Origin of the sequence: Kribbella kalugense (assembly GCF_004365875.1) — a bacterium.
Lineage (GTDB): Bacteria > Actinomycetota > Actinomycetes > Propionibacteriales > Kribbellaceae > Kribbella > Kribbella kalugense.
The window spans coordinates 280,697-338,367 of record NZ_SODF01000001.1; the positions used below are offsets into that span (position 1 = coordinate 280,697).

Annotated in this window: 49 protein-coding genes (2 of these 49 running past the window's edge); 28 read left to right on the top strand and 21 right to left on the bottom strand. The window is 68.6% G+C overall.

Annotation, left to right across the window (positions count from 1 at the left end; all coding sequences use genetic code 11):
- From EV650_RS01390 to EV650_RS01415, 6 genes are all read left to right on the top strand, one after another.
- A protein-coding gene (locus EV650_RS01390; protein WP_134114519.1) for an ATP-binding protein crosses the window boundary here: on the top strand, window positions 1–2,483 show its 3' portion. 211 nt of this gene lie to the left of the window's left edge; 2,483 of the gene's 2,694 nt are visible here — the last part of the coding sequence; its start codon lies off the left edge, out of view; it ends in the stop codon at window positions 2,481–2,483.
- Between the two features lie 80 nt (window positions 2,484–2,563).
- Window positions 2,564–3,568: an acetylxylan esterase gene (locus EV650_RS01395; RefSeq protein ID WP_238173960.1), complete on the top strand. Its 1,005-nt coding sequence runs from the start codon at window positions 2,564–2,566 to the stop codon at window positions 3,566–3,568.
- Between the two features lie 76 nt (window positions 3,569–3,644).
- Window positions 3,645–4,058, top strand: coding sequence for a glyoxalase superfamily protein (locus tag EV650_RS01400; RefSeq protein ID WP_134114523.1), 414 nt, complete (start codon window positions 3,645–3,647; stop codon window positions 4,056–4,058).
- Window positions 4,055–5,005: a sigma-70 family RNA polymerase sigma factor gene (locus EV650_RS01405; RefSeq protein ID WP_166677985.1), complete on the top strand. Its 951-nt coding sequence runs from the start codon at window positions 4,055–4,057 to the stop codon at window positions 5,003–5,005. Before EV650_RS01400 ends, EV650_RS01405 begins: the two co-directional genes overlap by 4 nt.
- A 10-nt stretch (window positions 5,006–5,015) precedes the next feature.
- On the top strand, window positions 5,016–5,759 hold the full coding sequence (locus EV650_RS01410; RefSeq protein WP_134114525.1) for a beta-phosphoglucomutase family hydrolase: 744 nt from the start codon (window positions 5,016–5,018) through the stop codon (window positions 5,757–5,759).
- The gene (locus EV650_RS01415; protein WP_134114528.1) at window positions 5,756–8,122 is read left to right on the top strand and encodes a glycoside hydrolase family 65 protein; all 2,367 of its coding nucleotides are present in this window, start codon (window positions 5,756–5,758) and stop codon (window positions 8,120–8,122) included. The genes EV650_RS01410 and EV650_RS01415 overlap by 4 nt, the downstream gene beginning before the upstream one ends.
- Here EV650_RS01415 and EV650_RS01420 read toward each other — a convergent pair whose 3' ends face one another.
- A complete protein-coding gene (locus EV650_RS01420) occupies window positions 8,123–8,389 on the bottom strand; it encodes a GlsB/YeaQ/YmgE family stress response membrane protein (protein ID WP_134114529.1) in 267 nt (88 codons plus the stop codon).
- 104 nt (window positions 8,390–8,493) lie between these two features.
- Window positions 8,494–9,243, bottom strand: a complete 750-nt coding sequence (locus EV650_RS01425) for a hypothetical protein (RefSeq protein ID WP_134114531.1) — start codon at window positions 9,241–9,243, stop codon at window positions 8,494–8,496.
- A 195-nt stretch (window positions 9,244–9,438) separates the two neighbouring features.
- Here EV650_RS01425 and EV650_RS01430 point away from each other — a divergent pair, with 195 nt between their 5' ends.
- Window positions 9,439–10,536, top strand: a complete 1,098-nt coding sequence (locus EV650_RS01430) for a DNA glycosylase AlkZ-like family protein (RefSeq protein WP_134114533.1) — start codon at window positions 9,439–9,441, stop codon at window positions 10,534–10,536.
- Here the strand turns inward: EV650_RS01430 and EV650_RS01435 are convergent.
- Window positions 10,513–11,388 carry a DMT family transporter gene (locus EV650_RS01435; protein WP_134114535.1) on the bottom strand — a complete coding sequence of 292 codons (876 nt, stop codon included), beginning with the start codon at window positions 11,386–11,388 and terminating at the stop codon, window positions 10,513–10,515. The genes EV650_RS01430 and EV650_RS01435 overlap by 24 nt on opposite strands.
- Window positions 11,389–11,469: 81 nt before the next feature.
- Here EV650_RS01435 and EV650_RS01440 point away from each other — a divergent pair, with 81 nt between their 5' ends.
- Window positions 11,470–12,369: a LysR family transcriptional regulator gene (locus tag EV650_RS01440; protein WP_134114537.1), complete on the top strand. Its 900-nt coding sequence runs from the start codon at window positions 11,470–11,472 to the stop codon at window positions 12,367–12,369.
- A 6-nt stretch (window positions 12,370–12,375) separates the two neighbouring features.
- Here EV650_RS01440 and EV650_RS01445 read toward each other — a convergent pair whose 3' ends face one another.
- The 4 genes from EV650_RS01445 to EV650_RS01460 all read right to left on the bottom strand — a co-directional run bounded on the left by EV650_RS01445 (window position 12,376) and on the right by EV650_RS01460 (window position 15,591).
- Window positions 12,376–13,140 carry an SDR family oxidoreductase gene (locus EV650_RS01445; protein WP_134114539.1) on the bottom strand — a complete coding sequence of 255 codons (765 nt, stop codon included), beginning with the start codon at window positions 13,138–13,140 and terminating at the stop codon, window positions 12,376–12,378.
- Window positions 13,141–13,200: 60 nt separating this feature from the next.
- On the bottom strand, window positions 13,201–13,392 hold the full coding sequence (locus EV650_RS01450; RefSeq protein ID WP_134114541.1) for a DUF1918 domain-containing protein: 192 nt from the start codon (window positions 13,390–13,392) through the stop codon (window positions 13,201–13,203).
- Window positions 13,393–13,470: 78 nt separating this feature from the next.
- A complete protein-coding gene (locus EV650_RS01455; RefSeq protein ID WP_134114543.1) occupies window positions 13,471–14,883 on the bottom strand; it encodes a sensor histidine kinase in 1,413 nt (470 codons plus the stop codon).
- Window positions 14,884–14,913: 30 nt separating this feature from the next.
- Window positions 14,914–15,591: a response regulator transcription factor gene (locus EV650_RS01460; protein WP_134114545.1), complete on the bottom strand. Its 678-nt coding sequence runs from the start codon at window positions 15,589–15,591 to the stop codon at window positions 14,914–14,916.
- 133 nt (window positions 15,592–15,724) lie between these two features.
- Here EV650_RS01460 and yicI point away from each other — a divergent pair, with 133 nt between their 5' ends.
- Entirely contained in the window at window positions 15,725–17,974 is a 2,250-nt protein-coding gene (gene yicI / locus EV650_RS01465) for an alpha-xylosidase (RefSeq protein ID WP_134114547.1), read from the top strand.
- Here the strand turns inward: yicI and EV650_RS01470 are convergent.
- Together EV650_RS01470 and EV650_RS01475 are read right to left on the bottom strand one after the other, a co-directional pair.
- A complete protein-coding gene (locus tag EV650_RS01470) occupies window positions 17,923–20,700 on the bottom strand; it encodes a glycoside hydrolase family 3 protein (RefSeq protein WP_202874298.1) in 2,778 nt (925 codons plus the stop codon). The two genes, yicI and EV650_RS01470, sit on opposite strands and share 52 nt — an antisense overlap.
- Window positions 20,701–20,981: 281 nt before the next feature.
- Entirely contained in the window at window positions 20,982–22,172 is a 1,191-nt protein-coding gene (locus tag EV650_RS01475) for an ROK family transcriptional regulator (protein WP_134114549.1), read from the bottom strand.
- Between the two features lie 106 nt (window positions 22,173–22,278).
- Here EV650_RS01475 and EV650_RS01480 point away from each other — a divergent pair, with 106 nt between their 5' ends.
- The 5 genes from EV650_RS01480 to EV650_RS01500 are packed head-to-tail and all read left to right on the top strand — an operon-like array spanning window position 22,279 to window position 29,914.
- Window positions 22,279–23,946 (top strand): type 2 periplasmic-binding domain-containing protein, encoded by a 1,668-nt coding sequence (locus tag EV650_RS01480; protein WP_134114551.1) that lies wholly within the window; start codon window positions 22,279–22,281, stop codon window positions 23,944–23,946.
- A 34-nt stretch (window positions 23,947–23,980) separates the two neighbouring features.
- Window positions 23,981–24,913 carry an ABC transporter permease gene (locus EV650_RS01485; protein ID WP_238173961.1) on the top strand — a complete coding sequence of 311 codons (933 nt, stop codon included), beginning with the start codon at window positions 23,981–23,983 and terminating at the stop codon, window positions 24,911–24,913.
- A complete protein-coding gene (locus EV650_RS01490; protein ID WP_134114553.1) occupies window positions 24,910–25,815 on the top strand; it encodes a carbohydrate ABC transporter permease in 906 nt (301 codons plus the stop codon). The genes EV650_RS01485 and EV650_RS01490 overlap by 4 nt, the downstream gene beginning before the upstream one ends.
- A gap of 2 nt (window positions 25,816–25,817) precedes the next feature.
- Complete coding sequence (locus EV650_RS01495) at window positions 25,818–28,013, top strand: WD40/YVTN/BNR-like repeat-containing protein (RefSeq protein ID WP_134114555.1); 2,196 nt, start codon at window positions 25,818–25,820, stop codon at window positions 28,011–28,013.
- Complete coding sequence (locus tag EV650_RS01500) at window positions 28,010–29,914, top strand: beta-galactosidase (protein ID WP_134114557.1); 1,905 nt, start codon at window positions 28,010–28,012, stop codon at window positions 29,912–29,914. Before EV650_RS01495 ends, EV650_RS01500 begins: the two co-directional genes overlap by 4 nt.
- Here EV650_RS01500 and EV650_RS01505 read toward each other — a convergent pair.
- A complete protein-coding gene (locus EV650_RS01505) occupies window positions 29,890–30,915 on the bottom strand; it encodes a LacI family DNA-binding transcriptional regulator (RefSeq protein ID WP_134114559.1) in 1,026 nt (341 codons plus the stop codon). The two genes, EV650_RS01500 and EV650_RS01505, sit on opposite strands and share 25 nt — an antisense overlap.
- Before the next feature lie 121 nt (window positions 30,916–31,036).
- Between EV650_RS01505 and EV650_RS01510 the strand changes: the two genes are divergently transcribed.
- Window positions 31,037–31,738 (top strand): glycoside hydrolase family 12 protein, encoded by a 702-nt coding sequence (locus EV650_RS01510; RefSeq protein WP_134114561.1) that lies wholly within the window; start codon window positions 31,037–31,039, stop codon window positions 31,736–31,738.
- On the opposite strand, the gene EV650_RS01515 is transcribed toward EV650_RS01510, so the two are convergent.
- Together EV650_RS01515 and EV650_RS01520 are read right to left on the bottom strand one after the other, a co-directional pair.
- Window positions 31,717–33,723, bottom strand: a complete 2,007-nt coding sequence (locus EV650_RS01515) for a glycoside hydrolase family 36 protein (protein ID WP_134114563.1) — start codon at window positions 33,721–33,723, stop codon at window positions 31,717–31,719. The genes EV650_RS01510 and EV650_RS01515 overlap by 22 nt on opposite strands.
- A complete protein-coding gene (locus EV650_RS01520; RefSeq protein WP_134114565.1) occupies window positions 33,720–34,613 on the bottom strand; it encodes a DMT family transporter in 894 nt (297 codons plus the stop codon). Before EV650_RS01520 ends, EV650_RS01515 begins: the two co-directional genes overlap by 4 nt.
- A 40-nt stretch (window positions 34,614–34,653) precedes the next feature.
- Between EV650_RS01520 and EV650_RS01525 the strand changes: the two genes are divergently transcribed.
- From EV650_RS01525 to EV650_RS01540, 4 genes are all read left to right on the top strand, one after another.
- Window positions 34,654–35,151 (top strand): MarR family winged helix-turn-helix transcriptional regulator, encoded by a 498-nt coding sequence (locus EV650_RS01525; protein ID WP_238173962.1) that lies wholly within the window; start codon window positions 34,654–34,656, stop codon window positions 35,149–35,151.
- A gap of 174 nt (window positions 35,152–35,325) precedes the next feature.
- Window positions 35,326–37,233: a glycosyltransferase family 4 protein gene (locus tag EV650_RS01530; RefSeq protein ID WP_134114569.1), complete on the top strand. Its 1,908-nt coding sequence runs from the start codon at window positions 35,326–35,328 to the stop codon at window positions 37,231–37,233.
- A gap of 80 nt (window positions 37,234–37,313) precedes the next feature.
- Complete coding sequence (locus EV650_RS01535; protein ID WP_134119820.1) at window positions 37,314–38,750, top strand: glycosyltransferase family 87 protein; 1,437 nt, start codon at window positions 37,314–37,316, stop codon at window positions 38,748–38,750.
- Window positions 38,751–38,823: 73 nt separating this feature from the next.
- On the top strand, window positions 38,824–39,084 hold the full coding sequence (locus EV650_RS01540; RefSeq protein ID WP_134114571.1) for a WhiB family transcriptional regulator: 261 nt from the start codon (window positions 38,824–38,826) through the stop codon (window positions 39,082–39,084).
- Here EV650_RS01540 and EV650_RS01545 read toward each other — a convergent pair.
- Together EV650_RS01545 and EV650_RS01550 are read right to left on the bottom strand one after the other, a co-directional pair.
- Window positions 39,081–39,929 carry an ATP-grasp domain-containing protein gene (locus EV650_RS01545; RefSeq protein WP_134114573.1) on the bottom strand — a complete coding sequence of 283 codons (849 nt, stop codon included), beginning with the start codon at window positions 39,927–39,929 and terminating at the stop codon, window positions 39,081–39,083. The two genes, EV650_RS01540 and EV650_RS01545, sit on opposite strands and share 4 nt — an antisense overlap.
- Window positions 39,886–41,328, bottom strand: a complete 1,443-nt coding sequence (locus EV650_RS01550) for an MptA/MptB family glycosyltransferase (protein ID WP_134114575.1) — start codon at window positions 41,326–41,328, stop codon at window positions 39,886–39,888. The genes EV650_RS01545 and EV650_RS01550 overlap by 44 nt, the downstream gene beginning before the upstream one ends.
- Here EV650_RS01550 and EV650_RS40200 point away from each other — a divergent pair.
- Window positions 41,283–41,669 carry a hypothetical protein gene (locus EV650_RS40200; protein ID WP_166677987.1) on the top strand — a complete coding sequence of 129 codons (387 nt, stop codon included), beginning with the start codon at window positions 41,283–41,285 and terminating at the stop codon, window positions 41,667–41,669. The two genes, EV650_RS01550 and EV650_RS40200, sit on opposite strands and share 46 nt — an antisense overlap.
- Before the next feature lie 223 nt (window positions 41,670–41,892).
- Here EV650_RS40200 and EV650_RS40620 read toward each other — a convergent pair whose 3' ends face one another.
- Window positions 41,893–43,146, bottom strand: coding sequence for a DUF2064 domain-containing protein (locus EV650_RS40620; RefSeq protein WP_134114581.1), 1,254 nt, complete (start codon window positions 43,144–43,146; stop codon window positions 41,893–41,895).
- Complete coding sequence (locus EV650_RS01570; RefSeq protein ID WP_134114583.1) at window positions 43,143–43,793, bottom strand: glycosyltransferase family 2 protein; 651 nt, start codon at window positions 43,791–43,793, stop codon at window positions 43,143–43,145. Before EV650_RS01570 ends, EV650_RS40620 begins: the two co-directional genes overlap by 4 nt.
- A 122-nt stretch (window positions 43,794–43,915) precedes the next feature.
- On the opposite strand from EV650_RS01570, the gene EV650_RS01575 reads away from it, so the two are divergent.
- Complete coding sequence (locus EV650_RS01575; protein WP_134114585.1) at window positions 43,916–44,614, top strand: response regulator transcription factor; 699 nt, start codon at window positions 43,916–43,918, stop codon at window positions 44,612–44,614.
- Window positions 44,611–45,753, top strand: a complete 1,143-nt coding sequence (locus tag EV650_RS01580; protein WP_134114587.1) for a sensor histidine kinase — start codon at window positions 44,611–44,613, stop codon at window positions 45,751–45,753. The genes EV650_RS01575 and EV650_RS01580 overlap by 4 nt, the downstream gene beginning before the upstream one ends.
- Here the strand turns inward: EV650_RS01580 and EV650_RS01585 are convergent.
- Window positions 45,750–46,766, bottom strand: a complete 1,017-nt coding sequence (locus EV650_RS01585) for an NAD-dependent epimerase/dehydratase family protein (protein WP_134114589.1) — start codon at window positions 46,764–46,766, stop codon at window positions 45,750–45,752. The genes EV650_RS01580 and EV650_RS01585 overlap by 4 nt on opposite strands.
- Window positions 46,763–47,539 carry an S-methyl-5'-thioadenosine phosphorylase gene (locus tag EV650_RS01590; protein WP_134114591.1) on the bottom strand — a complete coding sequence of 259 codons (777 nt, stop codon included), beginning with the start codon at window positions 47,537–47,539 and terminating at the stop codon, window positions 46,763–46,765. Before EV650_RS01590 ends, EV650_RS01585 begins: the two co-directional genes overlap by 4 nt.
- 90 nt (window positions 47,540–47,629) lie before the next feature.
- On the opposite strand from EV650_RS01590, the gene EV650_RS01595 reads away from it, so the two are divergent.
- Together EV650_RS01595 and EV650_RS01600 are read left to right on the top strand one after the other, a co-directional pair.
- Window positions 47,630–48,124 carry a hypothetical protein gene (locus tag EV650_RS01595; protein WP_134114593.1) on the top strand — a complete coding sequence of 165 codons (495 nt, stop codon included), beginning with the start codon at window positions 47,630–47,632 and terminating at the stop codon, window positions 48,122–48,124.
- 18 nt (window positions 48,125–48,142) lie between these two features.
- Complete coding sequence (locus tag EV650_RS01600) at window positions 48,143–49,096, top strand: RNA polymerase subunit sigma-70 (RefSeq protein ID WP_134114595.1); 954 nt, start codon at window positions 48,143–48,145, stop codon at window positions 49,094–49,096.
- Window positions 49,097–49,160: 64 nt separating this feature from the next.
- Here EV650_RS01600 and EV650_RS40210 read toward each other — a convergent pair whose 3' ends face one another.
- The 3 genes from EV650_RS40210 to EV650_RS01610 form a co-directional block, all read right to left on the bottom strand.
- Window positions 49,161–49,328, bottom strand: coding sequence for a hypothetical protein (locus EV650_RS40210; RefSeq protein ID WP_166677988.1), 168 nt, complete (start codon window positions 49,326–49,328; stop codon window positions 49,161–49,163).
- A gap of 249 nt (window positions 49,329–49,577) precedes the next feature.
- A complete protein-coding gene (locus tag EV650_RS01605) occupies window positions 49,578–49,769 on the bottom strand; it encodes a hypothetical protein (protein ID WP_134114597.1) in 192 nt (63 codons plus the stop codon).
- A gap of 76 nt (window positions 49,770–49,845) precedes the next feature.
- Complete coding sequence (locus tag EV650_RS01610; RefSeq protein WP_134114599.1) at window positions 49,846–51,501, bottom strand: bifunctional 3'-5' exonuclease/DNA polymerase; 1,656 nt, start codon at window positions 51,499–51,501, stop codon at window positions 49,846–49,848.
- A gap of 66 nt (window positions 51,502–51,567) precedes the next feature.
- Between EV650_RS01610 and EV650_RS01615 the strand changes: the two genes are divergently transcribed.
- From EV650_RS01615 to ngcE, 4 genes are all read left to right on the top strand, one after another.
- Window positions 51,568–52,923: an aminotransferase-like domain-containing protein gene (locus EV650_RS01615; protein WP_134114601.1), complete on the top strand. Its 1,356-nt coding sequence runs from the start codon at window positions 51,568–51,570 to the stop codon at window positions 52,921–52,923.
- Between the two features lie 73 nt (window positions 52,924–52,996).
- Complete coding sequence (gene pdxS / locus EV650_RS01620) at window positions 52,997–53,887, top strand: pyridoxal 5'-phosphate synthase lyase subunit PdxS (RefSeq protein WP_255511912.1); 891 nt, start codon at window positions 52,997–52,999, stop codon at window positions 53,885–53,887.
- Window positions 53,888–53,919: 32 nt separating this feature from the next.
- Window positions 53,920–56,460, top strand: coding sequence for an ATP-dependent helicase HrpB (gene hrpB / locus EV650_RS01625; RefSeq protein ID WP_134114605.1), 2,541 nt, complete (start codon window positions 53,920–53,922; stop codon window positions 56,458–56,460).
- A gap of 392 nt (window positions 56,461–56,852) precedes the next feature.
- Window positions 56,853–57,671 carry the 5' portion of an N-acetylglucosamine/diacetylchitobiose ABC transporter substrate-binding protein gene (gene ngcE, locus EV650_RS01630; protein ID WP_134114606.1) on the top strand. 594 nt of this gene lie beyond the right edge of the window, so the window shows 819 of its 1,413 coding nt (coding positions 1–819); it begins with the start codon at window positions 56,853–56,855; its stop codon lies beyond the right edge, outside the window.

Consider the following 57,671-nt stretch of genomic DNA (forward strand, 5'->3'; position numbering starts at 1 on the left):
TGCACCAGCTGTGCGCACCTGTGCTCGATCTGCTCGACCGGCTGCCCGCACCGCAGCGCGAGGCGTTGCAGACCGTGTTCGGTATCAGCGCTGGCCCGCCGCCCGACATGTTCCTGATCGGTCTGGGTGTGCTGAGCCTCCTAGCCGAGGCTGCCGAGCACCAGCCGCTCGTCTGTCTGGTCGACGACCAGCAATGGCTCGACCGTTGCTCGGCGCAGATCCTCTCGTTCGTCGCCCGCCGGCTCGACGCGGAGTCCGTCGCTCTGGTCTTCGCTACTCGGGAGATCGGCCAGGTGCTGACCGGACTTCCGGAGTACCCCATCGGCGGGCTCCGGGATGCCGATGCCCGTGCGCTGCTGGACGCCGTATTGACGTCGCCGATCGATGCGCAGGTGCGCGACCAGCTAGTGGCCGAGGCACATGGCAACCCGCTGGCGTTGCTCGAGCTGCCGCGCGGTCTGCAGTTGGCTGGAGGCTTCGGAGTACCAGGTGCTGTGGGTATCGAGGAGAGCTTCGTCCGGCGGGTGAACGGCATGCCGGACGAGACCCGTCGGCTCCTGGTTCTCGCTGCGGCAGAGCCCTCGGGCAACGACGCTTTGGTACGCCGTGCTGCCGGACTGCTCGGTCTGCGCCCGGAGGCAGCGGTAGCGGCGAGCGATGCGGGACTGGCGGAGTTCGCGACCCGCATCCGGTTCCGACACCCGCTGGTTCGCTCGGCGGCGTACTGCTCGGCCTCACCGGCCGAACGACGTGAGGTGCACCAGGCACTGGCTGCGGTGACGGACGGCGAAGCCGACCCGGACCGCCGGGCCTGGCATCGGGCACAGGGCGCGGCCGGACCGGACGAGGAGATCGCCGACGAGCTGGAGAGGTCGGCCGGCCGAGCTCAAGCCCGGAGTGGGTTCGCAGCGACGGCCGCATTCCTGCTGCGGTCAGCTGCGCTAACGATCGACCCGGTGAAGCGAGCGGGTCGTGCACTGGCAGCGGCGCAGGCCGAGCTGCAGACCGGTGCTTTCGACTCCGCGGCCGACCTACTGACGATGGCCGAGGAAGAGCAGCTGAGCGAGTTGCAGCGTGCTCGGGCCGATCTGGTCCACGCACAGCTCGCGTTTCTGACCAATCGGGGCAATGACGCGCCGCAGCTGATGCTGAAGGCGGCGAAGCGGCTCGAGACCGTCGATGTCGCGCTGGCACGGACGACGTACCTGGACGCGTTGTCGGCGGCCATCTTCGCGGGACGACTGGCCAAGCCTGGTGGCGACGTGATCGAGGTGGCGCGGGCCGCGGCCGCCGCGCCGCGTCCGGCGGTGGTGCGTTCGGCGGACCTCCTGCTCGACGGCAACGCGCTGCACTACCGGGATGGGTACGCCGCGGGTGCGGAGACTTTGCACAAGGCGCTGGCCGGCGTCGGCGACGGAATGACCGTCGAGGACGAACTGCAGTTGTTGTGGATGGCAACGACTTCCGCATTGCGGCTGTGGGACGCCGATCGCTGGGAGCAGCTGTCCCGCCGGCACGTACGGCTCGTCCGCGAGACCGGCGTACTCAGCAACGTCGCGCTGGCGCTGACTTCGCTGGCCTATGTGAGTGTGTTCGCAGGTGACCTGTCGGCGGCCGCGACGCTGACCGATGAGGCGCGGGCGGCGAACGAGGTGACTGGCGGCAATCTGGCGCCGTACGGCCAGTTGGCGCTGGCTGCGTTCCGTGGTGATCGGGACGAGACGCTCGCGCTGGTCGCGGCGACCGAGCAGGACGGGACGCGGCGTGGCGAGGGGATCGGTCTCGCGTTCGCGGACTGGGCGAGCGCCGTACTCGCCAATGGGCTCGGTCGGTACCAGGACGCGGCCGAGGCGGCGGAGCGCGCGTTCCAGGATCCGCGGGACGAGTTGTCGATGATGCTGGTGCCGGGTGAGCTGGTCGAGGCCGCCGTACGGATCGGGGCGATCGACACCGCACACCGTGCGTGCCAGGTCCTGGGTGGCATGGCCGACGCGACCGGCACCGACTGGGCGCTCGGGGTGTACGCGCGGTCCCGGGCGATGATCAGCGCCGGCGACACGGCCGAACGCCTCTACCGGGACGCGCTCGCACACCTGGAGAAGACGCGGCTGAAGGTCGAGCTTGCGCGGGCTCAGTTGCTGTACGGCGAATGGCTGCGGCGGGAACGACGTCGTACCGATGCGCGCGAACACCTGCGCACGGCGCACGCCAGCTTCGAGGCGATGGGGTTGGCCGGTTTCGCTGAGCGGGCCTGGCGCGAACTGCAGGCGGCCGGCGGGACCGCTCGGAAGCGCGCCGTACCGACGCAGAGCGAGCTGACCGCGCAGGAGGGCCAGATCGCCCGGATGGCACGTGATGGCCTGTCCAACCCGGAGATCGCTACCCGGCTGTTCATCAGCGCGCGGACCGTGCAGTACCACCTGCGGAAGGTGTTCTCGAAGCTGGACATCACCTCCCGCAGTCAGCTCGACCAGGTCCTCTAACTGCTCACCACACCCGCGGCCGGTTTTGGACACCGTTTACCGGAGTGTGGGCGGCGGGCGTAAATTATTCGCTCATGGCCATGTTCGACCTTTCCCTCGACAAGCTCCGCGAGTACCGGCCCGAGGTGGCCGCGCCCGCCGACCTGGTCGATTTCTGGCGCCGCTCGATCGAGAAGGCGCGTACCGACGACCTGTCCGCTTCGTTCACCCTGATCGACAACAAGCTCGCGGTGATCGACACCTATGACGTCACCTACGCCGGCTTCGGCGGTTCGCCGGTCAAGGGCTGGCTGCACGTGCCGGCCGGTGCCACCGGTCCGCTGCCGACCGTGGTGCAGTACCACGGGTACTCCGGCGGTCGTGGCTTCCCGCACGCGACCACTCTCTGGGCGCAGGCCGGCTACGCCCACTTCGTGATGGACACCCGCGGGCAGGGCTACAGCGCCGGCGGCCCGGAGAGTACGGCGGACGACACGCCGTACGCCGGTCTGAACCACACGCCGGGCTTCATGACCGCGGGTATCACCGACCCGGAGACCTACTACTACCGCCGCGTGTACATCGACGCGGTCCGGACGCTCGAAGCCGCGCGGACGTCGCCGTTCGTGGACCCGGACAAGATCATCGTCACCGGCGGCAGCCAGGGCGGCGGCATCTCGATCGCCGCGGCCGGCCTCGCACCGATCGCCGGGATCGAGCTGCTCGGCTGCGCTCCCGACGTACCGTTCCTGTGTCACTTCCAGCGGGCACTGCAGATCACCGACAAGGACCCGTACGGCGAGATCACGCGATACCTGAAGGGGTTCCGGCAGGACGTCGACGCCGCGCTGCGGACGCTGAGCTACTTCGACGGCGTCAACCTGGGCCGGCTGGCCACGGTGCCTGCGCTGTTCTCGGTCGCGCTGATGGATGCCACCTGCCCGCCGTCGACGGTTTTTGCTGCCTTCAACCACTACGGGAACGACCAGAAGGACATCGAGGTCTACCACTACAACAATCACGAGGGCGGCCAGACGTACCAGCAGCTGGCCCAGCTCGAGTGGTTCGCGGAGATCTTCGAGAAAAGGTCATCGACGGACCGATGAGTTTCCGGCCCGGGCCTCGTTACACGGTCATCGATGTCGGTCAGACTGGACCGACCGTGACCGCGGGAGGCCGCAGATGGACTGGAAGCTCGAGCTCGTCATCGTTCCGGTATCGGACGTAGACCGGGCGAAGAAGTTCTACACCGACCAGCTCGGATTCGCCGAGGACGTCGACCACCGGGTCGGGGACTCGTTCCGGGTGGTTCAGCTGACGCCGCCGGGGTCGAAGTGCTCGATCACGATCGGCCTCGGCGTGACGTCCGCGACGCCGGGCAGCTACCAGGGCACGCACCTGGTGGTGACCGACATCGAGGCGGCGCGGGCCGAGCTGGTCGAGCGTGGTGTCGAGGTCAGCCAACCGTTCCACTTCGGCGCCCAGGGCAAGCAGGACGGCGTACATCCGGACCGTTCCAACTACAACTCCTTCCTGTCCTTCGAGGACCCGGACGGCAACGGCTGGACGGTCCAGGAGGTTGGGCACGCGTCGTGACCACTTTGGAGGAGGCGGCGTTCGCGGGGGATGAGACCGCGTTCGCCGCCTTGGCCGGGCAGTACCGGCGGGAGCTTCACGTGCACTGCTACCGGATGCTCGGGTCGTACGACGAGGCGGAGGACGCGGTCCAGGAGACGCTCCTGCGGGCCTGGCGTGCCCGCGCCTCGTACGACGGCCGCACGTACTTCCGGGCCTGGCTCTACAAGATCGCGACCAACATCTGCCTGGACGTCGTACGGCGGCCGACAGCACGCGACCTGGTCTGGTTGCAGCCGTACCCGGACCGTCTGCTCGACGAGATCGCTCCACCGGCGAACCAGCCCGACGCGGTCGCGGTGGACCGGGAGACGATCGAGCTGACGTTCCTGATCGCACTCCAGACCCTGCCCGCTCGGCAGCGGGCCGCACTGATCGCCCGCGACGTACTCGGCTGGTCGGCCGCGGAGACTGCCGGGATGCTGGAGACCAGCGTGGCCGCGGCGAACAGTGCACTCCAGCGTGCCCGGGTGACGATGCAGCAGCGACTGCCGGTACGCCGGACCGACTGGAGTGCGCCACAGCCCACCGCTGAGGAGCGTGAGGTCCTGGCGCGCTTCATCGACGCGCACCAGCGGTGTGACGCGGCTGCGGCGATTGCGATCGCGGCCGAGGACCTGCGGATCTCGATGCCGCCGGACCGCTTGTCGTTCGACGGCCTGACCACGTGCCTTCCGCTGTTCGAGCGCGCCTTCGGGCCGGACCGGGACGGCGAGTGGCGCCTGGTGCCGACGTCGGCGAACCGGTTGCCCGCGGCAGCGTCGTACCTGCTGCGCCCGGGGGACACGGTGTGGCGGGCGTTCAAGCTGGACGTGCTGCGGGTGCACGACGGGAAGATCGCCGAGATCATGACATTCGGCTACTCCCGTTTCCCGGCCTTTGGCCTCCCGGACCGCTTGACCCCCTAATGTGGGTCCCATGTTGGGACTACCCGCGGGAATCCGGGTCTGCCTGTTCGACCTGGACGGTGTGCTCACCGATACCGCCGCCGTCCACGCGGCCGCGTGGAAAGAGATGTTCGACGTGTTCCTCCGCGACTATGCGGAGCAACACGGGACAGCGTTCAAGCCGTTCGACGCACGCGCGGAGTACGACGCGTACGTCGACGGCAAGCCACGAGGCGACGGAGTTCGCGACTTCCTCACCTCGCGCGGCATCACGTTGCCTGACGGGTCAGCCGACGATCCGCCGACCGCGATGACGGTCAACGGTCTCGGCAACCGGAAGAACGAGGCCGTCCAGCACCTGATCCGGACCAAGGGCGTGCGGGTCTTCGAGGGCTCGCGCCGATACCTCCAGGCCGCCGAGCAGGCCGGACTCCGCCGGGCCGTGGTGTCGTCGAGTGCGAACACCCGCGAGGTACTCGCGGTCACCGGACTCGCGCAGTACATCGAGGAGATCGTCGACGGCGTGACGATCCGGACCGACGGCCTCAAAGGGAAACCGGCGCCGGACACGTTCCTGGCCGCGGCCAAGGGCTTCGGCGTCGACCCGGCCGAGGCGGCGGTGTTCGAGGACGCGCTGGCCGGTGTCGCCGCCGGTCGCGCGGGCCACTTCGGCCACGTCATCGGCGTGGATCGCGTCGGCCAGGCGGCCGAGCTGAAGTCGAACGGGGCGGACGTGGTGGTCCGCGACCTGGCAGACCTGCTGGAGGACCAATGATCGACCGAGGTCATCACCCGATCGAGCCGTGGCGGCTGCGCGAGACCCGGCTTGCCCTCGACAAGCTGGCGCAGTCGGAGTCGCTGTTCGCCCAGTCGAACGGTCACATCGGCCTGCGCGGCAACCTCGACGAGGGCGAGCCGTACGCGATCCCGGGCACGTACCTGAACTCGTTCTACGAGCAGCGTCCGCTGCCGTACGCCGAAGCCGGCTACGGCTACCCGGAGTCCGGTCAGACGCTGGTCGACGTGACCAACGGCAAGCTGATCCGGCTGATGGTGGACGACTCGCCGTTCGACATCCGCTACGGGTACCTGACCAAGCACGAGCGCTCGCTGGACTTCCGGACCGGCATCCTCCAGCGCGACGTCGACTGGACGTCGCCGGGCGGCAAGCGGATCAAGGTCACCAGCCGCCGGCTGGTGTCGCTGACCCAGCGCGCCGTCGCGGCGATCGAGTACATCGTGGAGCCGGTCGACCAGCCGGCCCGCTTCGTCATCCAGTCCGAGCTGGTCGCGAACGAGACGCAGCCGAAGCTGTCCGACGATCCGCGGGTCGCCGCCGTACTGGACAACCCGTTGAAGCCCGTCAGTCATGACGGCGGTGAGCATGGCGTCGTCCTGATCCACCGGACCACGCGCAGCCAGCAACTGATGGCGGCCGCGATGTCACACGATGTGGAGACGACGGCCCGCTACAAGATGGACCAGGACGTCCGGGAGGACTGGGCGCGCACCACGGTGATCTGCCACCTGCAGCCGGGCGAGAGTCTGCGCGTGGTGAAGTACCTGGCCTACGGCTGGTCCAGCCTGCGCTCGGAGACCGCCATCCGGGACCAGGTCGCGGCGGCGCTCGCGAGCGCGAAGTTCTCCGGCTGGGAAGGACTGGCCAAGCAGCAGGTCGACTTCCTGGACGACTTCTGGGACGGCGCCGACGTCGAGGTGCAAGGGCATCCGGAGCTCCAGCAGGCGGTGCGGTTCGCGCTGTTCCACGTCCTGCAGGCCGGGGCACGCGCCGAGCGACGGGCGATCCCGTCGAAGGGGCTGACCGGAGCTGGGTACGACGGGCACACGTTCTGGGACACGGAGGGCTTCGTCCTGCCGGTGCTGACGTACACCATGCCCGACGCGGCCGCTGACGCGTTGCGCTGGCGACATTCGATCCTCGAGCTGGCCAAGGAACGCGCCGAGGTGCTGGGCTTCAAAGGCGCGGCCTTCCCGTGGCGGACCATCCGCGGCCAGGAGTGCTCCGGCTACTGGCCCGCGGGTACGGCGGCGTTCCACATCAACGCCGACATCGCCGAGGCCGTGATGCGGTACCACCGGGCCACCGGTGACGACGACTTCCTCGACGAGGTCGGGCTGGAGCTCCTGGTGGAGACCGCTCGGCTGTGGCTGTCGCTGGGACACCACGACCGCGACGGCCGCTGGCACCTGCCCGGCGTGACCGGCCCGGACGAGTACAGCGCAGTTGCCGACGACAACGTTTTCACCAACCTGATGGCGGCGCGCAACCTGCGGTTCGCGGCGGAGGTCTCGGCCAAGTTGCCGACCCGGGCACGGGCGCTGGGTGTCGACGCCGAGGAGGAGGCCGCCTGGCGGGACGCGGCGGCCGCTGTCTACGTGCCGTACGACAAGGAGCTCGGCGTACACCCGCAGTCCGAAGGGTTCACCGGGTACGCCGTGTGGGACTTCGAGGCGTACAAGGACAAGTACCCGCTGCTGCTGCACGCGCCGTACTTCCAGCTGTACCGGACCCAGGTGGTCAAGCAGGCCGACCTGATGCTGGCGACGTACTGGTGCGGTGACGCGTTCACCGCCGAGGAGAAGGCGCGAAACTTCGACTACTACGAGCGGCTGACGGTGCGGGACTCGTCGCTGTCGGCCTGCGTGCAGGCCGTGATGGCCGCTGAGGTCGGGCACCTCGACCTGGCGTACGACTATGCGTATGAGGCCGCGCTGATCGACATGCGCAACCTGCACCACAACACCGGCGACGGGCTGCACATGGCCTCACTGGGTGGTGCCTGGAGCGCGCTGGTGGCCGGTTTCGGTGGGTTGCGGGAGAGCGACGGCTACCTGTCGTTCGATCCCGCCTTGCCGATCGGGCTGTCCGGGCTGAGCTTCACGATCCGGTGGCGCGGGGTCCGGTTGAAGGTCGAGATCGACCCGGTTGCCGTGAAGTACTCGGTGCACAACGGGCCGGACTCGGCGCTCACCCTCCGGCACGCCGGCGAGGAGATCACCGTCAGGGCCGACCAGCCGGTGGTCCGGACGCTGGAGAAGAGGCGGCCGCTGCTTCCCCGGCCGCCGCAACCGCTCGGCCGCGAGCCGCGGCCGGCGATGGCGGTCAACGAGGAGTAGCTAGCGGGTCAGGTTCTTCTTGTTGCGCGCGGACAGCGACTCGGCGGTGCCGACCAGCATCACCGACGAGATCACGGCGACGATGAAGCCGAGCACGTTCAGCTCGAAGATGCTGCCGGTGCCGAGGAGGGCGGCGATGCTGCCGCCGATCACCGAGCCGGCCAGTCCGAGCAGCAGCGTGGCGAGCAGACCGAGCTTCTGCTTGCCGGGCGTGAAGAGCCGGGCGAGTGCTCCGATGATGAGTCCGGCGATGATGAAGCCGATCATGGCGAGATCCTCCGAGGGTCGAGCGGTAGGACTCCAGTCTCCGGCCTCGGCGGCGTGGATGGCAGTGGAGTTCTCCCTGATCGGACCCGGACCCGACCCTGGGTTCAGGTGCGTGCCCTGGTGGTGACCAGGTCGCTGCTGGCCTGCAGTCTGGGCATGGACTGGAGCTCGTTGAGCACTGTGCTCGCAAGCTGATCGGCCGCGTCCGGGTCGCTGTGCAGCAGGGCCTGGTAGCTGTTCCGGCAGGGCGAGCCGGCGCCCAGCACGGCGACGTACTGCTCGATGTCCGCCAGCGCCGGATGGGTCTTGATCGCGTCGACCGTGCCCTTGGCGCACTTGATCAGCGTCGGTTGTGTCGTGGCCGCGCCGCTCTTGACGAGCAGTTGGTCGGCGAGCGCCTTGGTCATGAAGTACTGCGCGCTGGTGGGCTTGTCCTGCAGGTACCGCGCGGTCGCGATCTCCTTGAGGTTGTCGGTGAGGACGCAGACCGCCCACAGCGGCGGCAGCGTGATGACCTGGCTCTTCGGCATGAACGCGGGGATGTCCAGCACCCCGGCAAGGCCGCCGCTGTTGTTGACGGCGATCAACGCCGACCGCGACGCCTGGTCGGTCGGGTTCGCGTACGGCGCGGTGATCAGCCGGCTGGTGAAGCTCGCGTCCGGCATGACGATGACCGACATGCTGCCGGTGTTCTTGAGCAGCAACGAGGTATGGCTCGGGTCGGTGCTGGCAGTCAGCACCACTCCGTCCGCCTGGGACTCCGGTGGGAGCGCCTCGGTGGAGTGCACGCAGTCGGTCGCGGGCTTGACCACGGAGGGGGTCTGCGGCAGGACGATCGACGGGGTCGGAGGCACGGACGGCACTTCGCTCGATCCCTCCGCAGCCGAGCAGCCGGCCGTCACCGCCAGCAGCATCGCCAATAGCCCTGCCCTGGGCACAAGCGCCCGACCGCGTCCGTCCACAATGACCCCCCTGGTCCCCGAGCCAAGTCCCCACCCGCTCGGTCTTCTTCACAGAATACTGTCCCCGCGATGACTTAGCCTCACTTCGTGACCGTTCATCAATTGTCGAAGCAGGACGCCCGGCGGCTGGCCGTCCGTGCGCAGCTGCTGACGAGCGAGCGCCCGGCCGATCTGTTCGACGTGGTCGGCGGGCTGAACGTCATCCAGCTCGACCAGACGGCGTACGTCGCACCGAACGCGGACCTGGTCGCGTGGAGCCGGCTGGGCTCGTCGTACGACGCTGCCGAGCTGGCCGATGCTCTGGCGTCACAGCACCTGCTGGAGTTCCGTGGGTTCGTTCGGCTGCCGGAGACGCTGGCGTTGTTCCGGGCCGAGATGGCGGCGTGGCCGGGGGAGGGGGAGCTGGTCGAGTGGCAGGAGTACATCCGCGACTGGGTGCAGGCGAATGAAGGGTGCCGGCTCGACATCCTCGAGCGGCTGCGGCAGGACGGTCCGCTGGTGATGCGTGAGCTGCCGGACAGCTGTGTCCGGCCGTGGAAGTCGAGCGGCTGGACGAACAACAGGAACGTGTCGAGACTGCTGGACTTCATGATCGAACGCGGTGAGGTCGCGATCGCCGGCCGCGAAGGGCGGGACAGGCTGTGGGACCTGGCCTCGCGGGTGTATCCCGACGACCCGATCGTTCCGTTGGCGAAGGCGGTGCGGATCCGGGACGAGCAGCGGCTGCGTTCGATGGGGATCCTGCGGGTCAAGGGACCGGCCGGCCCGGGCGAGCCGCACGACGCCGGCGAGGCAGGGGAGCGGGCGGTCGTGGAGGGCGTCCGCGGCGAGTGGCGGGTCGACGCGGAGCTGCTCGGGCAGCCGTTCGAGGGGCGTACGGCGATCCTGTCGCCGCTGGACCGGCTGGTGTACGACCGGAAGCGGCTCACCGAGATCTTCGAGTTCGACTACCAGCTGGAGATGTACAAGCCGGTCGCGAAGCGCAAGTGGGGCTATTTCGCGCTGCCGATCCTGCACAACGACCGCCTGGTCGGGAAGGTCGACGCGATGTCGGACCGCAAGGCCGGCATCTTCCGCGTCGACGCGATCCACGAGGACGAGCCCTTCTCCAAGGGCCTGACCGCAGCCGTCGACCGCGAAATCCGCGACCTGGCGAGCTGGCTACACCTGCACTTGGTTCGGTGACGTCGGCGCGGCGGATGCGCGGATCCGATGGTTCCGCTCGATCGATTGGCCCCAGGTGGTGCCGGTCAGGAGAAGTACGGCGCCGATGATGGCGGGGACGGTCAGGCGCTCGCTGCCCAGACCGATGCCGATGGCAACGGCCCAGATCGGCTCGGTGCCGAGGAGGAGACTGGCCCGGCTGGCGGACGTACGCTGGATGGCCCAGGTCTGCGCGAGGAACGCGAAAACGCTGCAAAACAAGGCAAGATAGGCCAGCTGCAGCCAGGCCGTGGTGGTGATCGCAGGCAGATGATGTACGGCGGGTGCCGCGAAGAGCGCCGTACCGACGAGCGTCTGAACTGTCGTCAGCTGCAGCGGCCTGAGCCCGGTGGCGAGGCGGCCGACTAGGGCGACGTGACCGGCTCGGACGACGGCGGCCGCGAGCATGAGCAGGTCGCCGATACCGGGGACGTGGAGTCCGTGGCCGGACATCAGCAGGCCGACGGCTCCGACGCACAGGGCAGCGGCGAGGTAGAACCGCGGCGGGACCCGGCGGCGGTCGAGCAGTGGGGTCAGGACGAGCGTGAGGCTGATGATCAGTCCGGCGTTGGCGGCGCTCGTGTGCGTGACGCCGTACGTCTCGAGGATCAGGACGGCCGCTTGGGTGAGGCCGAGGAGACCGCCGGTTCTGAGTTCCTTGCGGCTGATGTGCCGTACGAAGAGCAGCAACGCGCCGGCGGAGATGGCGTACCGGACGAAGAGGACCGTGAGCACGGGCGTGCTGCTGGTGGCGGTCTTGGCGGCGAGATAGCTCGAGCCCCAGACGATGGCGACCAGCAGCAGGACGAGGTCGGTACGGCGGGAGGCGGGCACGGATCCAACGGTGACTGGTCCGGATGTTGAAGCCAAGTACCACCTTCTAAAGGCACCTTGTAGGACGCCTACAGTGTTGGGATGGATGAACGGCAGCTGCGAGTACTGCGAGAGGTCGGCGAACTGGGCAGTGTGACGGCGGCGTCCGAGGCGTTGCTGGTCACACCGTCGGCGATTTCGCAACAGCTGCGGCTCTTGCAGCGATCGATCCCGGTCCCGTTGACCGAACGCGACGGTCGGAGGGTCGTGCTGACCGCGGCCGGGCGTGCGTTGGCAGGGGCTGCGGCGGATGTGGAGTCGGCGCTGGCGCGGGCCCGGCAGGTTGTGGACGAGTTCGCCGAGCAGCCGGACGGGGTCGTGTCGGTTGCCGCGTTCCACAGTGCGGCCGCGGCATTCTTTCCGTCGTTGTTGCGGGCGAAGGACGCGCCGCGACTCAGCTTGCATGACGAGGACGTGCCGCAGGACGAGTTCCCGGTGTTGACCCGCGAGTACGACGTTGTCCTTGCGCACCGGCTCGATCACGCCGAGGCCTGGCCGCGGACGGTCGCGGTCACGCCGCTACTGCATGAGCCGTTGGACGTCGCCGTACCCGTTGATCATCCGCTGGCGTCGAAGCGGTCGCTGTCACCGCGGGACGTGGCAAGCGAACCGTGGATCACGGTGCACGACGGGTTTCCATTGATGGCGACCATCGAGGCGATCGGGGCGGCGGCCAACCACCGGCTCGAGCTGGTCCACCGGGTCAACGAGTTCACCGTCGTCGCCGAGTTGGTTGCCGCCGGCGCGGGTTTGGCGCTGATCCCACGGTGGACGGCCCGGTCGCATCCGGGGATCGCGCTCCGTCCGATGCGCGGGGTGCATGCGCGGCGACACATCGACGCCCTGCATCGGCCGGAGCGGACGGCCCGTCGAGCGGTACGCACGACACTCGCGAACCTTCAGGCCGCGGCGAGCACGATCCGCAAACCGACCGCTCAGTAGCCTCGCTCAGGCGAAACCGCCGTTGCTCTTCAGGAGTTGGCCGTTGATCCATTCGCCCTCAGGGGAGCAGAGGAAGGCGACCAGGTTCGCCGTATCTTGAGGCGTGCCGAGTCGGCCGAGCGGGGTCTGCTGGATGCCGGCCGCGCGGATCTCGTCGGTCATCCAGCCGGTGTCGATCGGGCCGGGGTTGATCACGTTCGCGGTGAGGCCGAGGTCGGACAGCTCCTGCGCTGCCGCGAGAGTGATGCGGTCGAGCGCTCCCTTGCTTGCGCCGTACGGGAGGTTGTGGACGGTGTGGTCGCTGGTCAGCGCGACGATCCGGCCGGTGCCGTGGGTCCCTTTGAACCGCTGGGCGTACTCGCGGATCAGCAGCCAGGTCGCGCGGGCGTTGACCGCGAAGTGCCGGTCGAAGCTCTCGACGGTGGTGTCCAGGATGCTGGAGTCGGTGGACTCGCAGTGGCACATCACGAGGGCGGTGACGTTGCCCAACTGTTCCTCGGCGGCCGCGAAGATCCGCTGCGGAGCCTCCGGATCGACCAGATCGGCCTCGATCGGTACGGCGGTGGCGCCGAGGCTCGTGAGCTCCTTGGTGATCTCGTCGGTCGCTCCGGCCTGGACACCCCACTGCATCCGGTCGTCGTACGCCGTCCAGTAGGTGAACGCGATGTCCCAGCCGGAGGCCGCGAGCCGGCGGGCGATGCCGGCGCCGATCCCGACGGTGCGGCCGACGCCGGTGACGAGGGCGACTGGTCGTTCAGCTGGCTGAGTCATGCCGCGATCCTGCTGGACAGCCGGGCGAGCGGCAACCCGATTGTCAGCCAGATCACGCCTCTAGCTCTCGGTGTGCACGATGTGGGCGTCCGGACCCGGGCAGAAGAGTGACTCGGTGTCCGTGTCGGTCCAGTGCACGAGGTACGGCGGTTCGCCGTTCGGGTCGTGGACCTCGACGATCTGCCCCTCGCGCCGGTGTGCCGTCAGATGATTGCCCTCGACAACAACTTGGTCGCCAGCTAACGCCTTCACCGCATCCACCCCTCCCGGAACCTGGATCTGACCCCAGAATGGCCCTGCCCGGCGGTCCACACCACCCCTCAGCCAGATTCAGCTCGGCAGCGTGACGACGGCCGTCGTCCCTCCGGTGCTGGAGGAGTTCAGGGTGATCGTGCCGTTGTGGGCGCGGGCGATCTCCTGGGCGATCGACAGGCCCAGCCCGGAGCCGCCGCTGGCGCGGGAGCGGCTGGTGTCGAGCCGTACGAAGCGTTCGAACACCCGCTGCCGGTCGGCTTCGGGGATTCCGTCCCCGTCGTCCTCGACCGTGATGATCGCCGACCCGTTCTGCTCGGCCGTGGTCAGGCGGACGGTGGTGTGGGCCGCGCGGGCCGCGTTGTCGACGAGATTCCGCAGTACCTGACTCAAACGGGCCGGATCGCCGACCACCCGGACGGGGTGGACGTCACCGGTCACGGTCAGCTCAGGCGCCGAACTCCGCAGTCGTTGGATCTCGGCCGCGACCAGATCGTCGAGATCGACGTCGGTACGACGCATCCGGATCCCGGTGTCGTCCGCCTTGGCGAGCAGCAGGAGATCCTCGACCAGCTGCCGCATCCGGTCGGTCTCGGTCCCCATCACCTGACTCAGCTCACGCCACGCCTGCCCGGTCGTGTCCGCCTCGATGACCTCGAGGGCCGCCGTGAGCGTGGCCAACGGCGACCGGAGTTCGTGACTGGCGTCCGCGACGAAGGCCCGCTGCGTGGCCTGCCCGGTCTCCAGCCGGTCGAGCATCTCGTTCATCGTCAGTGCGAGCCGTGCGATCTCGTCCCGCGTCGTCGGCACCGGAACCCGCTCGGTCAGATCCCGTGTCCCGATGCGCTGCACCCGGGCCCGGATCCGCTCCACCGGCCGCAGTGCCTGCCCGACCATCAGCCACCCCGCGACGCCGACCACGATCAGCAGCGCAGGGAATCCGATCACCAGGTACTTCGCAACTGTCGTCACCGTCTGCCGCTGTGTCTCCACCGATGACGCGACCACCGCCGTGTACGTCTGCCCGTTGTACGACGCTCCCTGGGCGACGATCAGGTACGAGTGGTCGTCGTCGATCAGCGGCATCTCGCCGACCTCGGCCCGCAACAGGGCGCCGGCCGGCGGTCGCAGGTCCGTCAACGGGGTCGTCCCGACCCGGGTCGACGAGGCGGCGACGACCCGGCCGGACGGGTCCAGGACCTGGACCAGTTGGCTGGTGCTCGTGGTCTCGACCAGATCGCGTGCGAGCCCCGCCGTACCCTCGGTGCTGACCTGGCGGGCCACGTCCGCGACCCGGCCCTCGGCGGCGTCGGAGACTTCCGTGATCAGCGCCCGCTGCAGGAGCAGCAGCAATGCGGTCGCGCCAAGCAGCATCGCGACGGCGACCACGATCACCGCGGCCGCGGTCGAGCGACTCCGCACGCTCGCCTGCCGCAGTCCGCCAGTGGTCCGGTACCACCCGTCGACGCGCCGTCGCACGACCCCGCTCACCCCGCCATCTTCGCAGGCGCGGGTCAGCGGTTACCCGCCGCCGGGGTTGAGGCGGTATCCCATCCCGCGAACGGTCTCGATCGCGTGCCGGTCGAACGGGGTGTCGATCTTCTTCCGCAAGTACCGCACGTAGACCTCGACCACGTTCGGATCGCCGTCGAACGCCGGGTCCCAGACGCCGGCCAGGATCTCGGCCTTGCTGACCGTGTCCCCGCGGTGCCGCATCAGGAACTCGAGCAGCCCGTACTCCCGCGGCGTGAGGGTGATCTCCCGCCCGTCCCGCTCCACCCGCCGCCGGGCCACGTCGAGCGTCAGGTCGCCGGCCATCAGCACGACCGGCCGCTCCGGACCGCCGCGCCGGATCAGCGCCCGCAACCGGGCGACCAGCACCAGGAAACTGAACGGCTTGGTCAGATAGTCGTCCGCGCCGAGATCGAAGGCATCGGTCTGGTCGTACTCGCCGTCCTTCGCGGTCAGCATCAGCACCGGCGTCCAGATCCCGCGCGCCCGCAGCAGCTCCAGCACGCGGTACCCGTTGAGCTTCGGCAGCATGATGTCCAGCACGATCACGTCGTAGCTGTGCTCGGTCGCGGCCCACACCGCGTTCTCACCGTCGTGCACCAGCTCGACGACGAACCCGGCGTCGGTCAGCCCGCGGTGAACGGTGTCGGCCAGCCGCAGTTCGTCCTCGACCATCAGCACTCGCATCCACCCAGTCTCACCGCTACCCGCTGAGAGTCCGCTGAGAGCCCCACAAACTTGACGCCATGAAGTCGGCCCACCTAGCGTTGTCGAAGCGCTTCGACACTGCTCGGCACCGCTCCAGGAGAGGCTGGCCACGATGAAGTTCAGCGACGGGTACTGGCAGCTGCGAGCGGGACTGACGCGATTGCGGCCGGCCGAGGTCGAGAGCGTGGCGGCGGGGGAGCGGGAGCTGACCGTGTACGCGCCGGCCAAGCGGATCGAGCGGCGCGGCGACACGCTCAACCAGCCGATGTTCACCGTGACGTTCTCCTCGCCGTCGCGCGGGGTGATCGGGGTCCGGATCGCGCACCATCTCGGCGGACTGCCCGCGCGACCGTCGTACCGGCTGAACACCGACGACGGCCATCCGGTGAAGGTGGACGTCGGTGCCGCCGAAGCGCGGTTGACGTCCGGGGAGCTGAGTGTGGTGATCGCGCTCGACGGGCCGTGGGACGTGCGCTTCGAGCAGGATGGGAAGCCGCTGACCAGCTCGGGGGAGCGCAGCATCGGCCTGATCACTGATGCCGATGGCAAGCATTATCTGCACGAGCAGCTGGCGCTCGGAGTCGGTGAGACCATCTACGGCCTGGGCGAGCGTTTCGGCGCGTTCGTGAAGAACGGCCAGGTCGTCGACAGCTGGAACGCCGACGGTGGTACGTCGAGTGAGCAGGCGTACAAGAACGTCCCGTTCTACCTGAGCAGCAAGGGGTACGGCGTACTCGTCGACAGTCCGGCCCGGGTGTCGTTCGAAGTCGGCTCGGAGGTCACGTCACGCAACCAGTTCAGTGTCGAGGGCCAGGAACTCGGGTACTACGTCTTCGCCGGCCCGACTCCGAAGGACGTCCTGCGCCGCTACACCGCCCTGACCGGACGGCCCGCGCGCGTGCCCGCCTGGTCGATGGGGTTGTGGCTGTCGACGTCGTTCACCACCGACTACACCGAGGAGACCACGAGCGGATTCGTCGCCGGCATGGCTGAGCGAGATCTTCCGTTGAGCGTCTTCCATTTCGACTGCTTCTGGATGCGGCAGTTCCACTGGTGTGACTTGCTGTGGGACCCGGTCGCGTTCCCGGATCCGGCCGGCATGGTCGGTCGCCTGAAGGATCGCGGCCTGCGCGTCAGTCTGTGGATCAACCCGTACATCGCCCAACGCTCGGTGTTGTTCGAGGAGGGCCGCCGGCTCGGCTATCTGGTCAAGCGAGTGGACGGCTCGGTCTGGCAGTGGGACCTGTGGCAGGCCGGTATGGCGATCGTCGACTTCACCAATCCGGATGCGACCGCGTGGTACCGCTCGAAGCTGCAAGCCCTTGTCGACCTGGGCGTCGACTGCTTCAAGACCGACTTCGGCGAACGCATCCCGACCGACGTCGTCTGGTACGACGGTTCCGATCCGGAGCGGATGCACAACTACTACGCGCAGCTGTACAACGCGGCCGTGTTCGGCCTGCTGGAGGAGAACCGGGGTGAGGGCGAGGCGGTGCTGTTCGCCCGGTCCGCGACCGCCGGCGGGCAGCAGTTCCCGGTGCACTGGGGTGGCGACTGCGAGTCGACGTTCGAGGCGATGGCGGAGTCCTTGCGCGGTGGACTGTCGCTGGCCGCGTCGGGGTTCGGGTACTGGAGTCACGACATCGGCGGGTTCGAGGGCACGCCGGATCCGGCGATCTTCAAGCGGTGGGTCCCGTTCGGGCTGCTCTCGTCGCACTCGCGGCTGCACGGCTCGTCGTCGTACCGGGTCCCGTGGGCGTTCGACGAGGAGGCGGTCGACGTACTGCGGAAGTTCACCAAGCTGAAGCTGTCGCTGATGCCGTATCTGATGAACGCTGCGGCCGAGGCGCATCAGGACGGGGTGCCGATGATGCGGCCGATGGTCCTGGAGTTCCCCGACGATCCAGGAGCCGCCTACCTGGATCGCCAGTACATGCTCGGTCCCGATCTGCTGGTCGCGCCGGTGATGAGCTTCGACGGGGACGTCTCGGTCTACCTTCCACGCGGACGATGGACCTCGCTGCTGACCGGTGAGGTGCTGGCGGGTCCGGGCTGGGTGCGGCAGACGCATGCGTTCGACAGCTTGCCCATGCTGGTGCGCGAGGGCGCGGTAATCCCGATCGGGGCGGTCGACGATCGGCCGGAGTATGACTGGGCCGACGGGGTCGAGCTGCACTGGTTCGAGCCGGGAGAGGGGCAGACGGCCCTGGTCGAGCTGCCCGACGCGGACGGGGGAGTGGCCGCCGTGATCGAGCTGACCCTGCATGACGGCCAAGTCGAGTCCCGGGTGATCGCGGGCGTCTGCGAGCGCTACACCGTCAAGCTCTCCAGCACGACGTCCGCAGCGGAGAAGACCACGTAGAGCGTGTGGATGCCGCTCACCGGCACGAGCTCACCGGCGACCGGGACGCCTTCGCTCGTCGGTGGGATCTGCAGCGTGCTCAGGACCTCGCCGTGCAGCGGGTCGTCCAGGCGGAGCTCGATGGTGGCGGGCGAGTCGCTGCGGTTGGCGACGCGTGCCTGGTAGGTCGCCGGTCCAAGCACGATGTCGTTGAATGCCAGCCAGGCTCGGGGTTCCAGCGAGACGACCGCATCGGTCGTCAGGGTGATCGCGCAGTAGTCGTCGAAGCTGGTCGCGGCGAGCCGTTCGAGTGTCCGCGGCGGGATGCGTTCGCCACGGACGTCGAGGGTCGTGGTCAGTCGGAGGTCGGTGCTCGACCGGCCGACCATGATGCAGTGACTGGCGGACTCGACGCAGTGACGGTCGCGCGTCACGTCCCAGAATCCGAGGTCTGCAGCGGCCACGGTCAGCTCGACTTCGACAGTCTCGCCAGGCGCCGGCGACAATCGCCGGAAACCACGCAGCTGTCGCAGTGGTTGCTTGACCCGTGAATGCTGCTGCCGGGTGTAGAGCTGGGCGATCTCGGTGCCGTGCCGGTCGCCGGTGTTCGTGACGGTGAACGTCACCGTGACCTCGCCGTCCGCCGAGATCGACGGGGCGCTCAGCCGTAGATCGCCGTACGTGAACAACGTGTAGCTCAGGCCGTGGCCGAAGGGGTAGAGCGGAGTGCCCCGGTAGTACAGGTACGTCGCGTCCGTGCTGATGATGTCGTAGTCGAGCAGGTCGGGCAGGTTCGCGGCGGAGTCGTACCAGGTCTGGGTCAGACGTCCGGCCGGGTTGTGGTCGCCGAAGAGTACGTCGGCCAGCGCGCGACCGTACTCCTGCCCGCCGTGGGCGGACCAGAGGATCGCCGGCAGGTGCTGCTGCGCCCAGCCGATCCCGAACGGATAGCTGCTGCTCAGCACCAGCACCGTGCGGGCGTTCGCTGCGTGGACCTGGCGGATCAGCCGATCCTGAGCCGCGGGCAGGTCGAGACTGTCCCGATCCTCGGTCTCGCGTCCGTTCACCAGCGGGTGGTTGCCGGCGACAACGATCGCCACGTCCGCGCGGGCCGCGAGCTCGGCCGCCTGCGCCGCGCCGTCGGCGACGACGTCGAGCTCGAACGCGGTCGCGTGATCGGCCAGGCTGACCACGCCGTCCGGGCCGGCGTGAAGGTAGCGATCACTGTGCAGGTGCTGGATCAGCACGGTGCCGGCCAGGTGCACGAGCCTGAAGGTCTGTTTGACTTCCCAGCCGTTCGGGCCGGGCTGATCCGCGACGAGCTCACCGTCGTCGCTCGCACTCAGATGCTGCCCGTTCCGCACCGACCGCAACGCGACCGCGTCCCCACCCCAGTCGAACAGGTCGAACGCGCCCGGCTCACTATCGGCTCGCAGTACGGCGTCCGGCCCCACAGTGAGGTACGACGACGAGCCGGCGATCCGGAGCGTGATCCGGTCGACGCCCTCGCAGTACTCGACGCGCTCCCGGCCGAGTCTCTCGACGATGCCGTCCAGGGCGGTGATCTGGTACGGCAGCGTTCCGGCGTACCAGTCCTCCCGTACGGCGCCGGCGAGCGGTCCGATGACGGCGACTCGCTGGATCGAGGTGGACAGGGGTAGGACCTGGCACTCGTGCTTGAGCAACACGATCGCCTGGCGTGCGGCGTCCTGGGCGAGCTCGCGGTGCGCCGGGCAGTTGACCAGATCGGGCTCGAGACCGCGGTACGGATCGAGCTCGGGCGGGTCGAACTCGCCGAGCCGGAGCCGGATCGCCAGCACCCGCCGTACTGCGGTGTCGATGTCCGACCAGGCGATCAGACCGCGATCGAGCGCCTCGTGGAGTCGCTCGATCGTCGGGGTGGAGTCGGTGCCGTCCTGAGTGAAGCTGTCCACGCCGGCCTTGATCGCGGCGGCGTACGCGGTCGGGCCGTCAGGCAGGTACCGCTGCAGGCCGAAGAGATTGGCGGGCGCGTACGCGTCGCTGACGACCAGCAGGTCGTCGGTGGTCCAGGTGCGGAGTACGTCGTTGATGAGTGGGCTCAGGTGGGCAGGCCGTCCGTTCACCAGGTTGTACGACGGCATCACCGCGACCGCTGCGCCGGACTCGATCGGGGTCCGGAACGCGGGCAGTTCGTACTCGTGCAGGACCCGTGGCGGCAGGTTGCTCGAGGTCGTGCAGCGGTCGGTCTCGTTGTTGTAGGCAAGGAAGTGCTTGAGGGTCGGTGCGGTCTTCAGGTACGACGGATCGTCCCCGGCCAGACCGTGCCCGTAGGCAGTGGCGATGACACCGGTCAGCCAGGGATCCTCGGCGTACCCCTCCTCGTTGCGGCCCCAGCGCGGGTCGCGGAGCGGATTGACCACCGGCGCCCAGACGTTGAGTCCGACACCGGTCGGGTCCTTCTGGTGGAAGACGCGCACCTCGTCGCCGACGGCGTCGCCGACGGCTCGAACCAGGTCCGGGTTCCAGCTGGTGGCCAGACCGATGGCCTGCGGGAAGACCGTCGCCGGGCCGAGCCAGGCGACGCCGTGCAGCGCCTCCGTGCCGGTGCGGAACGCGTCCAGGCTGAGCCGCGGAACGGGCGGTTGGTGCTGATGCAGCAGCGCGACCTTCTCGTCCGGGGTGAGCCGGGCCAGGAGATCGTCGATCCGCTCGCCGGTCGGCCGGGCCGGGTCGCGGAACGGGTCGGACAGGGCTGGAGTACTCATCGGCGATCGACTCCACGGGCTGGGTGTCGAAGCGCTTCGAACGCTGGTCGTCGACGATGATCGAAGCGCTTCGACAGATCGGGCGTGGAACAGAGGGTTGCATCCCGAGCGCTCACGGTCAAGACCTCACCCGGGCCTCCGGATAGGCGCTGACCGGCGGGCGCGGCGTACCGAAGAACGGGTAGTGGTGGGCGGCGCGGTGCCGAACGCGCCGTGGGTGCGCGGACGTGTGCGGTCGGGGGCCGACCACTACCCGTTCTTCGGTACGCGTCGGGCCAGGGTCAGCGGGTGGGGAGGTGGCCCCGGGTGAGGGGGGTGAGGGCTTGGGCGGTGGCGCCCAGGGGAGTGGCGGTGTCGGGGAGGGTGGAGGCGAGGACCGTGCAGCCGCCCGCGTCCGGAGCGATGGTGGCCTCCCGGAGGGCTTTGTCGATGGCCGGGGTGAGGTGGTCGGCGAGCAGGGCGTAGGCGCCGCCGAGCAGCACGACCTCGGGATTGAGGACGTTGACGAGCGCGGCGATGCCCTGGCCCAGATAGGTGCCGGCTTCGGCGAGCACCTGCGTCACCGCGATCTCCTGGGCGTCGGCGCGCCGGATCAGGTCCTCGAGCTGGAGTTGCGGATCGCTGTCGGTCCGGCCGTCCGTCCGCGCCAGGATCGACGGCAGGCTCGCCAGTGCCTCGAGACAGCCGCGCCGGCCGCAACCACAGCGCGGTCCGTCCGGGACGAGACGCAGGTGACCGATCTCCCCGACGTACCCGAGATGACCTTCGAGCGGCTTGCCGTCGGCGATGATGCCCGCTCCGACGCCGGTGTCGCCGGTGAGCCGGATCAGGTTCGCGGTCCCGGCCTGTGGGCCGTAGAGATGCTCGGCCAGCACGCCCAAGGACGCATCGTTGTCGACCGTGACCGGGATATCCGGCCGGCCGATGGCCGCCGCCAGTTCGGCCCGCATCGGCACGTCCCGCCACCCCAGACCGGCGGCCAGTACGACGGCGCCGTCGCGATTCACCAGCCCTGGCACACCCACGGTGATGCCGAGCACCTGGCGGCCCGACGACTGCACCGCGGTGACCGCCCGGCGGGCCAGCGCGGCCAGCGCGGCGATCGTTTTCGCGGGCCCGGCGTCGACACCGGGCCCGGCGCGGTGCCAACGCAGTACCTGTCCGCCGGCCGTGTCGCAGCTGAGTGCGATCAGTCCGCGAGCGCTCACCTCGAGCCCGATCGTCGCGTACGCCGACCCGTCGAGCACGAGCAGGGTCGCCGGGCGGCCGACGTGGTTCTGGGTCTGCTGGGTCTCCCGGACCAGCCGGCGGTCGAGCAGATCGCCGACGATGCTGGTCACGGTCGCCTTGTTGAGGCCGGTCCCGGTGGCGATCGCGGCCCGCGAGCAGGGTGCCTCGCGGCGCAGGTAGCCCAGCACCGCGGCCAGGTTGGTCGCGCGGATGTGGGTGTGGTCCGCGGTCTGTGTGGTCAACGTCCGTCCCTCGATCGAGTCTTGCGTCAGTTCTACACCTTGTCGGGCTGTCCGGTCTGAGCTAATTTGTTTGGCTACTAGCCCAACTAATTCTAAGGGATCGACTATGACCGGACCAGTGCGTGGCGGGGCCAGCCGCCGGACGTTCATCTCCCTGCTCGGCGCGGGTGCGGCGGCTGCCGCCGGCGGGGTCACGCTGACCGGCTGCTCGGACGGCGGTTCCGGGGCGACGACCTCCGGCCGGGCCGAGACCGAGGACAAGCTGGCCGGGCTGCTGCCGAAGTACACCGCCTACGAGCCGGTCAAGCCGGACCTCCCCGGCGAGAACGGCGCGTCGCCGGGCTTCAGCCACTACCCGAGCGAGTTCAAGCGGGCCGTGCCGGACAAGGCCGTGGCCAGCGGCAAGGAAGTCTCGGCGATGACCCCGCTGTGGAGCCCACTGCCGCCCGGCCTCGGCAACAACTCGTACTACGACGCGAACAACGAGCGGATCGGCGCGCCGGTCCGGTTCAACATCCTGAACGGCAACGACTACGGCGACAAGCTCGGCCCGATTCTTGCGGCCGGCAACGTTCCGGAGCTGCTCTGCATCCCGGGCTGGAACATCTCCGGGCTGACCCGGTTCAGTCAGGCCGCGGACAAGCTGTTCGAGGATCTCACGCCGCACCTGGCCGGCGACAAAGTGTCGGCGTACCCGATGCTGGCGAACCTGCCGACCCGGGCCTGGGCGTACGGCGTCTGGAACTCGCAGCTGAAGGCCGTGCCGTTCCCGTCGGACGGGTTCCCGTGGGCGCTGTTCTACCGCAAGGACGTCTTCGATCAGGTCGGCGCGGAGCCGCCGAAGAACGCCGACGACGTGCTGGCGCTGGGCAAACAACTGACCGACGCGAAGGCGGGCCGGTGGACGTTCGGCTCGGTGGCCGACGAGATGGCCCGGATGTTCGGAGCGCCGGGCGGCTGGCGCAAGGACTCCAGCGGCAAGCTGGTCAACAAGATCGAGACGCCGGAGTTCGAGGCGTCGGTGGCGTTCGTCCGGAAGCTGTTCCAATCGGGGTACGTGCATCCGGAGGTCGTCGCGAACGCCGGCGCGGACGAGAACGCGCTGTTCGAGGGCGGCAAGCTGGTGATCCGGCAGAACGGGCTGGGTGGCTGGCACGAGGCGTTGCAGCGCCAGCAGACGGCCAACCCGGCGTTCGATCCGCAGCCGGTGACCCCGTTCGCCCACGACGGCGGTACGCCGATGACCTGGGGCGGCGACCCGGCCGGCATCTTCACCTTTGTGAAGAAGGGGGTCGGCGAGGAGCGCGTGAAGGAGCTGCTCGGCGTTCTGAACTACACCTCGGCGCCGTTCGGGACGGAGGAGTACGTGCTCTACAACTACGGCGTCGAGGGCAAGCACTACGTGAAGCAAGCGTCCGGTGCTCCGAAGCTCACCGCACTGGGACAGAAGGAGGTCTCGCAGACGTACATCTTCCTGGGTGGCCGTCCGACGGCGATCACCGAGAGCGAGTACACGGGTTATGTCCAGTCGATGAGTGCCTGGCAGAACGCTGCGGCCAAGGTCCGCGAGAAGAACCTGTTCGAGGGCATCAGGGTCGAGCAGCCGGCCAAGATGGCCGCGCTGGCGCAGCCGTTCGACGACGCGCTGCAGGACATTTTCCGCGGCCGCAAACCGGTCAGCGAACTGAAGACCGCCGTCAAGCAGTGGCAGACCAACGGCGGCAACGAAGGTCGCGACTTCTACGCCAAGGTCCTCAGTGACAACGGTCGTTAAGCCCCCGGTGCGGGCCGCTCGGCAGGCAGGTCCGGTGAGGGCGGAGAAGCGTACCGGTATGGGGTTCCGGCATCGGTTGCGGCGGGACTGGCCGCTGCTGCTGATGGTGCTGCCGGTGATCGTGCTGCTCGGCCTCTTTCACTACTTCCCGACGCTGGGCAACGTGATCGCCTTCCAGGACTACTCGCCGTACGCCGGGATCCGGGGCAGCGACTTCATCGGGTTCGCGAACTTCAGCCGGATGTTCTCCGAACCCGCGTTCTGGAAAGCGGTCGCGAACACGTTGTCGATCACCGCGGTCCAGCTGGTGTTCTTCTTCCCGATCCCGATCGGGCTGGCTCTCCTGCTGAACAGTCTCTTGTCCAGCAAGCTGCGCAACCTGATCCAGGGAGTCGTGTACCTACCGCACTTCTTCTCCTGGGTGCTGGTCGTGTCGCTGTTCCAGCAGATGATCGGCGGCGCCGGTCTGCTCGCCCAGACCCTGCGGGATCACGGTCACCAGGCGGTCGACCTGATGACGAAGCCGGACACGTTCATCCTGCTCGTCACCGCGCAGTCGGTCTGGAAGGACGCGGGCTGGGGGATGATTGTGTTCCTCGCTGCGTTGTCGACCATCAACCCGGCGCTCTACGAAGCCGCCGCGGCCGACGGCGCGAACCGGTGGCGCCGGCTGTGGCACATCACGTTGCCCGGTCTGCGGCCGGTGATCGTCCTGCTGCTGATCCTGCGGCTGGGCGACGCGCTGACGGTCGGATTCGAGCAGTTCATCTTGCAACGCAGCGCCGTCGGCGGTAACGCCGCGGAGGTGCTCGACACCTACGTCTACTACCAGGGCCTGCTCGTCGGCGACTTCGGGTACGGCGCGGCCGCCGGACTCTTCAAGGGCGTCGTCGGCCTGGTCCTCGTCCTGCTGGCCAACCGATTCGCGCACCTGGTGGGCGAGCAGGGGGTGTATTCGCGATCATGAGCACAAGAGCTGTCTGGGAAGAAGAACCGACAGTTGCCGGACGGCTGGGTAAGCCGGTCGTGCTGACGCTGATCGCGCTCGCCGTGGCGTTCCCGCTGTACGTCGTGGTGGTGACGAGTCTGTCCAGCACGAAAGCAGTCACCCGGGCCGGCGGGCTGGTCGTCGTACCGCGGGAGCTGACGGTGGCGGCGTACGTGCAGCTGCTGTCGGGTGGCGTGGTCACTCGCGCTCTGCTGATCAGCGTGCTGATCACGGCGATCGGTACGGCGTTCAGCCTGGGGGTCACCGTGCTCGCGGCGTACGGGCTTTCGCGGCCGGGATCGTTGTTCCACCGGCCGTTGCTGTTCGTCGTCCTGCTGACGTTCCTGTTCGGCCCGGGCATCATCCCGAGCTACCTGCTGGTCAACTCGCTCGGGCTGATCGACCACTACGCGTCGCTGATCCTGCCGGCCGCCGTGTCGGCGTTCAACCTGATCGTGATGCGCTCGTTCTTCATGGGGATCCCGGCCGAGCTGATCGACAGTGGGCGGATCGACGGGGCAGGGGAGTTCGCGATCCTGCGCCGGATCGTGCTGCCGCTGTCGAAGGCCGTGGTCGCGGTGGTCGGGTTGTTCTACGCGGTCGGCTACTGGAACGCGTTCTTCAACGCGCTGCTCTACATCAACGACAACAACAAGTGGCCGTTGCAGATGGTGCTGCGGACCTACATCGTCCAGCAGCAACCGCTCCCCACCGGTGCCGGTGGAGTGGTGACCGGGGCCGGACTCGGTCTGGCGCCGGCGCCCGGTCTGGCGATCAAGATGGCGATCGTGGTGATCGCGATCGTTCCCGTCCTGCTCGTCTACCCGTTCATCCAGCGGCACTTCACCAAGGGCGTCATCATCGGCGCCGTGAAAGGCTGACGATGTCTCTTGCACGCAGGCGGTTCCTTGCCATCGGCACCGGTACGGCGCTGGCCGCGTCCGCGGGTCCGGCAGCGGCGGCCGGTCCGGGAGCCGGCGCCGTGGAGGGCGCGAGCAGCGGTCGGTCGGCGTGCTATCGGTGGCGGAACGTGGAGATCGTCGGGGGCGGGTTCGTCACCGGGATCGTGCACCATCCGCGCAAGCGTGGGCTGGTGTACGCGCGGACCGATATCGGCGGCGCGGTCCGGTTCGACAACCGCACCCGGCGATGGGTGCAGTTGTTGCACTGGGTCGGGTGGGACGAGTGGAGCCTGACCGGGGTCGAGAGTCTCGCGCTCGATCCTGCCGATCCAGGACGGCTGTACCTTGCCGTCGGCACCTATACCAACGAGTGGTCACCGATCAACGGTGCGATCTTGCGGTCCCGTGACCAGGGCAAGACGTTCGAGCGAACGGACCTGCCGTTCAAGCTCGGCGGCAACGAGCCTGGCCGCTCGATGGGTGAGCGACTGGTCGTCGATCCGCGCGACGGCCGAGTGCTGTTGTTCGGCACTCGCAACCAGGGTCTGTGGCGCAGCGCCGACCGCGGCGTGACCTGGTCCCGGGTGAACAGTTTCCCGGTGACCGGCAACGCCGGCATCGGCATCGGTTTCGTCTTCTTCGACCCGCGCGCGGGCACGATCTACGCCGGCGTCGCGGATCCGGCGAACCCGCTGTATCGCAGTACCGATGCCGGGCGTACCTGGACGGCGCTACCCGGCCAGCCGATCGGATTGCTGCCGCACCACGGCGAATTGGGTGCTGATGGCAACATCTATGTCACGTACGGCGATCTGCCCGGACCGTACGAGATGTACGACGGCGCCGTCCACAAGCTGAACACCGCAACCGGCGAATGGACCGACATCACGCCGCTGCGTCCGAACACCGGCGCCGAGGCCGGATTCGGGTACGCCGGTCTCGCGACGGACCCCCGCAAGCCAGGCACAGTGATGGTGTCGACCATGAGCAGATGGGGACCGGTCGACGACGTGTTCCGATCGGTCGACGGCGGCCGGACCTGGCACTCGATCGGTGAGCGGATCGTGCTCGACACGTCCGGGGCGCCGTACCTCGACTTTCACGGTACGCCGAAACTCGGTTGGATGATCGGCGACATCTCGATCGACCCGTTTGACTCGGACAAGGTCATGTACGTCACCGGCGCGACGATCTTCGGCACCGACGACGTGACCGAGGCTGAGGCGGGTCGCAGCACGCACTGGTCGGTCCGCGCACAAGGTCTCGAGGAGACCGCGGTCCTCGACCTGATCAGTCCACCGTGGGGGCCGCCACTGATCAGCGCACTCGGCGACATCGGCGTGTACCGGCACGACCGGCTGGACGTCGTACCGCCGGACGGGCAGGCGTCGAATCCGGTCAGTGGAACGTCGCCGAGTCTGGACTACGCGGCTCGTAGGTCAGGATTCGTCGTTCGGCTGGCGAATGCGAACGCGGGCGAGCGTGGTGCCTTCTCGACCGACGCGGGGGCAAGCTGGCAGCCGTTCGCGGGCGAGCCGCCGGCGCTGACGCAGTCGGGCCGGATCGCGGTCGGCGCGGACGCTCGGACGATCGTCTGGGCGCCGGGTGACGTCGTCGCGCACTACTCGCGCGACCGTGGCGCGACCTGGATCGCCGTCGCCGGCCTGCCCGTGGCGTCCGTGGTCGTCGGTGATCGGGTCGACGGCAGGCTGTTCTACGGGTTCGATCCGGCGACCGGTACGGCGTACGTCAGTACGAACGGAGGCATTGCCTTCACAGCGACCGCAACCGGCCTTCCGACCGGATCCGGAAAGCTGGAGACCGTGCTGGACCGGGCCGGGAACTGCTGGCTCGCGGCCGGTCCTGGCGGCCTGTACCGCTCGGTCGATCGCGGGCTGACGTACTTGCCCGTGACAACGATCGAGGAGGCGTACACGATCGGGTTCGGCAAAGCCGCGCCGAGCTGCCCGGAGATGGCGGCCTTCACGTCCGGGAAGGTCGCCGGCGTTCGCGGGATCTACCGATCGGACGACGGCGCTGCTTCCTGGGTGCGGGTGAACGACGGCCAGCACCAGTACGCGTCGACCGGCGACGCGATCGCCGGCGACCCGCGCGTCTACGGCCGGGTGTACTTGTCGACGAACGGCCTCGGGATTCCGTACGGTGAGCCGGTATGACGCGACTCTGGTACGGCGGTGACTACAACCCCGAGCAGTGGGATCCGGCGGTCTGGAAGGAGGACGTCGACCTGATGCGTCAGGCCGGGGTGAACCTGGTGACTGTCGGGGTTTTCTCGTGGTCATCGCTGGAGCCCGCAGCTGGCAAGTACGACTTCGGCTGGCTGGATCAGGTGCTCGACCTGCTCCACCACGGAGGCATTGCTGTCGACCTGGCGACGCCGACCGCGTCACCGCCGCCGTGGTTCAGCAGGCTGCATCCGGAGGCGTTGCCGGTCACGGCTGACGGCGTACGGCTGACGCACGGCAGCCGGGACACGTACTGCGCCTGCGCGCCGGCGTATCGCGAGGCCGCTCGTGGGATCGCGCGGGCGCTGGCTGAGCGGTATCACGATCACCCCGCGCTGGCGATGTGGCACGTGCACAACGAGTTCGGGACCACGTGCTACTGCTCGTTGGCCGCGGCACGTTTTCGCGACTGGCTGCGCGATCGGTACGGCTCGCTCGACCGGCTGAACGAGGCGTGGACGACGGCGTTCTGGAGTCAGGGGTACGCCGACTGGACGGAGATCGAGCCGCCGCGGAAGACGCAGTACCTGGTGAATCCGACGCAGTACCTGGACTTCCGGCGGTTCTGGTCGGACGAGTTGCTGGCTGCCTATCTGGAGCAGAAGGCCGAGTTGCGCGAGCTGTCGACGGTGCCGATCACAACGAACTTCGTGTTCGGCGGCTGGGTTCCGGTGAACCACGCGCGCTGGGCCGCCGAGGTCGATGTCGTTGCCATTGACCACTATCCGGATCAGGCCGGGATCGGCGCCGAGGAGCAGACGGCGTTCGGCGCGGACCTGGCGCGCGGATGGTCCGGCGGGAAGCCGTGGCTGCTGATGGAGCAAGCCGCAGGCAGCATCAACGCCGGTCGTCGGTTACACACGAAGGAGCCCGGGCGGATGGCGCGGCACAGCCTGTCGCACATCGCCCGCGGCTCGCGGGGCGCATTGTTCTTCCAGTGGCGGGCATCGCGGGGTGGCGCGGAGATGTTCCACTCGGCGATGGTGCCGCACGCGGGACCGGACAGCCGGATGTTCCGGGAGATCTCGGCGCTCGGATCGGAGCTGCCGCGGCTGGCCGAGGTTGCCGAGAGCAACGTTGTGGCCGAGGTGGCGATCCTGTGGGACGTCGAGTGCTGGTGGGCGATGCAAGGGACGCATCTGCCGTCGTCGTCGCTGGACTACCTGGCCGCGGCACGCTCCGCGCATCGGCACTTCTGGCGCGCCGGCGTCACGGTCGACTTCGCGTCTCCGGACGCCGATCTGTCGTCGTACCGGCAGGTCGTTGTGCCGTCGCTCTACCTGATCTCCGACGAGGCTGCGGCGAATCTCGCCGGCTATGTGCAGAACGGCGGCCAGCTGGTCGTCGGGTACTTCAGCGGGATCGTGGATCCGGACCTGCGGGTGCGACTCGGTGGGTATCCCGGCGCGTTCACGGAGTTGTTAGGGGTGCGGGTCGAGGAGTTCCATCCGCTCGCCGACGACGAGGTCGCGCTGTCGTCCGGTGGGCGTGGGCGCCTGTGGAGCGAGGACGTGCAGGCGGTGTCGGCCGAGATCGTCGATCGGTACGTCGGGGGTGTGCTGGACGGAAAGCCCGCGATCACGCGCCGCGAGGTCGGTGCGGGTACGGCGTGGTACGTGTCGACCGAGCTGGACGATGCGACTGCGGCGGAGTTGTTCGGCCTGTCGACGTCTCCGGTGGAGGTTGTCCGACGACGGTCCGGCGAGACCACCTGGACCTTCCTGTTCAACCACGGTGACGCGGAGGTCGTCGTACCCGCCGATGGCAGCGAGCTGGTCGTCGGTGAGCTGCCGTTGCGGCCTGGCGGTTATGCGGTGGTGAGGTCACCGTGAGGAGCCGGGCCGGTGCTGCCGCGCGCGGTGAGAGTGGGCGGCAGGAGGGTCAGCCCGGGCACGTCGCTGCCCTCGAGTTTGGTGATCAGCGACTCGACTGCTTGCGCACCGATCCGCTCGGCCGGGATGGTGACCGACGACAACTGCGGGACCTGTCGTTCGGCGACGTCGTCCGCGCAGATCGCCACCAGCGACATGTCCTCGGGGACGCGGCGCCCGAGCCGGCGAAGGACATCGAGCAGCGGACCGATGATCGGCTCGTTCTGTACGACGAGCCCGGTGATGCCAGGGTGATCGTCGAGGAGCTGCTCGACCGTGGTCAGGATCGCGTCGAACGTGTGCTCACAGGGCGTCTCCACCCCGAGGACCCCACGTCGTTCGGCGGCCTCGGCGAATCCGGTCAGGGTGCGCTGCGCGAAGCCGGTCTGGCGCTCGTAGACCGCGGACGGCGTACCGAGGAGAGCGAGGGATCGGTGGCCGAGGTCGGCCAGGTGGTCGACGCACGAGGCGCCCGCGGCGACGAAGTCCAGGTCGATGCAGGTCAGTCCGTCGGCCTCGTCCGGATAGCCGATCAGTACCGACGGCATCGGCAGCTCCCGCAGCACCGGGCCGCGCTCGTCGTGCAGCTCGATGTCCATCACGACGAGCGCGTCCACCAGCGAGCTCTGCGCGACCCGTTCCAGGCCGTCAGGTCCTTCGTCCGCGGTCAGCAGCAGTACGTCGTGATCGAACCGGCGGGCCGTGGTCACGACCGCGGTGGCGAACTGCATCATCACCGGGACGTGCATGCCGGTGCGCAGCGGAATCACCAGCGCGAGCACGTTGGACCGCTGGCTGGCCAGCGCGCGGGCACTCGCGTTCGGCCGGTAGCCGAGCGCGCGGACACTGCGCTGCACGCGCTCCTGGGTGTCGGTCGAGATCGTCCGCTTCCCGCTGAGCACGTACGACACCGTGCTGGTCGCAACCCCAGCGTGCCGCGCGACATCCGCGATCGTGACCACGTCGTCCCCTTTTCTGAGCCTGTCCCAGTTCTACCCGAGTCGAAGCGCTTCGACACTCTATGCCTTCCCCTGCGTTCGCCCAAGGTCCGGCCGCCGGCCGGGCTCGACGAGAGGAACGGAAATGCCGAGATGGTGGAAAGCAGCAATCGCAGCAATCGCAGCACTGACAGTAGTGGCCGCCGGCCTGGTGACCGCGGGACCGGCCCACGCAGCGGCGTGGTCGTCGTCGGACAAGTTCGGCAGTTGGTCCAACGGCGGCTACACCGTCCGCAATGACGTCTGGGGTAGTGGCGCCGGACCACAGACCATCTGGGCCAACTCCTACAGCAACTGGGGAGTCTGGGCCGACCATCCGAACACCGGCGGCGTGAAGGCGTACCCGCACTCTGCCCGCAACATCGGCCGCTCGATCAGTTCGCTCGGTTCGCTGACCAGCAACTTCAACGTGTCCCGGCCGGGCAGTGGTTCGTACTCGTCGACGTACGACGTCTGGGCCGGTAACAACGCCTACGAGATCATGCTGTGGATGAACAAGCAGGGTGCGGTCGGCCCGATCGGTTCCAAGCAGACCACGGTCAGCGTGGGCGGCCACACCTGGGACGTGTACCGCGGCAGCAACGGCGCCAACGCGGTCTTCTCGTTCCTCCGCACCTCCAACACCGACTCCGGCTCGGTCGACATCAAGGCCGTTCTGAACTGGATCCGCGGCCAGGGCTGGATGGGTGACGCCGTAGTCGGCGAAGTCCAGTTCGGCTTCGAGATCACCTCATCGGCCGGCGGCATGAACTTCACCACCAACTCCTACTCCGTTACGTCCAGCTGACCCACTTGGATGATCCGCGCCGACGGCTCGGGCACATCGGTCCGGACGACGAGGTTGTCGTCGGACCAGGTGTAGGTCCAGCCGTCGGCGTCGGTGGGGAAGACCGGAGTGACGGTCCCGTGCGGCAGTGGGAGCGTCACCTCGGCCGGACCAGGACTCCGGTGCCACAAGGCCAGGTAGGTGGAGGTGGAGTCGGTCAGGCCGAGAGCTACCCACTCGTCGGTCCAGTCCGGCAGACCGAGCGGCCAGCAGGGGACAAGGGTGTCTAGCTGCTTCAGTACGTCGCGGTGCGCGGCCAACGCTGACCGGACCAGTCCGAGTTCGGAGTCGGTCATCTGGTTGAGGTGGCCGGACAGGTAGAGGCGACCGAGGACTCCGTTCACCAGTGCGAGCGTGAACTCCTCACGTGTAGTGCCGGTGATCGGGTACGCCCAGTGGCCGGCCTGCTCAGGCAGTACGGCAGCCGGCGCCGCAGCTGCGATCGGTGCGTACAGCAGTGGGTGCTGCTGGTCCGATGTGGACTGCAGGTGTAGCCGGGACAGCATCGCGTAGTCCATCCGCATCGCCCCGGACCCGCAGTTCTCGATCAGCAGGTCCGGGTGTCGCGCCTGGATCGCGTCGAGCCAGTCCAGCAACGCCCGCTCGTGTTCGAGCAGCCCGTGTCCAAGCGACGTACCGCCCTTGTCGGTGCCTGGCCCGGTCATCGTGTTGTTGTCGAACTTGAAGAAGCCGATGCCGAAGTCGGCGACGAGCCGGTCGACCGTGTCGTCGAGGTGCTGGCGAGCGAGTGGGTTGCGCAGGTCGAGCAGGTACCGGCCGCCCTCGGCGACTCGGATGCCCTGCCGGGTCAGGAACGCGTCGTCAGGCAGCTCATGGGCGATCGGTGCGTCGACGCCGATCACTTCGGGCTCGAGCCAGAGGCCGGGCACCATGCGGCGCTGGTGGATCCGGTCGATCACCTCGCCGAGCCCGTTCGGGAAGCGGGTGGTCGAGGGCTGCCAGGCGCCGACCGTGCTCCACCAGTCGCCCTCGGCGTACCAGCCGGCATCGATGCAGAAGTAGTCCGCGCCGACCTCGGCCGCGGCGTCGATGAGCGGGAGCAGCTTGGCCGTCGTCGGGTCGCCCATCAACGTGTTCATGTAGTCGTTGAAGATCACCGGCATCCGGTCATCGATCGCCCGGCGTTTCCGCACGGTACGACGCTGGCGGGTGAGCGCGGCGAACACGCTGTCTCGATCGGTCCCGGCGACGAGCGAGACCGGCACGGATACAAACGGGTTCTCTTCAGTCAGCCGAACGTTCCACTGGTGCTCCTGATCGGTCGGCCCGCTGAGCAGCAAGTAGCCGCCCTGCCGGTTCTCGCCGAGTTCGTAGTGCCACGGCCCGTTGTGCTCGATCTGCCAGCCGAGCGCGTACGACGGACCGACGAGGACTCCCACCGGTAGGCGCTCACCCGTCGACCAAGAGCCGGTGTTGGTCACGGCATGCCGGCTCTTCGCGACCGGGTAGTGCGGGTCGCGGACGATCTGCGGTACGCCGCCCGACCGCAACGACTGCATCGACCAGCGGTTCTCCGCCATCCAGTCGTTGGCCGCCGAGTAGAGGTCGGCGTCGACGGATTCCAGGCCGATAACGAGCGACGACAGGAAGTCCAGCACGAGTTCGCCGGGACGGGTCAGCGACGCCTCCGACCACGCCCGTACGCCGGCTCTGGCCTCGAAGACGCTGGTCACGCGCAGGCCGGTGGAGGCGTCTTCCTGGACGATCCGCAGCGTGGAGCCGGCGTCCTCGTGCGTGACGTACCGGAGGCGCCGGCCGAGGATCGTGTCGACGTGACGGTTCGTGGCGGTGGAGCGCCCGTGCCCGAGTGCCGAGACCTCGACCAGCGGTTGACTTTGAAGTTCAGGCCCGGTGGTCAGCCGGACCGGGCCGTCGTCGATCGCGAAGGTCAGGGTCAACTCGGGCGCGCGCCAGACGAGGTTCATCGATAAACCTTAGATGCCTCCGCCCTTGCCGGCTCAACCCGCGATCCGCGACGTGGACGGCTCAGCGTGATGCCACCGAGTACGAGCGCCAGCCCGAGCACCTGCTGCACAGTGAGGACCTCGCCCGACACCAGTACGCCGAGCAGTACGCCGGTCACCGGATTGAGCAGCCCGATCAGCCCGACAGTCGCCGCGCTCAGGTGACGCAGGCCCGTGAACCAGGCCGTGAACGCGAGCGCGGTCGCCACCACCCCGACGTACACGAACCCGCCGATCGCAGGCAGGTCCAGGTGCGGTGGTGCTCCCTCGAAGATCACCGCGAACGGGATGACCACGAGGCCGCCCGCGATCAGTTGCCACGACGTCGTCGCGATCGGGCCGTCCGCGCGTCCCCACTTCTTCGCGAGGACGTAGCCGCAGGACGACATCGTCAGGGCGGCGACCGAGGCGGCGACACCGCGCAGGTCTACCGCGGTTGCGCCGGCGCCGAGGAGGAGGCAGACACCCGCGATTCCGGCCGCCGCGCCGGCGAGGACCGGCACGGTCGGCCGTTCGGCGAGCAGCGCCCAGGCGAACAGGGCCATCGTCAGCGGCGAGGCGGACATGATCGTCGACGCGAGGCTGACCGGAAGCAGCTGGGACGCGAGGTAGATCAGCGCGAAGAACGCGCCCATGTTGCAGACCCCGAGCAGCAGCGAGCGCCACCACCAGATGCCGCGGGGGAGACGCCGGGCCAGGGCGAGCAGCAGCAGACCGGCGGGCAGTGCGCGGAAAACCGCGCCGTACAAGGGATATCCGGTCGGGAGGTACTCGTGCGTGACGAAGTAGTTCGTGCCCCAGGCAATCGGTGCGATCGCGGTGACGAGGGTCCAGCGGAAAGTATCTTCCATGGAAGACACTATAGCTTCCCGGGAAGATAGAGTGGAGCCTGTGACCGATGATCACGTGGCCAGGATCCAGGCGGAGTGGCGAGCCGAGCGTCCGGATGTCGACACCGGACCGCAGGGGGTGATCGGCCGGCTGCACCGGATCGCGAACCACCTGACCGGTGAGCTGACGCTGCTGTACTCGCAGTACGGGCTCTCGGAGGGGGAGTTCGACGTACTCGCGGCGCTTCGTCGCGCGGGTTCGCCGTACGAACGTGCGCCGGGGGAGATCGCGCTGCACACGATGGTGACCACGGGTGCGGTCACCAAGCGGGTCGACCGGCTCGAGGAAGCTGGTCTGGTCCAGCGTCGGCGTAGCGCCGACGACGGTCGCGGTCGGGTGGTCCGGCTGACGCCGGCCGGGCGGCGGCTGATCGACAAGGCGTTCACCGCCCACATGGCCAACGAGCACCGCCTGCTCGAACCGCTGACCGCGGCCCAGCAGGCTCAGCTGGAGAAGCTCCTGACCGCTTGGCTCGAGCACCTCGAAGTACCACACTGAAGTGGCATGGTCTGGACCAATCTTCGAGGTCTGAGCTAACTTTCTACTTCCTCGGGGGTTGTACGACGTACCGGGACCCACCAAACGGGTCTCAGTGGTCCTGTGAGGGACCCGTGCGACCGCCTCGCTGGGACCGGCGCATGTGTTTCAGCTGACTTCACCGAGGGGGAGTGCGTGGGCGGTCCGCATGTGGTGATGATCGTCGCGAACGACGTCACCAATGACACCAGGGTCCTCAAAGAGGCCATCGCGCTGGGAACGGCGGGGTACCGGGTGACGTTGCTCGGGGTGTCGGCCTCTGGGCGGACCGCGATCGACACCATCGAGGGCGGCGTGGTGATGATCCGCGTGCCTGGCCGGTTCCTCCTGCGCGACGAGCGGAACCGGCGCCGCAGGCACCGGCGCGACCGCCGTCTGTTGGGTGAGCGGGTGGAGCTGGCTGAGACGGCCCGCACGGCCGCTCGGCTGGCGGATCTCCGGGCGGAGACAGGGCGTGCGCAGGCCAAGCGTCGGGCCGGAGCGATCGGGCCGGCCAGCTACCAGGCCGGCCGGGCGATCCGCGTCGTCAAGGGCCGCGGGTGGCGGCTGGCGCACGGGGCGCGGTCGGTCGCGGGGTGGCTGACGGAGCTCGAGTCTCGGCAGGCTTCCGGCTTCTGGCAGTGGTGGGACACCTGGCTGCCGGCGCGCACCGAGCTGGTCAACTGGCGGTCCGTCATTCCGGAGGCCGACGACTACGAGGCGATCTTCGCCGACCTGCTCGCCCAGCTGCGGCCGGATGTCCTGCACGCGCACGACATGCACGTGATCGGGGTCGCGTGCCGCGCGGCCGGGGTGGCGGAGCTGCGTGGCCGGACGGTCAAGGTCGTGTATGACGCGCACGAGTATGTCGCCGGACTCTCGCAGTACGGCGGTCGCACACCGCGGATGATCGCGGCCTGGGCGCAGCACGAGCGGACCTACATCCGGTCCGTCGACCGGGTGATCACAGTCAGCCCGGCGATCGCGCGGACGCTGCACAAGCAGTACCGGCTGGACCGGGAGCCGACGGTGGTGATCAACAGCCCGCAGCTGGCCGCGGAGGGCGGCGAGGTCACCGACATCCGGACCGCGGTGGGGCTGGCGGACGACGTACCGCTGCTGGTTTACAGCGGTGGAATCACTCGGGCGCGCGGGGTCGAAACGGCGATCGCCGCGCTGCCGCTGCTGCCGGACGTCCACCTGGCCGTGGTCTGTGTGCCGCACACCCGCACCCGTCCGGTCGACGAACTTCGGGCGCTCGCCGCCGAGGTGGGAGTCAAGGACCGGGTGCACTACCTGAATCCGGTGCAGACCGCCGACGTGGTGTCGTTCCTGCGTACGGCGGACATCGGCCTGATCCCCATCCTGCGGTACCCGAGCCACGAGATGGCCCTGCCGAACAAGGTCTTCGAGTACACGTTCGCCGGTCTGCCGGTGGTGACCAGTGACATGCCGACGCTGCAGGAGTTCGTCGACAAGACCGGGATCGGCGAGGTCTTCACCGCGGAGGATCCTGATGATCTGGCCGCGGCGGTGCAGCGCGTGCTCAAGGATCCGGCGTCGTACCGTCATCGCGTTGCGGATCCCGGTTTGCGAAGCGAGATGTCGTGGGAGACGCAGGCCGCTCACCTGCGCGACCTGTACGCCGATCTCATCGGCCCGCCGGAGCCGGTCGAGGACACCTCGCCGAGACTTGTCGTCGGGCCGATCGGCTCCGACGCGGCACGGCGTTGGTTGCGTGAGCTCGGCGTCGGGTTCATCCGTCCGCAGTTGGCGCCGTCCGATCTGGATGGGATAACGCACCTGCTGATTGAAGACTGGCAGTCGATCCTGGGCAGCGAGGACCTGGTCTCGGACCTGCCGCTGCTCGCCGCGGCCAGGATCAAGCACGCCGTTGTCGTCTACGGCCGAGTCGACCGCGAACAGGTCCGTCGCCGGGCCCGCGCGTACGGCGGGACCGTGTTCGCCACCGACCGAGTCATCGCCGAGGCCGTCGACGGTGCTCGCTGGCTGCCGGCCGGCCCGGAAGGCACCGAGATTCTCCGCGGTTTCCTGGCCGACTGACCCGGCACGCGGGGACACGTGCGCCGTTCCTGGAGCGAGGTGGGTAACCTCTCCCAAGGCCAGGTGGCCGATAGGAGATGATGCCCACCGTGACCGGACCACAACGCGAGCTCGCGCAGGTGCCGTCGGACGTTGAACCGGCCGTCGCCGGGCTGACCGTTGGGCTCGGTGGGCCGACCGGGCGGTTCGCCCGGCTCAGCTCGTCGTGGTGGACGCCGCTGCGGATCGCGCTTGCCGTGTGCACGATCACCTTCGGGCTCGGCGTACTGCAGAAGGCGCCCTGTATGGAGGCCGGCTGGGATCGGCAGAGCTGGCGGCCGTTCAAGGCGCTGTGCTACTCCGACATCGGGTTCCTCTACCAGGAGCGCGGTTTCGCCGAGGGCAACCGGCCGTTCCTCGACACCGGCAACTACCCGGTGCTCGAGTACCCGGTGCTGACCGGTGGGTTCATGGAGGTCGCGGCGCAGATCACCTGGCTGATCACCGGCGACCCGAAGAAGGACCTGACCGTCGAGCAGAAGCGCGACACGGCCGGCGTGTTCTTCCTGGTCAACATGGTGATGTTGTTCCTCTGTGCGCTGATCATCGTCGGCCTGACCGTCGCGACGGCACGCGGAGTCGCGACACGTCCGGGCGCGGCGCGTGGACAGCCGCTGAACGCCTTGTACGTCGCTGCGGCACCGGTGCTCGCACTCACGTCGACGATCAACTGGGACTTGTTCGCGGTCGCGCTGACGGCCGGGGCGATGTTCGCGTGGTCGCGCGGCAAACCGGTGTGGTTCGGCATATTGCTCGGGCTGGGGACGGCGGCGAAGTTCTATCCGTTCCTGCTGCTCGGGCCGTTGCTCATCGTCTGCATCCGAGGCCGGAAGATCTGGCCGTGGATCCAGGCGCTGGTGGCGACAGCGGTCGCGTGGGGTCTGGTGAACGCGCCGATCTACCTGCTGGCGAAGAACGAGTGGCTGTCGTTCTGGCAGTTCAACGATCAGCGGGAGAGCGACTACGGCTCGATCTGGTACGTCCTCAAGCTCGCCAACCACGAGGTCAAGAACGTCAACCAGCTCAACATCGTGATCTTCGCCGGCCTGTGCCTGTCGATCGCGATCCTCGGGTTGATGGCGCCGAGACCACCTCGCTTCGCACAGCTCGCGTTCCTGGTCGTCGCGGCGTTCCTGCTGATCAACAAGGTCTACTCGCCGCAGTACGTGCTGTGGCTGCTGCCGCTGGTCGCACTGGCCCGGCCGAGACTCCGCGACTGGCTGATCTGGCAGGCCTGTGAATGCTTCTACTGGATGCTGGTCTGGATGCATCTCGCCCAGTTCCTGGCGCCTGGGAATCCGCAGGTGCCCGACCGGATCTACTGGTTCTCGGTGATCCTCCGGATGGCCGGCACGCTGTGGCTGATGCTGGTGGTCGCCCGCGACATCCTGCTCCCGGAGAAGGATCCGGTCCGCCAGGGTGACCTCGTGGACGACCCGTCCGACGGTGTGCGTTCCGGCGTACTAGCACCGGCCTGATGAATGTCTACTAACTAGATCATATTTCGAGACATCAGCAGCGGGCGGTCGCGCGGGATCTACCGTCGGTGTCATGAGGCCGACGCTGACCGTGATCGTGGATCCCGCCGACCGCTGGATGAGCCGGGCCGCGTGTATCGGTCAGGCTCCGGCGTACGACGAGAGCGCGTCCCGCTGGGAGCAGCGCAAGGCCCGCGAGTTGTGCCTGAAGACGTGCCCGGTGCTGGCTGAGTGCCGCGAGTGGGCCCGGCGGACGAAGTACACCGGAACGGCCGCCGGCGAGACCCTGCTCTACGGGCGTCGCCGCGGCCATCCGGAGTCGGCTGCGAGTTAGAGGCGGGCGGCGACCGCTGCGGCGAGCTTGTCGACGGCCTGCGGGTACTGCGGGAAGAACAGCTCCGGCTCGATCAGCTCGACCTCCATCAGCAGGAAGCGGCCGTTGACGACCACGCCGTCGATGCGGGCGTACGTCGGTGTCGGGCCGACTGCCTCGAGGGCGGTCCGGGCGCCGTCGAGGACGACTGGAGTCGGGTCGGTCGGCGTCACGGTGCCGCCGAAGTCGCTCTGGACGCGGAAGTCGCCTGCGGCCGCACGCTTGATCACCGCGTGGGTGAACTCGCCCTCGACGAAGATCAGCGACCACTCGCCGTCCGCGACGATCTCGGGCTGGAACGGCTGCACGAGGTACACGATCTCGGGCAGCTCGGCCAGCGCCTGATCGAGCTCGGTCGAGCCCGCGACGCCGCGGACGGTGTGCAACGCGGTCGCGCCGACGGTCGGCTTGACCACGATCTCCTGCCCGTCGAGCCCGCTGACCACCTCGTGCAGGCACGCGCCGGCCGCGACCTGGGACGGGACGATCGCGACACCACGCTCGCGCAGCTCGAGCAGGTACCGCTTGTCGCCGTTCCAGCGGACCAGACCGGAGTCGTTCAGCACGGGTACGCCGGCCTTGTCGAGGCGGGCGAGCCACTCGGTGAACTCGTCGTACCGCCGGTGGTAGTCCCAGACCGAGCGGAGCAGGACCGCGTCGTACGCCGACCAGTCGACGGACGGGTCGGTCCAGACCTCGGCCACCGGGTCGAGGCCGGCGGTACGGAGGGCGTCGACGAGCGGGAGGTCGGTCGGAGGTAACTCAGCGTGCTCGGCCGAGGTTGCGAGGGCGATGCGTTTCGTCACGCTCGCCAGTGTTGGCAGGGAGGGGTGCTGTGGTCAAACCTGATTTGGCAACGAGTTGGTGACGGATCGTGATAGCCGTGACAACGATGACGGCGGCGGCGAGGTAGATCAGGCCCTGCCGGGTGTCGTGGCCGAAGCTGGCGTAGGCGAGGTACGACGCGAGCGGTACGGCGATCCACTCGGGCCGGCGGGCGAGGGCGGCGAGCGCGATCAACGGCAGGCCGTACCAGGGGTACGTCGGGGTGGCGATCAGCAGCGCGGCGCCGTACAGCCAGCAGCAGGTGAGGGCGATCGGGTCGCGTCTGGTCCGGTGGAAGGCGAGCGCGGCGAGGGCGAGCGCGAGGACCGCGGCGGCGACCTGACGGGCCTCAGGAGGCAACAGGAGCGCGAGAATCGCCGATCTCGAGCTGCCGTCGTCGAACCCTTCCTGGTTGAGGTAGCCGGGCAGGAACCCGAGTACCAAGGTGCCGACGGCAAGGACGTGCGGGACGTACGAGGCGAGGAAGGTGCCGATGGCAACTATCGGTCGGCGGCCGCGGAATGCGGGGAGTAACAGGAGTGGGAGGAGCTTGACGCTGCCGGCGGCGCCGAGCAGTACGGCGGCGAGTTTCGGCCGTCGGGCGGTGAGGATGACGGCGGCGGTGACGAGGAGGGCCGCGAGTACGTCGACGTGGGCCGCGTTGCTCGCTTCCATGGCGACGATCGGTGACCAACCCCACAAGGCGGCCCAGCGAGGATTCTGCACGGCGAGTAGCCAGGCGAGTGCGATCGCGAGCAACGCGGCCGCGATCTGGAGACCTAGGGTGCCGGCGGACCACGGGGTGAAGAGCGCGACCACGGTGAAGTAGGCCTGTGCCACCGGGGGATAGATGGTCGGCACGAACGGCCGGTTGATCCGCGTCCGGGGATCGTCGACCGGATTCTTCGGAGTTTGTTCTGTCACCCCTGACTTCTCGGAAGGTGACAAACCTGGAAACAGCACGGGATCCCGCAGCTGCGCCAGCGAGTCGTCCAACGGGACCCGCGCGTACGGCGAATGGCCGGATAGCTGGACCCGTCCGTCCCAGACGTAGCGATAGGCATCCGTGCTGGTGATCGGCGCCTGCGTCAGCCCCGGCACCTGACACAACGCCGCGACAGCCACCACCGCCCCGACACTCAACCCCCGCCCAAACCGCCACACGACGGCACCAACCACAACAGTCCCAACCACCAGCACCACATTCGCCCACCACCCAACCCGCGCCGCCGCAACAGCCCCCACAACAACCCCAACCGCCAAACCCCCAACCCCAACCACCCGCCCCCAACGCCCGCCGCCGCTACCGCGACCGCCGCCGGCCAAGGCCCACCATGGCCGACCTTGTGCACCGCCGGCGTACGGCGAGCGCGCGCTCATGCGCCAACCGTGCACAACGTCGCCAACCGCGCGACCTCGCCGACCGCCGCCCCGGCCTTGGGCTGACTTTGTGCACCGCCGGCGTACGGCGAGCACGCGCTCGTGCGCCAACCGTGCACAACGTGACCAACCGCCCGACCCCGGCGCGCGCCGGGCTCGGCCGCCGCCACGCCCGCCATCGGCAACCAGGGCTGACTTTGTGCACCGCTGGCGTACGGCGAGCACGCGCTCATGCGCCAACCGTGCACAACGTGACCAACCGCCCGGCCTCGCCGACCGCCGCCCCGACCGCCGCCCCGACCGCCGTCGTCGACCGGGGTCGCGGCGCGGGCTTGGGGTGACTTTGTGCACGGTTGCCGTACGGCGAGGGCGGGTTTGTGCGCCACCGGTGCACAAAGTGGCCGATCGCGGAAGCGCGGCGGGGCGAGCGGGCGCCGGAGTCGTCGACCGAGGCTCTGGGGTGGCGGGGGAGAGGGCGGCGGTCGCGCGAAGGGTTACGGAGGGAGGGGTGGTCTGGGGAAGGGCTGCGGAGGGGAGGGCGGCGGGGTGGGGGGTTGTTGGGCATTAGGCGGTCCGGCGGAGGGTTAGGAAGGCTCGGTGGCCGGCTCGCCAGTCTTCGGTGGGGTGGAGGCGGGCGGTGCGGGCGTGCCTGATCAGGGCGCGCGTTCCGACTCTTGCCCAGGGCAACGGAGTGGAGCGGCGGCCGGTGGAGCTGCGCAGGACGATCGGGTCGGTGTCGTCGAGGTCGTCGTCCGGGTCGACCTCGACCAGGACGAGCCCGTCCGGGCGGACCAGTTCGGCGCACCGGCGAAGCAGGTCGACCGGATCGCCCCCGATCCCGATGTTGCCGTCCATCAGCAGCACGCTGCCCCAGCGGCCCTCTCCCGGCAACCGTTCTTGCACCGGGCGATGCAGCGCGGGCGCGCCACGTGACGTGGTCAGCGAGATCGCACGTGGCGACACATCGACGCCGAGCGCAGGGATCCCGCGTTCGGCGAGCGCAGTCACGATCCGTCCAGGTCCGCAGCCGATGTCGAGTACGGGCCCTTCGCAACGGCTCAAGGCGAGCCGGTCCACCTCGTCCGCAGGCGCAGTCCAGCGATCTAGCTCCGACAGCGTCGGCACGGTCCGTCCATCGGTGCCGGTGGCAACGACTCTCGCCGTACCGCCGAGGGCCTGCTCGAACAGCAATCCCGGGTGAGCCGCATGCTGCAGCCGCCGATACAACCGCGACACACGCAACGAAGGGAACTCGGCCGCGAGGTACGCCGCGTCCCGAGGCGTGTCCATGTCGCGCAACGTCGGCAACATCCGCACGCGCAGACCCAAGGCGCGCAACCGCCGCAGCTGATCGATTCCGGTGTGATCGGTCGACATCGGTACGCCGACGAGCGCGCGACGATCCGGTTTTCGTAGCCCGAGGCACCAATACCCGCCATCCTCGGTCAGCCCGAGCACCGCGTCGTACCCGGACCAATGGAAGCCGAGCAGTTCGGGCCGGAGCTGCGGCGTGTCCATCCCGACGAGCAGCATCGGCGTGCCGTCGTACGCGTCCTCGAAAGCAGCCGCGAGCCGTTCGTCGAGACCGTCGCCGCGCTGCCCGACGACCTCGAACCCATCCGGCAGCCACGGCCCCGGATCACCGTCGAGCGCGATGACCCGCCGGGACGCAGGAGCCGCGCGGACCGTCGTGAGCGTGTCGACCAGCGACGCCCGGGCCAGCGCCGCCGCCTCTTGCGCGGTGAACTCGCTCTGCAGCCGGGTCTTCACCCGCCCCGGCACCGGCTCCTTCGCGATGACGATCAGCGTCCCCTTCACCGCGCAAGGACCTTCGACATGTCGAGCACGGCGCGGGCCGCACCTAGTGGCGTCCCCGTCACCTTCGAACGCCCCGAGCGAGGTAGATAGTCGACGTCCACCTCGGCGATCCGCCAGCCCGCGTCGGCCGCCCTGACGACGGTTTCCAACGGGTATCCGGACCGTCGATCGGTCAGCCCGAGCTCGAGGAGTGCGGTACGCCGGGCCGCGCGCATCGGACCGAGATCGTGCAGCGCAACGCCGGTACGGCGCCTGATCCGCCGGGACAACTCGACGTTGGCCAGTCGGAGATGCCACGACCAGGCGCCCCGCGACACGGCGCGCCGGCGTCCGACGACCAGATCTGCACGGCCCGCAAGGACAGGCGCCGTGACCCGGATCAGCTGCCGAGGGTCGAGTGACGCGTCGGCATCCATCACCGCGACGACGTCCGCCTCGGCCGCCTCCAGACCGGCGTGACAAGCAGCGCCGTACCCCTTCACCTCACAGCCGACGACGGTTGCGCCCAGCCGGGCGGCGATCTCGGGTGAGCCGTCGGTGGAGCCGTTGTCGACGACGATGGCGCGGACTCCGGGCGGCAGTCGTTCGAGGATCCAGGGCAGGGCGGCCGCCTCGTTCAGGCACGGCAGGACGAGATCGACGGACATTCTTCGACGGTAAGGACGAACGCGGGCCGGTGGTTGCCGAACACGACTACGGATCGCTTACGGCGTGCTCCGTTCCGGTGCTGCTGTGACCTGGTGCCGACCGGACGATCTAGGCTCTGAACGTGGCTACTCGTGTGCTCGTGGTCGACGACGACCCGACCGTTTCCAACGTCGTCTCGGCGTACCTGACCAAGGCCGGGTACGACGCCCGCGTGGTCGCGGACGGCGTCTCGGCGGTCGAGGTGTGGCAGCAGTGGAAGCCGTCGGTCGTCGTACTGGACGTGATGCTGCCCGGACTGTCCGGTCTCGAGGTACTGCGCCGGATGCGCGCGGCCGATGACGGGGCGGCGGTGATCATGCTGTCCGCACGTGGCGAGGAAGAGGATCGGCTGGTCGGGCTCGAGGTCGGCGCGGACGACTACGTGGTGAAGCCGTTCAGTCCGCGGGAGCTGACGTTGCGGGTCCAGGCGATGGTTCGCCGCGAGGAACGGCTCGCAGGCCTCGACCTGACGCCGACCAAGCTGAGCGCGGGGCCGGTCACGGTGGACACCGCGGCGCGGCGCGCGGATCTCAACGGGGAGGAACTGTCGCTGACCCACCGGGAGTTCGATCTGCTCGCCTACCTGGTGTCGCATGCCGGCAAGGCGTACACCAAGGCCGAGTTGCTGCGACGCGTGTGGGGCTGGGACTTCGGTGACTCGTCGACGGTCACGGTGCATGTACGGCGGTTGCGGGAGAAGATCGAGGCGGATCCGTCGGACCCGAAGCTCGTGCTGACCGTGCCCCGGACCGGCTACCTGTTCGCGGGCGACGCGTCATGAACAAGGACATGTTCACGATCTTCGCGCTCACCACGCTGTGGACGCTGGTCGTGGCGGCGATCGGCGCGGCGGTCCTGTGGCAGTTCCGGCGACGGTCGTTGCGGGTGACGCTGATCGTCGCGGGCCTCGCGCCGATGGCGGCGGCGCTGGCCGCGGTACTGCAGAGCGTGCGGGCGATGTTCATCTCCGAGCACGACTCGTGGGTGGTGCTGTGGACGCTGGCGTTCGCTGCGCTGCTCGGGCTGGCGATGTCGGTCCTGCTCGGGCACTGGGTCAGCACCGGGTCGCGGAACGTCGGGCGGCGGTTGCGTCACCTCGGTACGTCGTACGACGCGCCGGACGTTGCCGGTGGGGCTGTGCCTGCCGAGCTGGCCGAGCTGACGGACGAGCTGGAGATGACGCGGAAGAAGCTGGCCGCGTCGCACGAGCGTGAGCGGGCGTTGGAGGCGAGCCGGCGGGAGCTGGTGGCGTTCATGTCGCACGACCTGCGGACACCGTTGGCCGGCCTGCGGGCTGTGTCGGAAGGGCTCGAGGACGGGGTGATCGACGACGTACCTGGTGCTTTGCGGCAGATGCGGTCGACGGTGGATCGGATGACCGGGCTGGTGGACGATCTGTTCGAGCTGTCGCGGTTGTCGGCGGCTCCGTTGCCTCGTCGCCGGTCTGCGGTGAGTCTGCGCGAGCTGGCCGAGGACGTCGCGGGCGAGAACAACGAGCACGCGCGGGCTTCGGGTGTCTGCCTCAAGCTGTCGACGCCGATGAACGACGATCGGCTCGCTGTGCAAGGCGATCCGGACGAGCTGACCCGCGCGGTGACCAACTTGGTCGGCAACGCGATCCGGCACACATCGCCGGGTGGGACGGTCACGCTGGACGTGGACCGTGAGACCGACGGTCGGGTGCGGCTGGCAGTTACAGACGGCTGCGGCGGGATTCCGACCGACGATCTGGAGCGGGTGTTCGACGTGGGGTGGCGCGGCGACGAACAGCGCACTCCCGATGCCGCCGGTGGTGGAGGCTTGGGCCTGGCGATCGCTCGCGGCGTGGTCGAGTCCCACGACGGGAACATTGCCGTCAGCAACGTCGACGGCGGGTGCGCGTTCCAGATCGACCTACCACCAGTTGCCGCTCACAACTAGCAGGTCCGCAGACCGGTGGTGAGGTCATAGGCAGGCTTCCAGCCGAGGTTGGCCTTGAGTCGGTCGGAGGATGCCGTGATGTGGCGGACGTCGCCGAGGCGGTACTGCCCGGTGACGATCGGGCTCGGGCCGTTGTAGAGGTGCGCGAGTTCGGTGGCCAGATCGCCGATCGTCTGGACGGTGCCGCTGCCGACGTTGTACGCGGTGAACGCCGGTTGGTGCGGGAGTGCGGAGGCCGCAGTGGTGACCGCGGCCGCGACATCGCCGACGTGAACGAAGTCGCGACGTTGACTGCCATCCTCGAAGACGCGAGGTGTTTCGCCACGTTCGAGGGCGGAGCGGAAGATCGCCGCCACTCCGGCGTACGGCGTGTTGCGGGGCATGCCGGGGCCGTAGACGTTGTGGAAGCGGAGCGCCGTGACCCGGCTGTCCGTCTCGCGGGCCCAGGTGGCGGCGAGGTGTTCGCCGTTCAGCTTGGTGGCTGCGTAGGTGTTCCGCGGATCGAGTACGGCGTCCTCGGTGACCAGGCCGGGGTGGAGCGGCGAACCGCAGTACGGGCAGGGTGGTTCGAAGCGGCCGGCGTCCAGGTCTTCGGTACGACGGGGGCCGGGGGCAACCTGTCCGTGGACGTCGCAGTCGTAGCGGCCCTCGCCGTACACGACCATCGAGCTGGCGTAGACGAGGTGGCGGATGTTGGCGTGGGCGAGCGCTTTCAGCACGACCGCCGTACCCAGGCTGTTGGTGGAGACGTAGTCGTCGATGTCGTCGAGGTGGACCCCGAGGCCGACCTTCGCGGCGAGATGGATGACGGTGTCGATGCCTCGGAGCGCCTCGGCCACGCAGTCGGCGTCGCGGATATCGCCGACGATCAGGCCGGGGCCAGGCGCAGGTTTGTGGGCATGGACGTCCGGGCGGAAGGAGTCGAGGACGGTGACCTCGTGGCCCTCGGCGACGAGTTGGTGGTGGACGTGCTTGCCGATGAAACCGGCGCCGCCGGTGAGCAGGACCCTCATCGAGCGGCCGCCGTACCGTCGAGGGCGTGGTGGCAGCTGCAGTCCGTGTCTGGTTTGGGGAGCTGGCCGATGACGTTCTTGAGCAGGGTTTGCAGGCGCTCGATGCTGTCCTTGAACGCCTCGAACACCTCGGCCTGCGTGACACCGCCACCCGTTTCGACGCCCGCGTCGTGGTCGGTGACCACGGCGATCGACGTGTAGCAAAGGGCGAGCTCCCGCGCGATCGAGGCCTCGGGCGCGCCGGTCATGCCGACGACGGACCAGCCTTGAGCGGCATGCCACTGCGACTCGGCCCGGGTCGAGAACCGCGGTCCGTTGATCACGACCATCGTGCCCTTCGGTACGACGTTGCCGGTGGCAATCACCGTGGCACGGCCGGCCGGGCAGTACGGGTCCGCGGCGGACGTGTGGACGACCGGGTGTTCGTCGTACACCGTGTGTTCGCGGCCCCAAGTACGGTCGACGTACTGGTCGGGGACGACGAATGTGCCGGGGGTGAGTTCGGGTTTCAGTGAGCCGACCGCGCAGGGGCCGAGGACCTGGCGGACGCCGAGTTCACGCAGGGCCCACAGGTTCGCGCGGTAGTTGACGCGGTGCGGCGGGAACCGGTGATCGGCGCCGTGGCGGGGGATGAACGCGACCTGGCGGCCGTCGAGGTCGCCGACCACCGGCGGCTCGCTGGGCGCGCCGAACGGGGTGTCGAGCTCGATGGTTTCCGCGTCCGACAGGAACGAATAGAACCCGGAACCGCCGAGCACTCCGATGTCAGCCATGGCTCCGACGCTAGCGTCACGTGACGCTGCGACTACTCGATCCGGCTGGACCGTCAGCGCCCCGTAAGAAAGCACCGTAAGAATGGGGGCGTGGAGATCTCCTGGGTGCTGCTCGCGGTCGGCACGGTGCTGCTGCTGTTCGGCGCCTACGCCAGCTGGACAGCCGGCCGGCTGGACCGGCTGCACCACCGGGTCGACCTGGCCCGCGCGTCGCTGGAGACCGAGCTGGCCCGCCGTTCCGCCCTGATCGCCGAGCTGGCCGGCAGTGAGATCCTCGACCCTGCCTCGGCCTTGCTCCTGCTCGACGCTGCCCATCGAGCACGGGCGGCGTCGCTCGACGCGCCGGAGGTACGTGAGCAGGCCGAGTCCGCGTTGACCCGCGCGATCCATGCCACCGGCACCGATATCGAGCCGTGGGCCGGCGAGCTGACCCTCGCGATGCGACGGGTCCAGCTGGCCCGGCGCTTCCACAACGATGTCGTCGTGTCGACCCGCGACCTGCGGCAACGGCGGCTGGTGACCTGGTTCCGGCTGGCCGGACACGCGCCGATGCCGACCACGATCGAACTCGAAGACGGCAACTGACTTGGCTACGGTTTCGACGTGAGCAGCTTCGAGGAGGACGTCGAGCGGTACCGGCACGAGCTGCGGGTGCATTGCTACCGGATGCTCGGTTCGTACGACGAGGCCGAGGACCTGGTCCAGGAAACGTTCCTGCGCGCGTGGCGTGCCTTCGACGAGTTCGAGGGGCGATCGTCCGTGCGGACCTGGCTGTACCGGATCGCGACCAACGCGTGCATCGACGTACGACGGCCGCGGCGAGTCCTCCCGTACCAGCTGGAGCCGGCGTCCTTCCCAGCCACGGCCCTGCCACCGCGGGAGGACGTGCCGTGGCTACAGCCGTTTCCCGACGTACTGCTGGACCGGGCCGAGGAGCCGGACGCGGTCGCGATCCGCCGGGAGACGATCGAGCTGGCGTTCCTGATCGCGATCCAGCATCTGCCACCGCGGCAGCGTGCCGTCCTGATCTTCCGCGACGTGCTCGGCTGGTCAGCCCGCGAAACCGCCGAGGCGGCCGGCCTCTCGGTCGCGGCCGTCAACTCGGCCCTGCAACGGGCTCGGCCGGTTGTCCGCGAGCACCTGCCTTCGCACCGTTCGGAGTGGTCGGCTCCGGACGCGTCCGGCGACGAACGCAAGCTCCTGCAGTCCTACATGACCGCGTGGGACAATGCCGACCCCGACGCCCTCGCATCACTCATGCATGAAGACATCCGCATCACGATGCCGCCGTACCCGTTCTGGTTCGAAGGCCGCGACGATGCGCTGGGTTCGCTGGTCCCCAACCTCTCCCCGAACTATCGCGGCCATTGGCGTTTCGCTCCCACTACCACCAACCGCCAGCCGACCCTCGCCGCCTACCTCAAACCGCGACACGCGACGACATATCACCTTTTCGCTCTGGATATTTTCCGCATAGAGTCCGGAAAAATCGCCGAAATTACCGCCTTCGAAACCACCGATGGCGATCTGTACGGTCTGCCAGGAAACCTCGGTTGATTACGTCACCCGCGCTTGGGTGTGTCGCTATCCGGCGCTGGGAGGGTCGGCCGGCTGCTGCTGACTACCTGCTCTGACCGCTCCCGCGCCGGGCGAAACGCGCGGCCTCACGCCCGGAAATGGGCTGGCCCTGCTTGATCTTCTGTACCGTATCGGTATCTTTGCGTTGTTGTTTCACTTCTTGCTTTTCGGCCTTCTCCTGGGCCTTGCCCTTTCCGTTTCCCCAACCCATGGCTTGATCCCTTCAATTGGTAACCGAGTTCGACCAATGTAGGGCGGCGGGAGGGTCATTGATCTGAGCCGCATGGATATCTGTCGTGGGAGAATAGACCAGTCGGGGCGACGATTTCCGTGGCCCCTGCGGCGTCCAGCGGAATCGCGGCAGGAAATGGTCTCGTTTCAGAGTTTTCGCCGGCGGGGCACCCCTCACCCGGCTACAGCCGTGCCCCGGGCACTCGAGACCGGTGATCAGCCGGTGTGATCAGACGCCGTTCTGGTTCTCCTGCTTGCGGGTGCGGTTCGAGAAGTCGCCGACGACCTTGCCGCGGTGGTAGACCCGGTTGTCGTCGCCGAGATGCCCGGCCTGGGTCGCCTTCTTGGCCTGCTTGCCGCTGGTCTTGCCGCCGTTGGCGACAGCGTCGCGGGCCGCTTCCCTCTTCTTGCTGAATGGCATGACATTCTCCCTCTATCAGTCGGACAGCGAATTGCGCGGACGCTATCGGCCGGGAGGAGCAATAAATCGTTTGATGTTACTTGGCGTCGGCATAAACCTCGACCGTCGCGGTGGTGAAGGCGAAGTTGGTGGGGGTGGGGCCGAAGGTCAGGGTGCCGGCCAGGTTGCTGGCTTGCTGGATGGCGTCGGCGACCTGTTCGGCTTCGTCGGCGGGGCAGTGGACGATGACCTCGTCGTGCTGGAAGAAGACCAGCTCGCCCTTCAGCGGCGTCAGGGCCTGACGGAGGGCGGCGAGGAGCAGGAGGGCCCAGTCGGCTGCGCTGCCCTGGACGACGAAGTTCCGGGTGAAGCGGCCGCGGGCTCTGGCGTGGCGAGGGTCGGTGGTGGGGATGTCGGCGGGCGGACCTTCGAGCGTCGCGTCGTCCAGCGGATGGCCGCTGGGTGGGCAGGTGCGGCCGAGGTACGTGCGGACGAGTCGGCCCTCTTCGCCGGCGCGGGCCGCGTCGTCGACGAACGCGACTGCTTGCGGGAATCGCTTGCGGAGCATGGCGAGGTTCTTCAGGCCGTCGCCGGAGGTCTGGCCGTAGATGGCGCCGAGGATGGCGACTTTCGCCTGGCCTCGGTCGCCGGAGAACGCCTGGTCCGACACGGCTTTGTAGAGGTCGCCGGCATCGTTGCAGACCTCCATCAGGGCGCGGTCGCGGGAGATCGCGGCCAGGACGCGCGGCTCGAGCTGGGAAGCGTCGGCGACGACAAGACGCCAGCCGGGGTCGGCGACGACCGCGCGGCGGATGACCTTCGGGATCTGCAAACCGCCGCCACCGTTGGTGATCCAACGACCGGAGACCGTGCCGCCGGGGACGAAGCCGGGGCGGAAACGGCCGTCGTGGACCCAGTCGTTCAGCCAGGACCAGCCGTTGGCGGTGTAGATCCGGTACAGCTTCTTGTACTCGACCAGTGGCGCGACCGCCGGATGATCGATGGTCTCCAGCTCCCATCGCCGGGTCGACTTCAGTTGATGGCCGGCCTGCTTGAAAGCCTTCAGTACGTCGGCCGGCAGATCGGGACGCACCCGGTGGCCGAACGCCGTGGAGATCTGGTCGGCGAGCTCGGTCAGCCGGCGTGGTTCGCCGGTGCCGCCGAAGCGTTCGCCGAGCAGCTCGGCCAGGAGCTCACGATGCGTGGAGGCGCTCCACGGCAGCCCGGCGCGGTCCATCTCGGCGGCGATCAGCATCGCCGACGATTCCGATGCCGTGAGCAACCGCATCCGGTCCGGGTGCTCGGTGAGTTCGTGCCGTCGCAGCTGGTCGGCGTACACCCGGAGGAGGGTTTGGAAGGCGAGCGGCTCGGCGGGGATGTCGAAGAGCGAGGACTGCTCACCAGGCACGACGGCACGCATGGGCGGATCTGGTGGCACGGGGGCACCGCTCAGTCGCGCCCAGGCGGCTGCGGCGGATCGTGGTTCGCCGAGACGACCCTCATAGCCAAGCAATAGGCCTTCGGAGTTCTCGATGTCGTAGCAGCGCTCGACCCGGACCCCAGCGGCCAGCAGACGTGGGTAGATCTCGGCCGACGAACGCCAGACCCAACGACTGACCTGCGGCCGCGACGCGACAGCCGCGACAAGGTCTGGCTCGTGCCGGATCTCGCCGGCAGGCTGCCCGTCCGGATGCAACGGGACAAGCGTCGCCGCGCCACCCTCCTCGGGCCCGATCGCCCACCGCTCGTCCATAGGCAAATACAAGCACCTGGCACGGACAGTCCGAGGACATGAGGCCAGTGATGGGATAGTGGACTTATGTGGCGAGCGGGGGAGCTGGAGACTGCGGACGGCACGAAGACAGAGCAGGTCGAAGGCCTGGTACTGCGGCGGATCGAGCGGGGAGACCTGTCGATCGGGTCGCGGCTGCCGTCGGAGCGGGTGCTGGCCGAGCGGCTCGGAGTCAGCCGGGTGACTGTCGTACGCGCGCTGGAGAACCTGCGGCGGGACGGCGTACTGGAGACCAAGCGGGGTTCCGGAACCGTAGTGCGGCCGCTGGACCGACTGCTTGACCCTGTGGCGCCGGCGTCGACGGTGACGCCGGGGGACCAGCCGGTGCTGGACCTGCGGTTCGCGACTACAGCCGCTCCGCATGACGTCGCCGAGGCGGCGGCTCAGATCGTCGAGGACGGACTGGCGCTGGCCATGGGCGGCGACGGACCGCCGCCAGGTGGATCGGTTGAGCTCAGAGCAGCGCTGGCAGAGCGGTTGACCACAGAAGGCGTGCCCACCGAGCCAGACCAACTGACCCTCACAGTGGGCGCGGCAGCCGGGCTGAATGCCGCACTGGCCGGACTAGACCTCGGACCGGGCGTGGCCATCACCGAAACCCCGACGTACCCAGCTGCCTTTGACCTGCTGCGCAAACACCGGCTGGACGTAGCAGGCTGGCCGGCTGGTGTCTGGGACACCGACCAGCTCGCGCACCTCTGCCGACGACACCGCCCGAAGGTCATCTACCTGCAGGCCGACAACCACAACCCGACCGGGCTGAGTCTTCCGGCAGACCGTCGTACGGCGGTTGTCGAGATAGCGCGTCGGTACGGCGCTGCGCTGATCAGCGACGAGACCATGCGACCACTCTGGCTCGCCAGTGGCGAACAGGCCGAGCCACTGAGCCGCTACCCGCGCACAGTGAGCGTCGGCTCGCTGTCCAAGACAGTCTGGGGCGGACTGCGCGTCGGCTGGGTCCGTACCGGCAAGCAGCTCCGCAGACGCATCAACACCGCCGCACAACCCAGCGTGCCTTCGCCGAGTGCGCTGGACGACCTCCTGGCCCGGGCGATCGTCCCGAAGCTCGACAAGGTCATCGGACGCCGCCGTACCCGTCTCCGCGCCAACCTGGCCGCACTGGAGACCGGACTCAAGACGCTCGACGGCGTGGCATGGGCCACGCCGACCGGCGGTATGACGCTCTGGCTCGAGCTGACCGAGACCAGAGCACGCCGAGTACTCGAGGCAGCACGCGAACAGAACCTCCTGCTCGGTTCAGGCGACCTGTTCACGCCGGACGGCACCGACCGCCGCCACATCCGGATCCCGTTCACCGCACCGCCGGCCACGCTCCGGCTCGTGGTGGCTCGGCTGGGCGAGGCGCTGGCTCAGTCCACTTGATCCAGGGTGGACTGAGGATTGGCGCCTGGTACCTCCTAACCTGGAGAGGAGCCCCACGATCAGGAGGAAAGCAGTGACCGAGAACCAGACCGGAACCGCCAAGGTCAAGCGCGGTATGGCGGAAATGCTCAAGGGCGGCGTGATCATGGACGTCGTCACCGCCGAGCAGGCCAAGATCGCCGAGGACGCCGGCGCGGTCGCGGTGATGGCGCTGGAGCGGGTCCCGGCCGACATCCGCGCCCAGGGCGGCGTCTCCCGGATGAGCGACCCGGACATGATCGAATCGATCATCAACACGGTGTCGATCCCGGTGATGGCCAAGGCCCGGATCGGTCACTTCGTCGAGGCGCAGGTGCTGCAGAGCCTCGGCGTGGACTACATCGACGAGTCCGAGGTGCTCACCCCGGCCGACTACGCGAACCACATCGACAAGTGGAACTTCACCGTCCCCTTCGTCTGTGGCGCGACCAACCTGGGCGAGGCGCTGCGCCGGATCACCGAGGGCGCGGCGATGATCCGCTCCAAGGGCGAGGCGGGCACGGGTGACGTGTCGAACGCGACCACCCACATGCGCCAGATCCGCCAGGAGCTCCGCAAGCTGCAGAACCTTCCTGAGGACGAGCTGTACGTCGCCGCCAAGGAACTGCAGGCGCCGTACGAGCTGGTCAAGGAGGTCGCTGCCCTCGGCAAGCTTCCCGTCGTACTGTTCACCGCCGGCGGCATCGCCACCCCGGCCGACGCCGCGATGATGATGCAGCTCGGCGCCGAGGGCGTGTTCGTCGGCTCCGGCATCTTCAAGTCCGGCAACCCGTCCCAGCGCGCCGAGGCGATCGTCAAGGCCACCACTTTCTACGACGACCCCGACGTGATCGCCAAGGTCTCCCGCGGCCTCGGCGAAGCCATGGTCGGCATCAACGTCGACGAGATCCCCCAGCCGCACCGGCTTGCCGAGCGCGGCTGGTAAAGCTGATCGACGTGGTCGGCTAGCGTCGGGGTGTGTTGCTGCCTGAATCGTCCGTGCAGGGGGCGGAGCTGCCTGTGCGGGCGGTTCTGCCCGCCGTGGTCGACGCGGTGCGTTCGCGCGGTACGGCGGTGTTGGTTGCGCCACCTGGATCGGGGAAGACCTCGCTGTTGCCGCTTGCGCTCGGCGACGCGCTCGGGGGCACGATCGTCGTCGCCGAGCCGCGGAGGATGGCGACCCGCGCGGCGGCGACCCGGTTGGCGCAGCTGGTCGGCGAACCGCTCGGGCAGCGGATCGGCTACGCGATGCGCGGTGAACGCAGCGGCGGCAAAGGACTCCGCGTCGAGGTAGTGACGACAGGCCTTCTGGTACGGCGTTTGCAGCAGAACCCGGAGCTCCCCGGTGTCGCCGCGATCGTGATCGACGAGTGCCACGAGCGGCACCTCGATGCCGATCTACTGCTCGCGTTCTGCCTCGACATCCGGGCGAATCTTCGGGACGACCTGGCGATCGTCGCGACCTCGGCCACGCCGGACACGATCAGGCTGAGTCGCGCATTGGGCACGGCCCCTGTGATCACCGCGTCCGCCGCGCTGTTCGACGTCGCGATCGAGTGGGCCCCACCACCGGTCCCGGTGCCGCTGCTGCCCGGTGGGCGGGTCGACCCGCGGCTGTTGGATCACGTCGCGGCCGTCGTACGGCGGGCACTGGCCGAGAACGACGGCGACATCCTCGTGTTCGTCCCGGGGGAGGCCGAGATCAACGGGGTGACTCGCCGGTTGGCCGGTGAGAATGTGCTGCCGTTGTTCGGTCGTCAGTCCAGGGCTGAACAGGAGCGCGCGTTGACGCCGGCCGCCACCCGCCGGATCGTGGTCACGACGTCGGTCGCGGAGAGTTCGCTGACTGTGCCGGGGGTCAGAGTCGTGGTCGACTCGGGTCTTGCCCGGGAGCCGCGGACCGATCAGTCCCGTGGCCTCGGTGCGTTGGTCACCTGCCGGGTTTCGAAGTCGTCTGCCGACCAGCGAGCGGGTCGCGCCGGGCGTGAGGCGCCTGGCCGGGTCTATCGGTGCTGGTCTGCCACCGACCACACGCATCTCGACGATCATCCGGCGCCGGAGATCGCAATCGCCGATCTGGCCGGCTTCGCGCTCGACCTCGCGGCGTGGGGTGCGCCGGCCGGTGACGGTCTGACCTTGCTCGAGGCACCGCCGGAGGTGGCGATGACCACGGCAACCGAGCTGCTGCGCCGCCTCGACGCCGTTGACGACAGTGGCCGGATCACCGAGCGGGGGCGGCGGATGGCGGCGATCGGGGCGCATCCCCGGCTGGCTCGGGCGTTGCTGGACGGTACGCCGCGGGTCGGCGCCGACCGGGCCCGCGAGGTCGTCGCGATGCTCTCGGACGACTCCGGCCGCGACTTCGGCGACGATCTCCCGGCTCGCTGGCGAGCCCTCCGCCGTGGCGAGGACCGCGGAGCCGCGGCCCGCTGGCGAGAAGAAACAAAGCGCCTCGGCCGCGGCGACTCATTGGGCGGCGACGGCGCGCGGCCGGCGGGTAGCCGGGGTGCGACGACCGGCGGTCCGGGGACAGCCGGCGTACCGGATGATCTTGCGGCGGGGATTGTGGTGGGGTTGGCGTATCCGGATCGGATTGCGCGGATCCGGGCGGCCGACTCCACGACGTACCAGATGTCTGGTGGTACGGGCGCCGCGCTGGATCCGCAGTCGCCGCTACGGACCACGCCGTGGCTGGCGATCGCGGTCGCCGACCGGGCACCCGGTCGCGCCGACGCCAGGATCCGTTCTGCGGCGCCGATCGACGAGCAGACCGCGCGGGACATCGCCGGCGACCTGGTCTCGACCACCGACCAGATCCGCTGGGACGACGGCCGGATCGTGACCCGGCGCGTCGAGGCACTCGGTGCGATCGTGCTGAACGACGTACCGCTGACAAAGCCCGACCCGCTGCTCGTCAAAGCCGCCGTCCGCGACGGTATCCGGCGCAGCGGTCTGTCCGTACTGCGCTGGTCGGAGGCCGCACTGGCCTTGCGGGAGCGGCTCGCGTTCTGCCACGCCCATCTCGGAGACCCGTGGCCCGCGGTCGACGACGAAGCGCTGCTGGCCAATCTTGACGATTGGCTGGGCACCGAGCTCGCCTCGGTGCGCCGCGCCGGCGATCTTGCCCGCATCGACGTGGCCTCGGCGCTCCGGCGACTGCTGCCGTGGCCCGCGGCAACCCGTTTCGGCGAACTCGCGCCGGAACGGCTCCAGGTCCCGTCAGGCTCCGAGGTGAGACTCCAGTACGACGGTGCCGAGCCGCCGGTCCTCGCCGTGAAGCTGCAGGAAGTCTTCGGCTGGACTGTCACTCCGGTCGTCGCGGACGGTCGTGTCCCGGTCGTTCTGCACCTCCTGTCGCCCGCCCGGCGCCCGGTCGCGATCACGAGCGATCTCGCCTCCTTCTGGAAGCAGGGCTATCCCCAGGTGCGAGCCGACCTGAGAGCCCGCTACCCCCGCCATCCGTGGCCCGAAGATCCACTCACCGCCATCCCGACCAAGCGGGTAAAACCTCGCCGGTGAGCCGAAGTCTGTCCATTTGTGTCGCTTAAGCCCTCTGTTTGGACACCCCGAGGTCACGAAATGGGATCGGATCCGGCGCGTCGGTCGCGGTGCCGGTGAAGGACGGCGAGCGTGGGTGCGTGCGTGCAGAAGGCGTTCTGGGGTGGTCGGCCGCCGATTCTCGGGTCCGGGACTCGCCGTCGCGAGGCTTGACGTCGAGCGACTTTGGCAAAGACAATGCGTAATCACCTCGGGCAGCAGCGCGCCGGAGTGCGCCCTGATGCCAATATCGTGCGGCTGGAACGTCGGAAACGAGCCGCGACGAGCACTGGCTGCGGGGCGGGGGACGCTCACCACAAAGGGGCAGGTGTGATCAGCACCGTCGGGAATCTAGTGAGAAGAGGCAGGACCAAATGAGCGAGACCAGCAAGTTCGGACGACGGAGTCTCCTGAAAGGGAGCCTGGCGGCGGCCGCGGTGCTTCCCCTCAGTGGCGTGCTCGCCAGCTGCGCAGGCAGTGGCAGCAGCAACGACAACTCCTCGCAGGGTGGGGCGAAGAGCACGGACAACCCGTTCGGTATGGCGGACAAGTCGAGCGTCGACGCGGTGATCTTCAACGGCGGCTACGGCTACGACTACGTGCAGTTCGCGGCCGACATCGCGCAGAAGAAGCAGGCGGGCTCGACGTTCAAGGTCTCCCCGTCCACCCAGATCGCCCAGCAGCTGCAGCCGCGCTTCGTCGGCGGCAACCCGCCGGACCTGATCGACAACTCCGGCGCGAACCAGATCGGCTTCAACACGATCCTGGACCAGCTGGCGACGCTGGACGACGTCTTCGAGGCCAACAACTACGAGGGCACGAAGATCGCGGACACCCTGTACCCGGGAGCCAAGAACCCCGGTACCTTCGACGGCAAGTTCGTCGCGATGAACTACGTGCTCACGCTGTACGGCATCTGGTACTCCGACAGCCTGTTCAAGGCGAACGGCTGGGAGCCGCCGAAGACGTACGACGGGCTGCTCGACCTCGGCGCCAAGGCCAAGGCCAAGGGCAAGTACCTGTTCGTCTGGGGCAAGGAAGCCGCCACCTACTACCACACGATGGCCGTCGACGGCGCCATCAAGGAGGGTGGCGACGAGGTCCGGCTGGCGCTGGAGAACCTCAAGGAGAACTGCTGGTCGATGCCGCAGTTCCAGGGCATCTTCAAGGCCATGGAGACCATGGTCAAGAAC

Bases quoted from the DNA above. Each gene is read 5' to 3' on its own strand.
- EV650_RS01395 (WP_238173960.1), top strand. From the start codon at position 2,564: ATGTTCGACCTTTCCCTCGACAAGCTCCGCGAGTACCGGCCCGAGGTG.
- EV650_RS01400 (WP_134114523.1), top strand. From the start codon at position 3,645: ATGGACTGGAAGCTCGAGCTCGTCATCGTTCCGGTATCGGACGTAGAC.
- EV650_RS01410 (WP_134114525.1), top strand. From the start codon at position 5,016: ATGTTGGGACTACCCGCGGGAATCCGGGTCTGCCTGTTCGACCTGGAC.
- EV650_RS01415 (WP_134114528.1), top strand. From the start codon at position 5,756: ATGATCGACCGAGGTCATCACCCGATCGAGCCGTGGCGGCTGCGCGAG.
- EV650_RS01420 (WP_134114529.1), bottom strand. From the start codon at position 8,389: ATGATCGGCTTCATCATCGCCGGACTCATCATCGGAGCACTCGCCCGG.
- EV650_RS01440 (WP_134114537.1), top strand. From the start codon at position 11,470: ATGGATGAACGGCAGCTGCGAGTACTGCGAGAGGTCGGCGAACTGGGC.
- EV650_RS01445 (WP_134114539.1), bottom strand. From the start codon at position 13,140: ATGACTCAGCCAGCTGAACGACCAGTCGCCCTCGTCACCGGCGTCGGC.
- EV650_RS01460 (WP_134114545.1), bottom strand. From the start codon at position 15,591: ATGCGAGTGCTGATGGTCGAGGACGAACTGCGGCTGGCCGACACCGTT.
- yicI (WP_134114547.1), top strand. From the start codon at position 15,725: ATGAAGTTCAGCGACGGGTACTGGCAGCTGCGAGCGGGACTGACGCGA.
- EV650_RS01470 (WP_202874298.1), bottom strand. From the start codon at position 20,700: ATGAGTACTCCAGCCCTGTCCGACCCGTTCCGCGACCCGGCCCGGCCG.
- EV650_RS01480 (WP_134114551.1), top strand. From the start codon at position 22,279: ATGACCGGACCAGTGCGTGGCGGGGCCAGCCGCCGGACGTTCATCTCC.
- EV650_RS01490 (WP_134114553.1), top strand. From the start codon at position 24,910: ATGAGCACAAGAGCTGTCTGGGAAGAAGAACCGACAGTTGCCGGACGG.
- EV650_RS01495 (WP_134114555.1), top strand. From the start codon at position 25,818: ATGTCTCTTGCACGCAGGCGGTTCCTTGCCATCGGCACCGGTACGGCG.
- EV650_RS01500 (WP_134114557.1), top strand. From the start codon at position 28,010: ATGACGCGACTCTGGTACGGCGGTGACTACAACCCCGAGCAGTGGGAT.
- EV650_RS01510 (WP_134114561.1), top strand. From the start codon at position 31,037: ATGCCGAGATGGTGGAAAGCAGCAATCGCAGCAATCGCAGCACTGACA.
- EV650_RS01515 (WP_134114563.1), bottom strand. From the start codon at position 33,723: ATGAACCTCGTCTGGCGCGCGCCCGAGTTGACCCTGACCTTCGCGATC.
- EV650_RS01520 (WP_134114565.1), bottom strand. From the start codon at position 34,613: ATGGAAGATACTTTCCGCTGGACCCTCGTCACCGCGATCGCACCGATT.
- EV650_RS01535 (WP_134119820.1), top strand. From the start codon at position 37,314: ATGCCCACCGTGACCGGACCACAACGCGAGCTCGCGCAGGTGCCGTCG.
- EV650_RS01540 (WP_134114571.1), top strand. From the start codon at position 38,824: ATGAGGCCGACGCTGACCGTGATCGTGGATCCCGCCGACCGCTGGATG.
- EV650_RS40200 (WP_166677987.1), top strand. From the start codon at position 41,283: ATGGCCGACCTTGTGCACCGCCGGCGTACGGCGAGCGCGCGCTCATGC.
- EV650_RS01550 (WP_134114575.1), bottom strand. From the start codon at position 41,328: ATGAGCGCGCGCTCGCCGTACGCCGGCGGTGCACAAGGTCGGCCATGG.
- EV650_RS01570 (WP_134114583.1), bottom strand. From the start codon at position 43,793: ATGTCCGTCGATCTCGTCCTGCCGTGCCTGAACGAGGCGGCCGCCCTG.
- EV650_RS01580 (WP_134114587.1), top strand. From the start codon at position 44,611: ATGAACAAGGACATGTTCACGATCTTCGCGCTCACCACGCTGTGGACG.
- EV650_RS01585 (WP_134114589.1), bottom strand. From the start codon at position 46,766: ATGAGGGTCCTGCTCACCGGCGGCGCCGGTTTCATCGGCAAGCACGTC.
- EV650_RS01590 (WP_134114591.1), bottom strand. From the start codon at position 47,539: ATGGCTGACATCGGAGTGCTCGGCGGTTCCGGGTTCTATTCGTTCCTG.
- EV650_RS40210 (WP_166677988.1), bottom strand. From the start codon at position 49,328: ATGGGTTGGGGAAACGGAAAGGGCAAGGCCCAGGAGAAGGCCGAAAAG.
- EV650_RS01605 (WP_134114597.1), bottom strand. From the start codon at position 49,769: ATGCCATTCAGCAAGAAGAGGGAAGCGGCCCGCGACGCTGTCGCCAAC.
- EV650_RS01610 (WP_134114599.1), bottom strand. From the start codon at position 51,501: ATGGACGAGCGGTGGGCGATCGGGCCCGAGGAGGGTGGCGCGGCGACG.
- EV650_RS01615 (WP_134114601.1), top strand. From the start codon at position 51,568: ATGTGGCGAGCGGGGGAGCTGGAGACTGCGGACGGCACGAAGACAGAG.